The 57,671-nt window shown below is 55.7% G+C and carries 40 protein-coding genes and 1 pseudogene (1 of these 41 running past the window's edge); 12 read left to right on the top strand and 29 right to left on the bottom strand.

Features of this window, described 5'->3' with window-relative positions; translation table 11 throughout:
* The coding region (locus EAH74_RS24740) for a transposase domain-containing protein (protein WP_140681767.1) at positions 1-252 on the top strand (252 nt) is incomplete at its 5' end.
* Between the two features lie 46 nt (positions 253-298).
* A pseudogene (locus EAH74_RS24745) lies at positions 299-571 on the top strand (transposase domain-containing protein); the annotation flags it as partial.
* A gap of 183 nt (positions 572-754) precedes the next feature.
* On the opposite strand, the gene EAH74_RS24750 reads toward EAH74_RS24745, so the two are convergent.
* The 4 genes from EAH74_RS24750 to EAH74_RS24770 all read right to left on the bottom strand — a co-directional run bounded on the left by EAH74_RS24750 (position 755) and on the right by EAH74_RS24770 (position 9,410).
* On the bottom strand, positions 755-1,843 hold the full coding sequence (locus tag EAH74_RS24750; RefSeq protein WP_140681769.1) for an acyltransferase family protein: 1,089 nt from the start codon (positions 1,841-1,843) through the stop codon (positions 755-757).
* Positions 1,844-3,314: 1,471 nt separating this feature from the next.
* Positions 3,315-4,022 carry a glycosyltransferase family A protein gene (locus EAH74_RS24760; RefSeq protein ID WP_140681771.1) on the bottom strand — a complete coding sequence of 236 codons (708 nt, stop codon included), beginning with the start codon at positions 4,020-4,022 and terminating at the stop codon, positions 3,315-3,317.
* Positions 4,022-6,379 carry a glycosyltransferase family 4 protein gene (locus EAH74_RS24765; RefSeq protein ID WP_161600340.1) on the bottom strand — a complete coding sequence of 786 codons (2,358 nt, stop codon included), beginning with the start codon at positions 6,377-6,379 and terminating at the stop codon, positions 4,022-4,024. The genes EAH74_RS24760 and EAH74_RS24765 overlap by 1 nt, the downstream gene beginning before the upstream one ends.
* Before the next feature lie 1,036 nt (positions 6,380-7,415).
* Positions 7,416-9,410: a polysaccharide biosynthesis protein gene (locus EAH74_RS24770; RefSeq protein ID WP_140681775.1), complete on the bottom strand. Its 1,995-nt coding sequence runs from the start codon at positions 9,408-9,410 to the stop codon at positions 7,416-7,418.
* A gap of 679 nt (positions 9,411-10,089) precedes the next feature.
* Here EAH74_RS24770 and EAH74_RS24775 point away from each other — a divergent pair.
* The 3 genes from EAH74_RS24775 (at position 10,090) to EAH74_RS24785 (ending at position 13,300) form a co-directional block, all read left to right on the top strand.
* On the top strand, positions 10,090-10,890 hold the full coding sequence (locus tag EAH74_RS24775; protein ID WP_140681777.1) for an ABC transporter permease: 801 nt from the start codon (positions 10,090-10,092) through the stop codon (positions 10,888-10,890).
* Positions 10,891-10,903: 13 nt separating this feature from the next.
* Positions 10,904-11,647, top strand: a complete 744-nt coding sequence (locus EAH74_RS24780) for an ABC transporter ATP-binding protein (RefSeq protein WP_095130189.1) — start codon at positions 10,904-10,906, stop codon at positions 11,645-11,647.
* A gap of 468 nt (positions 11,648-12,115) precedes the next feature.
* Positions 12,116-13,300, top strand: coding sequence for an acyltransferase family protein (locus EAH74_RS24785; protein WP_140681779.1), 1,185 nt, complete (start codon positions 12,116-12,118; stop codon positions 13,298-13,300).
* Between the two features lie 335 nt (positions 13,301-13,635).
* On the opposite strand, the gene EAH74_RS24790 is transcribed toward EAH74_RS24785, so the two are convergent.
* The 20 genes from EAH74_RS24790 to mtnA form a co-directional block, all read right to left on the bottom strand.
* On the bottom strand, positions 13,636-14,682 hold the full coding sequence (locus tag EAH74_RS24790) for an NAD-dependent epimerase/dehydratase family protein (protein ID WP_240050557.1): 1,047 nt from the start codon (positions 14,680-14,682) through the stop codon (positions 13,636-13,638).
* Positions 14,683-14,877: 195 nt separating this feature from the next.
* On the bottom strand, positions 14,878-19,827 hold the full coding sequence (locus EAH74_RS24795) for a glycosyltransferase (protein ID WP_161600341.1): 4,950 nt from the start codon (positions 19,825-19,827) through the stop codon (positions 14,878-14,880).
* 727 nt (positions 19,828-20,554) lie between these two features.
* Positions 20,555-22,492 carry a glycosyltransferase family 2 protein gene (locus EAH74_RS24800; protein ID WP_140681783.1) on the bottom strand — a complete coding sequence of 646 codons (1,938 nt, stop codon included), beginning with the start codon at positions 22,490-22,492 and terminating at the stop codon, positions 20,555-20,557.
* A 136-nt stretch (positions 22,493-22,628) separates the two neighbouring features.
* Complete coding sequence (locus EAH74_RS24805) at positions 22,629-23,648, bottom strand: MraY family glycosyltransferase (protein ID WP_140681785.1); 1,020 nt, start codon at positions 23,646-23,648, stop codon at positions 22,629-22,631.
* Positions 23,645-24,607: a UDP-glucose 4-epimerase family protein gene (locus EAH74_RS24810; protein ID WP_140681787.1), complete on the bottom strand. Its 963-nt coding sequence runs from the start codon at positions 24,605-24,607 to the stop codon at positions 23,645-23,647. The genes EAH74_RS24805 and EAH74_RS24810 overlap by 4 nt, the downstream gene beginning before the upstream one ends.
* On the bottom strand, positions 24,604-25,527 hold the full coding sequence (locus EAH74_RS24815) for a glycosyltransferase (RefSeq protein WP_046047984.1): 924 nt from the start codon (positions 25,525-25,527) through the stop codon (positions 24,604-24,606). The genes EAH74_RS24810 and EAH74_RS24815 overlap by 4 nt, the downstream gene beginning before the upstream one ends.
* Positions 25,528-25,581: 54 nt before the next feature.
* The gene (gene rfbA, locus EAH74_RS24820; RefSeq protein ID WP_140681789.1) at positions 25,582-26,472 is read right to left on the bottom strand and encodes a glucose-1-phosphate thymidylyltransferase RfbA; all 891 of its coding nucleotides are present in this window, start codon (positions 26,470-26,472) and stop codon (positions 25,582-25,584) included.
* On the bottom strand, positions 26,469-27,362 hold the full coding sequence (gene rfbD, locus EAH74_RS24825) for a dTDP-4-dehydrorhamnose reductase (RefSeq protein WP_140681791.1): 894 nt from the start codon (positions 27,360-27,362) through the stop codon (positions 26,469-26,471). The genes rfbA and rfbD overlap by 4 nt, the downstream gene beginning before the upstream one ends.
* The gene (gene rfbB, locus EAH74_RS24830) at positions 27,359-28,435 is read right to left on the bottom strand and encodes a dTDP-glucose 4,6-dehydratase (RefSeq protein WP_140681793.1); all 1,077 of its coding nucleotides are present in this window, start codon (positions 28,433-28,435) and stop codon (positions 27,359-27,361) included. Before rfbB ends, rfbD begins: the two co-directional genes overlap by 4 nt.
* Before the next feature lie 230 nt (positions 28,436-28,665).
* Positions 28,666-28,905, bottom strand: a complete 240-nt coding sequence (locus EAH74_RS24835) for a LapA family protein (protein WP_056744083.1) — start codon at positions 28,903-28,905, stop codon at positions 28,666-28,668.
* Between the two features lie 27 nt (positions 28,906-28,932).
* Positions 28,933-29,229: an integration host factor subunit beta gene (gene ihfB, locus EAH74_RS24840; protein ID WP_003369729.1), complete on the bottom strand. Its 297-nt coding sequence runs from the start codon at positions 29,227-29,229 to the stop codon at positions 28,933-28,935.
* A 152-nt stretch (positions 29,230-29,381) separates the two neighbouring features.
* Positions 29,382-29,660: a hypothetical protein gene (locus tag EAH74_RS24845; RefSeq protein ID WP_140681795.1), complete on the bottom strand. Its 279-nt coding sequence runs from the start codon at positions 29,658-29,660 to the stop codon at positions 29,382-29,384.
* 218 nt (positions 29,661-29,878) lie between these two features.
* Complete coding sequence (gene rpsA, locus EAH74_RS24850) at positions 29,879-31,573, bottom strand: 30S ribosomal protein S1 (RefSeq protein ID WP_140681797.1); 1,695 nt, start codon at positions 31,571-31,573, stop codon at positions 29,879-29,881.
* 120 nt (positions 31,574-31,693) lie between these two features.
* Positions 31,694-32,383 carry a (d)CMP kinase gene (gene cmk, locus EAH74_RS24855; protein ID WP_008148720.1) on the bottom strand — a complete coding sequence of 230 codons (690 nt, stop codon included), beginning with the start codon at positions 32,381-32,383 and terminating at the stop codon, positions 31,694-31,696.
* The gene (locus EAH74_RS24860; RefSeq protein ID WP_240050559.1) at positions 32,380-34,587 is read right to left on the bottom strand and encodes a bifunctional prephenate dehydrogenase/3-phosphoshikimate 1-carboxyvinyltransferase; all 2,208 of its coding nucleotides are present in this window, start codon (positions 34,585-34,587) and stop codon (positions 32,380-32,382) included. Before EAH74_RS24860 ends, cmk begins: the two co-directional genes overlap by 4 nt.
* Before the next feature lie 28 nt (positions 34,588-34,615).
* Positions 34,616-35,728 (bottom strand): histidinol-phosphate transaminase, encoded by a 1,113-nt coding sequence (hisC, locus tag EAH74_RS24865; RefSeq protein ID WP_140681801.1) that lies wholly within the window; start codon positions 35,726-35,728, stop codon positions 34,616-34,618.
* A gap of 12 nt (positions 35,729-35,740) precedes the next feature.
* Positions 35,741-36,835 (bottom strand): prephenate dehydratase, encoded by a 1,095-nt coding sequence (gene pheA / locus EAH74_RS24870; protein WP_140681803.1) that lies wholly within the window; start codon positions 36,833-36,835, stop codon positions 35,741-35,743.
* Positions 36,835-37,920 carry a 3-phosphoserine/phosphohydroxythreonine transaminase gene (gene serC, locus EAH74_RS24875; protein WP_140681805.1) on the bottom strand — a complete coding sequence of 362 codons (1,086 nt, stop codon included), beginning with the start codon at positions 37,918-37,920 and terminating at the stop codon, positions 36,835-36,837. The genes pheA and serC overlap by 1 nt, the downstream gene beginning before the upstream one ends.
* A 236-nt stretch (positions 37,921-38,156) precedes the next feature.
* Positions 38,157-40,820, bottom strand: a complete 2,664-nt coding sequence (gene gyrA / locus EAH74_RS24880; RefSeq protein WP_140681807.1) for a DNA gyrase subunit A — start codon at positions 40,818-40,820, stop codon at positions 38,157-38,159.
* Positions 40,821-41,266: 446 nt separating this feature from the next.
* Positions 41,267-42,343: an S-methyl-5-thioribose-1-phosphate isomerase gene (gene mtnA / locus EAH74_RS24885; RefSeq protein WP_140681809.1), complete on the bottom strand. Its 1,077-nt coding sequence runs from the start codon at positions 42,341-42,343 to the stop codon at positions 41,267-41,269.
* Positions 42,344-42,451: 108 nt separating this feature from the next.
* On the opposite strand from mtnA, the gene EAH74_RS24890 reads away from it, so the two are divergent.
* From EAH74_RS24890 to EAH74_RS24910, 5 genes are all read left to right on the top strand, one after another.
* Complete coding sequence (locus EAH74_RS24890; protein WP_140681811.1) at positions 42,452-43,786, top strand: TRZ/ATZ family hydrolase; 1,335 nt, start codon at positions 42,452-42,454, stop codon at positions 43,784-43,786.
* A 57-nt stretch (positions 43,787-43,843) separates the two neighbouring features.
* The gene (ubiG, locus tag EAH74_RS24895) at positions 43,844-44,542 is read left to right on the top strand and encodes a bifunctional 2-polyprenyl-6-hydroxyphenol methylase/3-demethylubiquinol 3-O-methyltransferase UbiG (RefSeq protein WP_033055822.1); all 699 of its coding nucleotides are present in this window, start codon (positions 43,844-43,846) and stop codon (positions 44,540-44,542) included.
* Between the two features lie 4 nt (positions 44,543-44,546).
* Entirely contained in the window at positions 44,547-45,218 is a 672-nt protein-coding gene (gene mupP / locus EAH74_RS24900; RefSeq protein ID WP_140681813.1) for an N-acetylmuramic acid 6-phosphate phosphatase MupP, read from the top strand.
* A 179-nt stretch (positions 45,219-45,397) separates the two neighbouring features.
* A complete protein-coding gene (locus tag EAH74_RS24905) occupies positions 45,398-46,138 on the top strand; it encodes a YciK family oxidoreductase (RefSeq protein ID WP_074874751.1) in 741 nt (246 codons plus the stop codon).
* Positions 46,139-46,511: 373 nt separating this feature from the next.
* Positions 46,512-47,438 (top strand): GGDEF domain-containing protein, encoded by a 927-nt coding sequence (locus tag EAH74_RS24910; RefSeq protein WP_140681815.1) that lies wholly within the window; start codon positions 46,512-46,514, stop codon positions 47,436-47,438.
* 46 nt (positions 47,439-47,484) lie between these two features.
* Here the strand turns inward: EAH74_RS24910 and EAH74_RS24915 are convergent, their stop codons facing one another.
* The 4 genes from EAH74_RS24915 to EAH74_RS24930 form a co-directional block, all read right to left on the bottom strand.
* The gene (locus EAH74_RS24915) at positions 47,485-49,359 is read right to left on the bottom strand and encodes an MFS transporter (protein WP_140681817.1); all 1,875 of its coding nucleotides are present in this window, start codon (positions 49,357-49,359) and stop codon (positions 47,485-47,487) included.
* A gap of 98 nt (positions 49,360-49,457) precedes the next feature.
* Positions 49,458-50,609, bottom strand: coding sequence for a TDT family transporter (locus EAH74_RS24920; RefSeq protein WP_140681819.1), 1,152 nt, complete (start codon positions 50,607-50,609; stop codon positions 49,458-49,460).
* A gap of 106 nt (positions 50,610-50,715) precedes the next feature.
* A complete protein-coding gene (locus EAH74_RS24925) occupies positions 50,716-51,027 on the bottom strand; it encodes a cupin domain-containing protein (RefSeq protein ID WP_140681821.1) in 312 nt (103 codons plus the stop codon).
* Between the two features lie 42 nt (positions 51,028-51,069).
* On the bottom strand, positions 51,070-52,263 hold the full coding sequence (locus EAH74_RS24930) for an MFS transporter (RefSeq protein WP_140681823.1): 1,194 nt from the start codon (positions 52,261-52,263) through the stop codon (positions 51,070-51,072).
* Between the two features lie 91 nt (positions 52,264-52,354).
* On the opposite strand from EAH74_RS24930, the gene EAH74_RS24935 reads away from it, so the two are divergent.
* On the top strand, positions 52,355-52,894 hold the full coding sequence (locus tag EAH74_RS24935) for a TetR/AcrR family transcriptional regulator (RefSeq protein WP_140681825.1): 540 nt from the start codon (positions 52,355-52,357) through the stop codon (positions 52,892-52,894).
* 232 nt (positions 52,895-53,126) lie between these two features.
* Positions 53,127-56,597, top strand: coding sequence for a hybrid sensor histidine kinase/response regulator (locus EAH74_RS24940; RefSeq protein ID WP_140681827.1), 3,471 nt, complete (start codon positions 53,127-53,129; stop codon positions 56,595-56,597).
* 146 nt (positions 56,598-56,743) lie between these two features.
* On the opposite strand, the gene rmuC is transcribed toward EAH74_RS24940, so the two are convergent.
* Positions 56,744-57,671, bottom strand: the 3' portion of a protein-coding gene (gene rmuC / locus EAH74_RS24945; protein WP_170206634.1) for a DNA recombination protein RmuC. The gene runs 437 nt beyond the window's last position; only the last 928 of its 1,365 coding nucleotides appear in the window; its start codon lies off the right edge, out of view; its stop codon occupies positions 56,744-56,746.

Genomic DNA, 57,671 nt, shown 5'->3' on the forward strand with positions numbered 1-57,671 from the left:
ATCGACAACAACCCGGCAGAGCGTGCAATTAAACCGTTTGTGATCGGGCGCAAGGCATGGCTGTTCAGTGATACACCCAAGGGCGCCACGGCCAGTGCTCAGATCTACAGCCTGGTCGAGACCGCCAAGGTCAACGGCCAGGAGCCCTATACGTGGCTGCGCCATGTACTGGAGCGGTTGCCGCATGCGGAGTCGGTAGAGGACTTTGAAGCCTTACTGCCGTGGAACTGCTCGCCAGAAATGCCACGGTAAACGAGGTAAATATCTTTGGGTATGTGGGGTTCATGGATCGCATACCGTGGAGGCTGGTTTTTTACCGATCGACAACAACAGAGCCGAGCGCGCAATAAAACCGTTTGTCATAGGGCGCAAGGCATGGCGGTTCAGCGATACGCCCAAAGGCGCCACCGCCAGTGCTCAGATTTACAGCCTGGTCGAGACCGCCAAGGTCAACGGCCAAGAGCCCTATACGTGGCAGCGCCACGTACTTGAGCGGTTGCCGCATGCATCCACGGTAGAAGACTACGAGGCGTTGTTGCCGTGGAACTGCTCACCGGAAATGCCAAGGTAAACCAAGGCCTCACCTTGCGGTAGGTGGGGTTTATGGATCAGTTACGAAGAAGCTGATCCATAAACCGGGCATTATGAAACCCTGGGGGGTTTTAGGATCGTCAGGCGTCTGCGCTATCGCGGCAGACCCTGTAGCTCTTCATAGGCGCTGAGTGACTGTTACATCATAAATACATACACTTGCTCAAGCCCCTGAATTGAGCTTCTCACCCACAACAGGATTGAACGCCGAATCGGCATCAACACCATTCGATACAGACCTGACTTTATTTTTTGGCTTGAATTTGAGAACCCTTTTCTCTATCAAATGCCAAGAGCCGTATCCCAAAATCAGAGTAATGACCACTGTAACAACAAGGTAGGTTGAATAGGCAATGCCAGGGAATTTTAGCAAAACAAACTGCTGAACCGGAAAAGCATAGATATAAACACCGTAAGAGCAGTCACCCACTTTATTAACCAAGCTTCCCAACCAACTTCTGGAAAGTCCATATGCCAAGACGACATACGGCAACGTAAGCCATAGCAGGGGCTTCGAAATCGATGAATACGGTGCCAGAAGAAGGGTCATCATCACCATGACAGTTACGCCGGAGAGACTGAACCACCGTTCGAGCCCCCACTTCGCATAACATGCCCCAATCATGAAATAGATGCCTATCAACGGAATGTTTCTTACATCAGTACCGTAAACCACCAGCAAAGGCGCATCTCGCCAGCACCAAAAAACCACAATCAGCGCAAACAATGCTGTGGCAATTGCGTATACAAGACGACCGCCATTGAATAGAAGCCCAAGCGCCACGACTACCAAATACATGAAAAATTCGATAGGCAAACTCCATAGAGAACCATTGATCACATTGACAACTCTGGCGTGCTCCAGCACGCCCGGCAAATAGAATACCGGACTTAAAATTATATTCTTCAAATACATAATAAATGCCAGATTTGAAAAATACTGCTTGACTGTCAAAGTGGAAAAAATGGGACCAAGCAAAAACGAAGTTACCACGACAACAACAATCAGGGCTGGAAATATTCGCAGCGATCGCTTAACTAAAAAACTGATGACCGAAGGATCAAAACTCCAACTTTTTGCAATCAAATAACCACTAATGACAAAAAATATCGCAATCCCGAGCCCGCCATAGGAATCAAGACCAATAAAGATCTCCGGGGAATTGCCGTAAATATCGAATGAATGAGCATATAGCACCATCAGCGCGGCAACCAACCGTAACAAGTTCAAGTTATTATCCTTGTGCAGCATGTATTTCCGCCTGATTTTAATTAAAAATGATAAGAAATTTCTATTCTTCCAACAGCTCATTGGCCGCGTAGGGCAATAGGCCGGCGCTTCGTCAGGCCTGGGCAAATGTCTTCGCTGCAGGCCTGGATCACACGTATTCCTGTGCCGTCATTGATGACGCTGCGAGGATCATACAACGCCACTTGGTCCTCTTGCAGCTCAATCAGCCTATGCACCGTCCAACTGCGAGCTGGAGCGCGCTGCTACTCTGAAGGCGCTTGTGCTGCTGCTCTGCCAAGACGTCGTTGCGATAAAGCGTGTCGGGGAGGTCAGGAGCGTAGGAGTTCCTGAGCCTTGGACCGCTCGTCGCCTGTCGTTTCGGATCCGGCAGGTCTCGGTATTGCGAGTTTCGAGGAGCTCACACTATCGTGGCGTAGGTCGCGCCCGGCGCTGCTGAGAGAGGCCGTCGTTTATTCGTATGCAATCCACGAAGTACACCTACCGCCAGATGTGCTTCCCGTTTACCGTGACATGTCCGGTGAGCAGTTCCACGGCAACAACGTCTCGTAGTCGACCACCGTGCGCATGTGGCAGTTGCTCCAGTGGCGCAGCCACGCATTGGAGCGTCTGCCACAAGCCTCGAGCGTAGAAGACTTCGAGGCCTTGCTGCCGCGGAACTACACGCCGCAAATTCCAAGATAGCCTTAGATCCCCACCTTTAAAATGTGGGGTTCATGGAGCGCTTACGATACGTTCAGCTCTTGTACGGTCAGCACGATCGCCTCATCAGTGACGTCGGGATAGGTTTTGAACCGTTCAGACTCCAGGCGCTTAAGCCAAAGGCAAAGACGAAAAGCACCGGGTCAAATACCGCGACGTTAATGTCCAACTCGACCAGCGCAGTCAGGCCGTCGATGGATTTAGGGAAGCCCACTGCCTTGGGATAAAGGTAGGCTAAAGATGGCCCCCCACACACCCTGCGAGGGCTACGCTTTCGCAGGGTGTTTTATTTTCGGAGGGCATCGTCATGATCGATCTAACGCTGGAAAGTATCGATCTAGGCAAGCATAGCTTTCATCTGCATTACCGCAACAAGCTGACCTGTGGGGATCGCCAAACACCGGAGGACCGTTGCTCACCAGATACCCAAGCAAGCCTTCAATGCCGCGTGCGATATCGCCCGGAGCATCCATCGACATGTCAAAAAACGCGAATCCCCGATACGAAATCGATTGCCGGGACTCATGTATTAGCCGCTTGGACTACCATGCGGAAAAAATCCATTTATATGGATTTCTCACAACGGCGAATCGAAGCACACATTTGTCACAGACGCTTTGCGCCAGGATGTCTGGATCGACACAGCAGGCCTCGGGGGAATACAGTGTGCTCCCGCACATGCACGAGAATGTCTAGCATTCGAACATTGCACGAACCTGTGCGGTATTCAAACTGTCTCCCTTCTGACGACATGCGGCGGCGTGACCCGCCGTCAACGCGAAAAACGCACGAGTTCGGTCGGCCACGGGACGACGTCGCTATTATTCGCACGCGAACTTTGTGTTCCATGTCGACGGCGTATCATATGCACTGTGTCCGGTACGGGCTTATGCGGAAAGCCTTTCGAAAGAGTCGTACAGTTCCAGTGCCAATCCTCGTGCCCATACCCCGACGCCAGTTCGTTCTTATGGAACGGGAAATCCGCATAGATCTCGCGCGGCGCGAACGACAACGCCTCCCAATAATTGCCAATCTGTAGATAATCCAGGTCGAAATCCGGGTGGTCCGAATCAACATGTAACCAGAACAGCCGCTCACGTCCGAAGATGATGCTCATTTGCGAATGCGCGATGACCGGTCTACCCATCTCCGAACAGAAACGGTGCGCAGCGACGAGCCAGTTGAAGCTCCAGAGGTCGTCCGCATCCAGAAAGGTCGCGTAGCGCCCCGAGGCCAGGCTGATCGCATGATTTCGAGCGAGTGCCGGGTCGCCAAAATCGGTCACGACGACCTTCGCTCCCCAGCGATCCGCGTCGGCGAACATGGTGCGGGTCAACGCATCGGGACGATCGAGCACGACGATTGGCTCGACAGTAATGCCTTGATCTCTTGCATGATCGATCGCCTCGCGGAAGCTCGAGATCGACGGGCCGCTAAGCACTCCTTCTCTATGGGCCGTCATAATTGCGGAAACTTCCATCACGCACCCACCTTTTCATTCAGAACATCCGACACTTGCTTCGCATACGCCTGCATGCTGTGCCGACTACGTGCCCGTTCACGCAGACGCTGCGCCCGGACAATCCGTTCGTGAGGCGCTCCAAGCGCAGCATGAATTGCGCCAATATAATCGTCGACACTGCGAACGCCGTCAACCGGCCACCCAGTCTGCTCGTCGATCAGCTCGGGCACCCCGCCCACTGCGCTCGCGACGATGCTGACACCGCGCAGCGCGAGCTCGATGAGTATCGTCGGCATGCCTTCCCAGTCCGACGTGAATAGCCAGAGATCCGCATCGTACAGCGGTAATTCGTCGTAGGATGAAAAGCCTTCATGCAGGATCAGGTTGGCCGGCGAGCGGCTGTAATCCGGCGGTGCATTGAGCAGCGGCGTTCCCCAGCACAGGAAATCGACCTCAGGCATCTTGTGCGCGATCTCCTGCACAAGATCGAATCGCTTCTGCCGATCGAGACGGCCGGCCCACAGCACCCTTCGGCGTAGGCGGTTGCTCTCGGTTTTGATACTTTCTTCGGTCGCCGTTTGACCGCCGATGTCCCCACGCGACGGCGAGAATAGTGGGACAATCCGCTCGGAGAGCGATGCAGGCAGGTTGTAGATCTTAGCGAGTTCGTTCTTCATATAGATCGTGTCGGTGAACACAGCTCGCAGATGGCTCGCCGTTTCCGGGAAGAATTCGCTCGGGTAGCCGGCGCGATAGCCGCTTGCCGTCTGATCCCAGCAGAAGAGGTAGGAATACAAATCGATGCTTTCGGACAACCGTGTTCCGAAGCGCGCCATCACGTCCCAGCATAACCGGCTGTTGATGTTGATGATCCAGGACGGCGCGAGCCCCATGAACAGACTGTACAGCAGAGTTTGCGCTTGGAGGGGCGGAAGATCCCGGAATACGCTAGATGCATCGACAACGTCGACACCAGCAGACACCCATTCCGGGCGGTCGAAGTTTGGCTGATCGGTACGGAGCAGTAAAACCGACTTGTTGGGAAACGCCAGGGACACCGCTTCGCAAATCTGACATGCAACGAGATCGGCGCCTCCCGTGCGAATCCAAGGCACGCAGACGATCATATCGTAGTGATCGCGCTCGAACAGCTCGCGCAGCGCACGACGAGCTAGATTGCGACCGTCGTGGAACGGCGCTACCAGCACGTTGCTGATGTCCGATACGTCACCGATGGCGGGCTCAATCATCAACGCGCGACTTATCGTCTTCGCGAATGCTGTGGAATGAAGGATGTCTTCGATGACCTGCGAGTAGTGAGGCACACCACGATACAGCTCACCCAGATCGCCGCTACTACCGCAGGATGACAGGAAGTACTTCCAATTGTTAAGACGCGCTTCGCCGTCCCGCATGGATGAGGGTGGTTGAGCGACAATCAGCTGCGGCATACTTGACGCACGCCCCCCTTCAAATACACCCCGGCTGATGAAATGCTCGAACGCCCACGTGTAGGCCGCCACAACAGACGGATATTGTGCGTAATAGTAATTCTCGTCGAAATAGGGTGTGGGAACGATCCGCTTATCAATGCCCTCGCGAAGGAAATGCTGCAGGAGGGTCTCCCCGTCCTGCAGCACAAGACCACGGTTCTGGATGATACGTCGGTAATGCTCCACGCTGAATAGGGGGCCCGGGGCGATTTCCATTTCCCACGCGGCCGTCAGAAAGGCGATCAGACGCTCGATGGTGTCAGCGCTTTCCGTACCGATTCCCGGATGGTCTTCGTAAGGCGAGAACAGCGCCACTATAATCGCGAATTTGTCGCGACCGAATCGCGCCCACCATGGCTGGGCCGCTGCAACAAGTCGCATGTACTGGTCACGGGCGTCCTTCAGCACGTTGGTCTGACACGCATAAAGCGGCTGGAGTTCAGGCAATGGCGGATGCATGGCCGCGTCACGCGACCAGAAGAACGCGAATGGCGTGCATTCCGCGTCCTCTTCCGTCCGGACGATGAATCGCTCATACCAGTCAGAGTCAAAGAAGGCATTCGGTGCGCGCCCTTCACTCTGCCCAGAACGGACGTAATGCAGCAATGGGTTGATGTCCGCCTGTGCAACATCGGGGTTGTGAACGAGATACCAGGACCCGTCAAAGAACGCGCTCGGGTTACGCCCTTCCTTCCATCCGTGTTCGAGATAATGCGCAAGCGGATCAGTTCCGCTCGCGGCGATGTCAGTGTTCGTTGCTAGATACCACTCCCGGTCAAATAAACCGGACAGCTCCAACAATGTGTAATCGACCGTTCTCTGGCTGCTGGCCACACCCGGCAAAAACGGCCCCACCAACATCTTGATTCTCGATAAAATCATATAGCAGTTCCTGTTGACGCGCATTGTTGTTGAGCAGCCGGCTTGCCGTCCTCTCTTCGCGAGGGCCGCAAACGACGCCTGCAACCTCTACTTGCATGGCCCGCGCATGCGACGCTTTACAAGGTCGGTATGAGCGATGCCATATATGTTCCGGACGCCGTCGCGCTTGCGATGTCCGAGTGGAAAGGGCGGGCCTAGTATTTCTCGCCCGTCGTCCATGCGTGGTAGATGAGGATCGCCGCCAACGAACTTTACTCATCGCTGAGTGGCCTGACTCAACGCCCCTTGGTGACGGTGCGCGATATCAGCAGGGTTAAAAAATAACCGACACCCGTTCGACTCCAGCCTAGTTTCGCGACGCGTCGGCAACGACGGAGTTGATGAAGCCACCGCCCTCAACGGCAAGCAGTGTATATGTTACCGCTCGATACGTAAAAATCTTATTAATTACCCAAGCTTGCGCACGCATAGTGCCCATACGGCGGACCCAATATCACCGTAGCGAGCAGAAACGCCACCTGCCACTTGCTCTCGACCATGCCATCTGCCGTCGCCAGCTCAAGCGCAAATGGCGGCGATGCTTCTCTCTACTTTAGCCCGCATTTTCTAAATAATAGCGCATCGCTAATGGGCAATACTTAAACCCTTTCATTGACTGGGACACGTATTTTAAAGCCGCACTCTTCTGTTGCGATACGGATCATAAATTAGGTTTTTAGAAGCCCCCCATGGGAGACTCCTATCTGGCCTTGGGCTATCTGATTGCGTTTTCCGAAGCAGCCATGCTGGGTGCCATCGCCGATTGGTTCACTGGAACTGCCTGGCTCCGACACCCAATTGGGAATGCTAATATCATTGGATGGTATACCGCGTAGATTGCAAGCCATTGCATTGGTATCCAGCGAACAGCACAACACTCATTGCCCATGTGGCTGCGCACTCAAACGCCGGAAGAACAGCTTTTCCGAAGCAGCCTCCAAAACCTAGGTCATGGGCCAATTCTGTCAAAAATGTGTCCTTTACAGAATTGTAACAATCAGGGTTCGAGGCGACGCTGCTGGTAAATCAAGTCGACGATTTCACCATCCGGGGCGTAACCACTGACAGTGTCACGCAGAAGTTGGCGAACCCGCGAATAATCATCCCGCTCAACGGCAGACAGCAACTCCATCAAGTTGCGCTTGAGCACTTCCCAAGGCAAATGATCCTCTTTGGCGCTCATGATCATCGGGTGCTGGGTAGCGGACACGTTGTCGCCGATCAGCAACTCTTCGTAAAGCTTTTCCCCGGGACGCAGTCCAGTGAACTCGATGGCAATATCGCCTTGCGGATTTTTCTCCGAGCGAATGCTCAAGCCAGACAGGTGAATCATCTTCTCCGCCAGCTCAATGATCTTGACCGGCTCGCCCATGTCCAGCACAAACACATCACCACCCTCCCCCATTGAGCCGGCCTGTATTACCAGTTGTGCCGCCTCGGGAATGGTCATGAAGTAACGGGTAATCTTCGGATGGGTAACCGTCAAGGGCCCGCCCGATTTGATTTGGCTGTGAAAGCGCGGAATAACCGAGCCAGACGAGCCCAACACATTACCGAACCGCACCATGGTGAAACGGGTCTTGTTGACCCGGGACACATTGGACTTGTCCCCGTACAACACCGGCGCCAACTCACGACTGAGGGCCTGCAAGGTCAACTCGGCCAGCCGTTTGGTGCTACCCATGACATTGGTCGGGCGTACGGCCTTATCGGTCGAGATCAGCACAAAGTTTGCAACACCAGCCTCCAATGCAGCCTGAGCGGTATTGAGCGTCCCGATCACATTGTTGAGCACACCTTCGGCAATATTGTGCTCAACCATCGGCACGTGCTTATAGGCCGCCGCATGATAAACGGTGTCCACGCTCCAGGTCTTCATTACATCCAGAAGTTTATGGGGATGGCGAATCGACCCCAGTATCGGTAACAACCGGACAGGCAACGACTCACGAGCAATACGATGCTCGAGCTCAGACAAAATGCTGTAAAGATTGAATTCGCTATGATCGAACAACAACAGCGTGGTCGGTCCCAGGGAGAAAATCTGCCGACAAAGCTCTGAACCGATCGAGCCGCCCGCCCCCGTCACCAAAACCGTCTTGCCCGTCACACATCGAGCCAACAAATCAGGCTGAGCCGGCACCGAATCCCGCCCCAACAGGTCAGCAATGTCGACTTCCTGAATGTTGTCCACCTTGACCCGACCACTGGCCAGATCAGTGAAATTCGGAACACTGCGAACATGGAGCGGGAAACCCTCCAGAAAATTGAGTATCTCCCTGCGCCGCGCACGGGTTGAAGACGGCAACGCCAGAAGAATTTCCTGAGCCCCGGTCATGTCGATCATCTGCTGAATATGCTTGGGCTTATAGACCCGCAACCCGGCAATCGAACGATCCGCGATAGAGGAATCGTCATCGATGAACGCCACAGGGCGCATCACGCGGCCCATGCGCAACGCTGCAACCAACTGGTTGCCTGCCACGCCTGCGCCGTAAATGGCGACCTTGGTCAAACCATCGTCTCGATTGACAAACGGTACATGCTGCGCAGCGGTGAACCAATCACCCATGAAGTATTGACGCATGCACAGACGCAGGCCGCCAACGATTACCAGGCTTAGCCACCAGTAATTGAAGATGATGGAGCGCGGCACCACGGCCTGGTGATTGCTGTACCAGTACACCACCACGGCGAGGATCAGCGAGGACAGACTGACCGCCTTGACGATGGCAATCAGCGCGTCATTGCCGAAGTAGCGCATGACGGCACGGTACATGCCAAAGCGTATGAAAAGGGGAATGGCAATAATCGAGGCACTGACGAACAGCCAGAAATGCGACTTTAGCGGATTGTACATGTCGTCGATGCCGAGGCGGACGATAAAGGCCAGCCACAAGGCGACCCACACCAAAACCACATCGGTGGCGACCTGTATCAGTCTTTTTTGCCTGCGAGGCAAACCAAGCAACACTCTGCGTATTTTATCCATTCAAGCTTTCGAGCCCGTAGCCCCCTCCTTTTACGCGGTCGTCGGTCGGCATTGTAACCTCAATGAGGACGAGATCGCCCAATACTTGCACAGGGGAGGCCCCAGGAAGGAGCATTTTACTCAAAGCGCCGCTATAATTCGCCCCCTGACCGGTCTGCCGGACAGAGAATGCGAGGACGCGAAACCCGGTCGAAAACCAGGACACGTTCCTGCTGTGGAGCTGCTCATCGGCAACCATCAGCCAATCTCTCTGACCCCTTTCGAGCAGGTGATTTACGTAGGGAACTTACGACCAGACGCGGCCACTTGGCTCAATATGCGTTTCTGGAATGTAGGAAATTTTCTTGGGAGTTAACCTCTGACCGTGGGATGATAGAGAAAGTGCAAATCATCCGGCAGGAACTTTATTTCTGAGCATTTGCACACCTGAATCGCTCGACACAAGCACTGTTTTCTGAACGAATCGCTCAAGTTTGTCATGGTAGCGAGCGCACCGAGTGCGCGCACGCCCTACGAGATCGCTTCAGACTTTACGCCCCCTAACTTGCAGCGGGGGCACTCTACGTGGAGTAGATCCCGCGAGCGTAAAAAACTGGAAACTAGACGGGATGGAAAAAGTGACACTACACCCTCCTACAAGATTACAATCATCGACTGTTTTGACAACCCGGTATTTCGAATGCTAAACAACCCAATTACCGCTGCCTTGGCAGACATAGCGACGGCTGTAAAGCGCTATTCTCTGGTAGGCATGCTCGGATGGCAGGATGTACGTCAACGGTATAGGCGCTCTGCTGTCGGACCGTTTTGGCTAACAATCAGCATGGGCGTTATGATTGGTACTATTGGCCTCGTATTCGGCCAAATATTTAACTCCCCCATGGAAGACTTTCTGCCATTTCTTGCAGCAGGTATGATTCTCTGGAGTTTTATTTCTACCTGCGTGTTAGAGGGCTGCACCAGCCTCATCGCCGCAGAAAGCATTATCAAACAACTCCCCATCCCATTATTCGTGCATATTTTACGCACAATATGGCGCAATACTTTGATCCTCGCGCACAACATCGTCATTTTCCCGCTTGTGCTGCTGGCTGTTCAGAAACCATTGGGTCTTGGAGCGCTGTTGAGTATCCCGGGCTTTGCACTGCTTGTTCTCAATCTGGCATGGATCAGCTTGATATTGAGCCTTTTATGCGCTCGATATCGCGACCTCCCGCAGATCATTGCGAGCGTCTTGCAAATTGCCTTTTACTTGACGCCAATCATGTGGCTTCCAAGCCTGCTACCAGGACGAGCCGGCACCTATTTACTGGATTTGAACCCCATCTATCACCTCATACAAATCGTCAGGGCTCCCTTGCTCGGACAGGATGTGAGTACTGTTAGCTGGTGCGTGGCCGGGGGCATGGCTCTGTTTGGCTGGTGCATAGCGATCATCATCTATGGCCTCTATAAACGACGCATTGCTTATTGGCTCTAAGAAGAAAACTATTATGGCTTTTATTGAATTTCATAACGCATGCGTTGATTTCCCTATCTATAACGCAAGTGCTCGCTCTCTGAAAAAGCGACTGATTCAAGTCGCTACAGGTGGCAAACTCAGTGCCAACGAGCAAGGCCGAGTGATCGTCAGAGCACTGGAAGACCTTACTTTTTCCCTCAATGACGGAGACCGGGTTGGATTGCTCGGTCATAACGGCGCTGGCAAAAGCACATTACTCAGACTGCTGAGCGGCGTATACGCCCCCTCCGCTGGCACCGCCAGTATCAGCGGCGAAGTCGCTTCCCTCATTGATATTTCATTAGGGATAGACCCGGAGGCATCCGGCAGGGAAAACATCTTCATGCGCGGCATCCTGCTCGGGATGACAAAAAGTGATATTGCAGAAAAACTCGACGAAATTATTGAGTTTTCAGAACTGGGTGACTTCATTGACATGCCGGTACGCACGTACTCTTCCGGTATGCACTTGCGCTTGGCCTTTGCGGTATCGACGACCATCAGACCTGAAATATTGATCATGGACGAATGGCTGTCGGTAGGGGACGAAGGCTTCAAGCACAAAGCAGAAGCTCGGATGAACGAACTGGTCCAAGCCACCAGCATTTTAGTGATAGCCAGCCACTCCCGTGACCTGGTGCTGCATACATGCAATCGGGTCATTTGGCTGGAGCACGGCAAAATAAAAATGGACTCGGACCCCGAAACAGTTACCCGAGCTTATTTTGGCCACTAATATTTTCCTTCGCGTCTGCAACCCTCATTAAGCTAATAAACCGGTGAACCCATAAAGAACCTACTTTATCAAGTCAAGATAAACGTAGGTTCTGTATGAAAGTAGCCGCGCAGCCATTGCAGCGTAGAAGCCAAAGCAACAAAGCAACAAAGCCTCGCCAGCTGCATCTCATGATGCGACCCGACGCAAAAGTCGAAAAGGTTTATCTCCCCGCCCCCCCTAAAAATCTATCGATAGCCTCGCAGCCCCAGTTGAACGGATCATCATGGCGACGTTATTCACCCACCTGCACTTTACGTGCTCGTCAACAAATCGGGCAACCGTGTGAAAATTTTCGCAGTGCGGAGAGAGAGACGACTCCGACAACAAGCCCCCCCCCCAAAGCTATGGGCCAAGGCTAGCCAAAACAAATAAATATGCCTATCATCCCGCACTTATAGATCAAACGATAAATATTCAAGGCCTGACATGTCAGCAAAATTGGAATCTGGAAGCAATAGACTGTTCCCTCTTGAAGCCTATAGGGGAATAGCTGCGTTTATTGTGCTTATTCACCATTTTTTTTTAGCGTTTTCCCCATACACAACAGGAATAGCAGAGCAAACAAGAGATAAAGGTAGTTTAGTAGGGCTGCCATTTTTTGCTCTTTTAAACGGCACAGCGGCTGTCGGTTTTTTCTTCACCCTTTCCGGATTTGTTTTGTGCTGGTCCTATTTTAATCATGAAAACCCGCAAAAACTTCTTCTGGCATTTCTTAAAAGATTTCCCAGACTGGCCGCTATCGTAACGATTACCACTGTCGCAAGTTACTGCTTGTTCAGGATTGATTTTTATTACTTCCATGATGCCTCGCAACTTAGCTTGAGCCCATGGCTTGCGACATTTGCTCACGGATGGACGCCGGGGTTTGAGCCAAGCTTTTGGGAAGCTCTAACGCAGGGGATGACAACTTTTTTCACAGGCGAAGCCTTTTACAATACAAACCTTTGGACTATGAAAGCCGAGTTTTTCGGCAGCATGATTGTCTTTATGCTTGCATGCTTTATTTCCGTAATACTCGAATACCGCTACCTAATTTACGCCTTTATAATTATTTCAATATCAGCACTATTCTATAACGACTTCATATTCCCCTTTGTTGCCGGTACATTTCTTTCTGCCTATCTAGCCAAAAACAAAAAAGAAATCCCTTTCCATGCCTCCATAGCGCTAATTATTTTTGGGCTATACATGCTCGGCTATATAATCCCGGAAAAATCATACGCATGGGCTTCAGCCATCCCAGATATTATGAAAGTGCACACCCAATCCCTACTCCACACACTGGGCTCCGCCTGCATAATATTCGCAACCATGACCAATCAAAAGGTGTTTAAAAACCTGAATGGAAAACTTTTAAGAGGCATTGGGAAAATTAGTTTTCCACTGTATCTTGTCCATACTCTTGTGATCTGCTCGGTATCAAGCTACGTATATCTAAAACTTGCAAATCACGGCGTCAGCAACACATCAAATTTAATTATCGTATTTATTGTAACCGCCACCATTTCAACCGCATTAGCAATACCACTATCCCGTTTTGATGACTGGTGGGTTAAGCAGGTTAATTCAATCACCCGAAAACTCTTGAAAGAAAAACAATTAGTCTATTGAGCCCCCCCTATAAGACGCACCTGCCAATATCACCGACAAATCAGCTACAGGTGCGCAAATGGCCTTTCACGGATGACAGGAGATACAGAAACAAGAGCGCCGATTTGATTGATGATGTTCGCGGGGGCAAACATATCTAACAAATCGGCGCTCTTATACGTAATATTCTGGAAGGGCTTTTCTTTCGTCACAACCTAGCCGGATGGTGACCCTCTACGATTTGACGCCTCATGCCCCACCCGCTTTTGAAGCCTTCCCAAAGATCGTAACCGCCCCATAAGCTCACCTTCCAAGAAGCGGGCTTATGGAGTGTTTACATCGTTAAATCTATGTGCTCATTCCGGATTATCCAATAACCAAGCAGCAAAGCGCTCCAATCCATGATCGAAACTCACGACAGGAACCCATCCTAAAGACTGCTTGGCGCGCTCGATATCCAGGACACTGACAGGCACGTCAAATCCGCGACCCGACAAGTACTCACGACTGGCATTTCGCCTCGTGACCCTCTCGATCGCGTCAAGAACCTCATTGAGACTATGTCCGCGCCCTGAACCGATATTGAACACGTGCTCTTCACCGGATTGCGCTGACGATGCTAACAACGCTCTCACCACATCAGAGACATGAATGTAGTCGCGTACAACCGTGCCATCGCCCCAAATCTCGACCGTCTCGCCACGCAGGACTTTGCCAAGGAATACGGCAACCGCGCCTTGGCTAGCATAGGTGCGCTGCCCCTCACCAAAGGGGTTCGCAAGACGTAGAACAGTATAGTCAAGGCCGTATAAGCGATGGAAAAGCGCCAGATACTTCTCGATCGCCAACTTGGCAATTCCATAGGAACAGGCCGGGTCAGTAGCATGGGTTTCTGGAATAGGTACTTGCGTAGGGTCTCCATACACCGTGCCACCGGAGGAGATAAAAATAATCTTCCTCAGGCCGGACTTCATCGCGAGGTTTAGCAAGCGGATGGTCGCAACGACATTGCTCTCCACATCGAAGATGGGATCAGCATTTGAAGACTTGGGGAGCGTAGTCGACACAAGGTGATAGCAAACATCGCAACCTTCCAATGCCTTGGCGACTTCTGCCTCACTGGTGAAGTCTCCTTCGCAAAGCTCGAAATTAGGATGACTGAAGTGGGATTCACCCAACGGTGCCACATTGGGACGATCGAAACAGCGCACAAAATGCCCCTGATCGAGCAATGCGTCTATCAAGTGGGTGCCTATGAAACCACGCCCCCCCAAAACCAGGGACCGCTTAACGGGATTAGCGGAAGTGTTCTCGGAATTATTCAACGTTGCCCTCCAGCGCTTGATATGGTTGAAACTGCCGCCTTGTGCAGCAGCAGACAAGGCGGGCTTGACCTGCCCCATCCTTGGCAACCATTGCAACGACCTACACATTATTATTTAACGGAACACACTGTGACGGCTAATGATACGTCAAGTGAGGCGGCTTACCAAATTGCAGGAGACGCCCGTCTCGCTCTCAGTGCAGGCCTGGCAATCAGCCGGACCTGCCCTGTGAGCCCCCCTTAACGCTAGCTGCCCTGCTTACAGCAAGTCCGGCTACAGGTCTTGGACAGTCATGCCAGAGCCTTCGGCCTTCGCCGACTCCGCCCTGCGCTGCTGAATGTCGCGCTCGAACAAACGAAGATATTGAGAGGCAACGGCGTCAATTCGATATCGACTGGAAACGTCTTTCACCAAGCCGACGGCTTCCTGGTATTTCCGTTCATCTGTCGCGAATGCTGCAATCACGCGGGCCGTGCTCTCGATTGGGACGACCCAATCTTCCAGCCCGATAATCTCCCCGGCAACGCCGCTCTCTATCGTCAACATGTTTTTGATGTCGCCTACGTCTGTGGCAATGTATGGCTTGCCGGCAAACAGACAATCGACAATGGTCAGAGGGAAACTCTCGGACCTGAAGGTCGATAACATGATGCCCATGTCCGCGGCAGCATAATGGCCTACGGAGTTATCACTAAAGCCAGCCAGGTAAACGAAGTCCGGCGCACCTGCTTGACAATACTCATCGTACACCAGGCCATTACCGACCAATATAATACGGATGTCCCGACCGGAAAGTGATCGCGCAAGTTCTACCGCCTGGATCGCTTCGCCCCAGCCTTTATCGGGAATTGCCCGACTGACACAACACAATACAAAAGCATCTTCCGGTATACCCATCTGCACGCGCGAGATTGGAACGATTTCCGGCGGCTGCAACCCGTTAGGAACCTTGACGAAACGGGGAGAAGACTTGTCGTACAGTGAGATGTCCGAGAAAGGAACAAGATTCTTCTCAGCGGTGTAGACCCATGTACTGACACCTTTGTCAGCAATGCGCAACTGTTCATCAGTCACTCCATTGCCATGTTCAATCATCCCGTGCAAAGCGGCCACATGGGCGCCAAGCTCGGAAAAAACATCCGGGACATCGACCGGATACTTCTGAACGTACCACTGGTGGCTATTAAGTGCTTCAATTCCGAAATCATGAATGATCTCTTTCACTGATTCGATATTCGACGTCTCGATCACCGGCACGTCGCTTCTCAGCATTTTGCGAACACCGTCTTCGCGTTTTGGTATCCCGGCGCTAAACAAGGAAACGGAAATACCTTGGCGCTTAAACTCGTTTGCCAGTCGAATCGGAAGAATTTCGGCACCACCCGGATAGAAGCCGATCGTGGAAACCATCACGTTCGGCAGGCGATCAGCCCTGGCACGAACAATCGAATCATGGTCGTACCAGCGTAAAAACTCTTCTGCGGAGCCCCCGACATAGTGGTCATACAGCTTCTTGCTGGATGCCTCGCAAGCCTCAAGCACCGACATCGGAACATTGTAGAGGGACTGGATCGTTCTGTTCGCCACCCCGAGCTCGCGATAAAAGACCTCTTTGCGATAAGTGGTGTTGGCAGTACTTGCATAATGTCGACGGAAAAAGTTTGTACCCTCAGTGGAGTAAGCAATCTTCCCGCCGCGCAGGATGTGCAAATAGAAGACCCAGTCACCAGCAACTTTCATTGATAGCCACGACTGATCATCCAACAGCGGCATATCAACGGGACGCTTGAAAATCACGCCACTGGCATTAGGTATTGTATTTTTGATACCCAACGCCGAGCGCACTTCGTTATGCGCCGTGCTTACATAGGAACCGGCCCATTTATTCGCACACTCCAGATCACTTACATAGTTAAGGAACTGGTCCGGCATAACGACTTCGTCCGTGGTTACGAACTCACACTTCGAGTACGCAAGCATGACCGCTTCATCATCAAAACAGCTAACAAGCGCCTCCAGGAAACGCTCATCACAGTAGTCATCGCTTTCAGCGACCCATACCAGGTCACCTGTGGCCGCCTTGATCCCCTTAGCCCACTGATGAAAAACGCCACCCGAATTCGTCTCATTGAACAACAAGCGCGTTATATCAGGGTACTTTTCCGCATAACCAGTTAACACCGAACGGCTATCATCAGTCGAACAGTCATCCATCAGGATGACTTCTATATTCTTGTAAGTCTGCCCATAAATACTATCCAGCCGACGAGCAAGATAGCTCTCATGATTATAATTTGGAACAATTACCGAAATTTTTGGCATAACGACACTGGAATCAATATCCAGCAGAGCGCGTGTTGTTTCGTTCAACCGACCAAAACCGGTGATACTGTCTGGCTCAACGTAGAGTCCTTCCTGCCAATTGTTCCAGGCATTCACGAACAGTAGACGGCGATCCTCGGGGAGAGCCTTTCTCGCGCCCCTGATCGCCGCGTCAAGCCAACGCCCATAGTCACGAATGTGAAAGCGCGAATAAACCAGAGGAGAATATTGCTTAAGCGCAGTTTCATCACGCCCTAACGAAATAGCGTGAAAAACCGGAGTAGCACGAAGATGTGCTTTCTGTGCTCGCACGATCCCTTGCGAAGCAATAAGGTTATACGGAACGGTATCTATTCCATTCTTGTTTTGCGGTGGAAATACGCCAGTTTCGCCCGGCACAGGATCTGCAGAAAGATCAAGCGCGGCGTCACACAAACCATCCAGGTCCTGCGCTAACTCTTCCGAACCCGCGAAACCAAACTGAGCAATCAAGTACACGCCATCACACAGTTCATTCAATCGCTCACGGAGCTTGCGAATTGAATCAACTATGTCTTCGTCATATTCATTGAGCTTAACCACGATGACGGGGCGCTCATCAACCTGCACACATCGCTTATCAGCTAGAACTGCAACAACAGGCGTAATCAAGTTGTTCGACAGACCGTCCTGATGCAAATCTATTTGAATACAGAAATTAAAGTCGATTTCCGTATGGGCAAGAAAGGTATCCAGAGGCTGTGGCGACGCTTGCGCAACCGAATCTGCGCTCAGCTTGAAACAAAAGCCGAAAAAGCCATGACTCTTGGCACTGAGTACCTGCTGGGTGAGCACACGCCCGTCCAACGAATCATACAACCCAAGCGTCTTATCAGGGCGCGATCGCTGCGGATTGCCCTTGGAAGCGAATCTGGCACTACGCAACGCCTCCCAGTCAGGCGATACATAGAACGCGAGTAACTTGATGTCGCTGTTAACTTCACCAAAACGGATGTCATTTTCGTGATTAATGAGTGCGTCCGGTACCGCTATTCTATGCTCCGCCGCGCCAGTGACAATGTAATGCCAAAGCGGGTTAAGACCAATGTGTTGAATGTCTTTGTAAAGTGCGAGGTAGGCGCGTGTATCAAAATCCATGGACGGATTTCTACCTTCGCGCCAGCCCTGTTCACAGTAGTGCCTGAGTGGATCTACCGAGACCTGCTCTACATCGCTGTACATCGCAAGGTAGTACTTCTCGTCGAACAAACCTGACTTTTTGACGGCTTCGATCTGTGCCTCGAGCACAGCCTTGAGTACCGGTATCGGTGTATATTCACCATACGGCTTGAAAACCGCATTACGCCCGACGGGACGACGCTTGACCGCCGTCATTTCGCAAATGCGAGCTGGCAATCTGACTGGACGACCTTCGAGCTGGCCACATTGAATGTAGTGAAGCAGCGGATGTACCTGAGCCTCGGCAACATCAGGGTTGGCCAACAGATAATCCGAAGGACTGAAAGCGGCGCAAGGATTGCGATTTTCTATCCAGCCCTTGAGCATGTAGTGCTTGAGTGGATCAGTGCCTTTTGCACGCACATCTGCATTACTGGCCAGGTAATAATCCGGGTCAAACAACCCGCTTTCGTGAATCTCACGAAGAGTATTTTCGTTATACAGCTCTCGACGACGTCTTAACGAGTCGAGTACTTTACTCCATGTCAGCGTCCTGACGTTATGGACGGACTCTCGCACAAACCCTGTAACTATTCGCACAGGCAAGGTTAAACGCCAGGAATGCGAAAAGAGTAACGCATTGAGCTCCTGCTGCGTCTTGAGCAGATCAGCCTTCAGACTGACACCCTCTTTTTCGTGATCAACCAAGACGGCTTTGAGGTCGACTAGCTGCCTGTTGAGCACACCCACAGATTGCTCAAGACTGGCAATATGTCGGTCGCGCTTAACCAAAGAACCCATGAGCTCTTTTAACTGCGATTCACGTTCAAACAGGGTCGGATTCAATGACGCAATACGCTGATTCAAATCCTCGATCTGTTGAGTCAAGTCCTGGATTTGAAGGGCGCGCGCATCTATTTGTTGACGACTTTCCCGAATCAGCCTGGCCGCGTCAAACGCGAGATCCAACTGCTCTGCCGAAAACGCTTCTGTAGGTTCTGGTATCTGCCTGTCATATTCGAAGACATCAAAATCTTCGACATACAGCTCTTTAATCAAACTCGCACTTCGTTCCGTTATAAAAGCAGGAAGGAAGGGAATGACATTTTCACTTGGCGAAGGCTCTGCGAAAGGATCGGTGGCCTGCTCACCGAAGTGCTCCGATAATGCTTTATGGAGTCCAGAGGAGTTTTCAATTTTGACCAACAAGGAATAATTGATCAAATCCGGACGCAATAGCGTGGCTTGAGGCGCCCAAAAATCCTTCTCGGGTGAAGATCCGCGATTGCTTGCGAGATACTCCAGAAACGCCTCAAAAGCCGAAGCAACATCCGCTACGCTTTTTACCGGCTGCTGTAACAACTCAAACTTTGGATACAATGCGACCTGCTGCGGATCTTGCAACAGTATTTTCGACTGCCATGCAGAGAAGATACGCTTGTAAGGGTTTCGTACGGCGGCAAATCGAAAATATGTATCAGAAAGAAGGGATTCCAAAAGGTCGTTTATTTCCAGCCCGGTGACATGGGGCGCAACCTTGTGAAACTCGTGAACAATTTGATCAGAATTACTTCCCGCAGCCTCACCGACTCCACGCAAGGCCTGCGAACAACCTTCCAGTGTTGCAAACCACCACTTCAGGGACGTACTCGCAACCTTGGAGGTACTAACGTATAAAACCTTGTACTTCTCGGAACGGAAACTGTTCCACTTGAGATAGTCGAAGACTTTTTGTTTGTCCACTGATGACAAATCACTAATATTTAGCATATGCGTCAAAAAATCCTATGGGCATGCTGACTCTCAGCAACGCACTTCCAAACGAGTAAATTACCTGCACTAATACGAACACCCTGTAAGACGGCTACAACCATAGCCCTACATAAAAGGGTAACACTTGCAAATGACCACTCCCTGGTTCCAGCGACGACTATACGTCGACGACGTTAGCCCCCTTGGGCCGAGCGAACCACAAGCGCGGTCACTGACCCGGAGCAAACAAGCGCGAAACCAACCAAAACTGATTTATAACATTTTTTGGTCTTAACATTCAAAATAGCTCAGAAATACTGGGTTCCTTACCTATGGCCTAGCCGCAGCGCCCAACAAAAAAGGCTCAAGCCCCTACCGCCAAGAGCGAAAAACACCTCAAACCCAGGCACGTAGACGGTAGACTGAATCGTTGACGGGGCACAGGACGGGGCACCGCGCAAAACCATCCTGGCCCAGGCCTGCACCCCTCCCGAAACAGCCTGATTTGGTTATTTAAAGGGCTGCCCCCATCCATCTGGACAAAAAGCCAGAATATTGGGAGCAAAAAACCAATAACGAGTCAACAAACCGTATACAAAACCAACCACTTCGACTAACGAGCCAGAGCTACATCAGTAGAGAAATACAAAAAAAGAGCCACTCACACGGAATGACTCAATTCACAAAACTCAATGCCAAAAACCGCTAAAGCACGAACTCAGGTATAACTCTTACACGTTTTCACTGCGTGATTCTTGGCAATATAATAAGCTTCATGCAACTGCATATGCCGTTCCACCCGTACAGTGGGGTCCCCAGGTGTTCTAAACAAAGACGTTGTTTTTGGCACATAAACAAACTTATTGCCATAACCATAGCGCAACCAAAGATTCCAGTCTTCGAGACTGCTCATATCGGTTTGAAATCCACCTCGTTGCAAGTAGAGATCCTTTTGAAAAAGGAGAGACTGGATCGCTATAAAGTTGTGATCCAACAGAACATCATAGTCATATTCTTGCTTGAGAATGGGAGGTACATCATGGCTAACCTCAAAATATTGCTCTTCCACGCCACCGGCAACAGTACCGACTTCCAGTGCCAATGAGTAGGCCGCTACCGCATCAGAATTTTTCGCCAACGCACCAACAAGCACCTCGACATGATCCGCAAAAAGCAAATCATCATCATCGAGAAACATGCAATATTTTCCGGCTGCCTTTTCGAGACCATAATTACCGGTAACCGAACGACCGACTTTATCGAGGGAGTAGTAACTGACACTCATTCCCTCCGGAAATTCAAAATCAGCCACAACCGAGCTCATCGTAGAACCGCCATCCTCAACGACTATCAACTCGATATTCGGATACGTTTGATTAAGCACTGACATCATGGACTGCCTGAGAAACTCTCCTCGATTCTTGTAAGTTCGAGTTACCACAGTAACAAGAGGGTAATCGGCCAATGGCTCACCCACCTCCCAGAACGCCCCATCCCTGATCATTTCATAATCAAAGCCCCTGAAAGGGAAATAGCAGTTTTCACTCGGCCCCTTGCCCCGCATAAAATACCGAGCCTTCTTGAATATCACACCGAAGTTTCTGAACACATCGCGACGGGCGCCAGCATAGGGTTCTGGACGGAGTAAAAGCAGGCACTGCAAGATAAAGCCACCCACTCTATCGCTCAAATTCCCATAGCGTAGCCTGATATAAGCATTGGCCAGCGTGCTGCCGGTATACTGAATCGGTTTTATATGATGCTCATGCTCATAGGTATAATGATAGACGACGGCAGACGGGCAATACTTGAGTTGGTATCCATAGGATCTGAAGCGATAGGAAAGCTCGACATCTTCGCCATACATGAAGATCTCACGCTCGTATCCACCGACTTTAACGTAAGCCGACCTTCTTACGAGTACGCAAGCATGGGACGACCAGTTGGTTTCCAACGTTACCGGATCGTAATATTTAGGATGCTCATAAGGTGCCTGCCTCAACTCCCAGGAGGCCACCTCAGCCTTGGCATCAGCCAAAGCAGCGGTCACCACTCTGGTTATAGCGTCTTTGGCAAAAACGATATCCACATTACTAACAAGAAAATACTCAGAGCTTCCTTTATGGATTGCTTTTTCATGCCCAGCACCAAACCCGACATTGTCGCCTTCCAGAATGTCGAAACCAGCCACTTCCTGACCAAGCAATGCCTGCCAACGCTGCAATGCTTCGAGGGTGCTGTCCGAAGACCCGTTATCAACAAAGAACATATTCAATTTGCTGAGCGGGTAACTCTGCGCCCTTAACGATTCAAAAAAACCATCAATCCACTTGCCACTATTGAACGTCACCACCGACACATCAATAACAGGTTGCGCCTGGGCGACCGACGAGTTCTGGAACCGTGAAAAACGACGATTCAATATAGCCTGTATAGCCTTGGTATTATTTCGCGAATAAATTACCAACATTATGTTTTCGCGCAAACGCTTGAAAAACAAATGTATACGAACACGAACCCACACAAGGAAAGGAAACTTTTGGTAAAAGGGCCGAATGAACGATTTAGACTTGGCCAAAAAAGAGCTCAGCCCTCGAAAAAAACGCGTTACGACTTGCCAAATTTTTGAAGCAACCATACTGAATAAACCACTCATTAAATCGAATCCCCTAACCAATGCAACTTAGCGACCTGCAAATATCACAACATCAGCGGCAGGTACATCCCAAGACGCTCCACAAGAGAGGCGACCATGCAAACCTGTGTTGATATGTGTTTCTGACGCTTTTTAATTACACTACTTGCTCCGACTCTCCAGCTTTGTAGGTGCATGCGATAAATAGCAGTGGAGCATAAGCTACGACCATACCAAAAAATCCGGAAATCCACCCACTTGCTACAGCGATCGATAACGGCATGAGCCATACAAAATTAATAGTGATCGATGCCAGCACTACTGTTTTATGGCTACGGTGCTTGCGAGAGGCATATTGGTAACCATGACTGCGGTGGGCTTCATATACTTTTTCACCTCGCAAAAGCCTGCGCATCAGGGTCCACGTCGCATCAACAATGAAAACGCCAAGCATGATCAACCAGCTCCAGAGCAACTCGGGCGACTTGGAGGCTGCCTCAATGGACATCCCTGCCAATACAACCCCCAAAAAACCACTGCCTGCGTCTCCCATGAAAATTTTCGCCGGCGGATAGTTCCAACAGAGAAAACCCGCGACCGCTGCCACCAGAGCCAGAGGCCCCCACGCCAGTTCGAGGTTTGCACCAAACCAATAGACCAGCAACATTCCGAGGCAGACACTGATCGCTTCAGCACTGGCCAAGCCGTCAATGCCATCCATGAAGTTGTAAAGATTCAGCATCCAGACCAAATACAGCACAAACAAAATATTCCCAATCCACCCTGGATCAAGGGTAGCGCCAAAGAGCGTGATGCAAGGAGAGCCTCCCAGCCAATATAACGCCCATATCGAGGCAGCAAAATGGCCTAATAGGCGCCACCTTGCAGCGATATGCCCGTGATCATCGGCAAAACCGATAAGCGCGACCAACAAGCCGCTCCCCAGCAAACCAAAGAGCGTCGCCAGGCTCATCAAATCAAGACCACGAAGGATCAGAAGCGCCAACAGAAAGGAGACAACAATAGCTACACCTCCACCCCGAGGAGTAGGCACCGAGTGAGAGCTGCGCTCGTTTGGTATGTCCATCAAGCTCTTGGCCAAAGCATAACGACGTAAAACAAGCGTCAGCCCCCAGGAAACAACGAATACTGCAAGTAGCAGCCACAAAAAAGTCATTTCGTCTGCGCGTCCAGATAGTGACCTGCGGTTTGGCGCATGGCTTCATCCATGTTGATGGGGGGTGTCCACCCCAATAATTCACGATTTTTGCTGATGTCGACCTGCAATGACCCGCAGATCCGTTGAGCAACGGATTGCTTTCTCAATGCCGAAGCCGCCACTACCAGCAACCACTCTGGCAGTGGCAAGAGCCAGGCCTTCGTCCCGAGCGCATTGCCCAGGCGACGTAGCATTTGAGTTGTGGACAAGTCCTGGCCATCACTGACCAGAAAGGTTTGGTTCGCTGCGGCAGGATGATCAATACAGGTGATTATAAGGTCCACCAGGTTTCCGATCGCCACAAGGCTACGCTGATTCCGGACCGCTCCCAACGGTAACGGAATACCTTTGTTGAGCCAGCGCAGCATACTCAGAAAATTGGCTTTAACCCCCGCCCCATAGATCAATGGCGGGCGAATAATCACCACTTCCATTCCGGTTTCACGAGCAAGTTGTCTCAGCGCTTGTTCAGCCTCGTGCTTGGACACGCCATAAGGATCCACCGGGGCCGGAGTATCGTCAGCCTTGAACGGCTTGCCTGGCAGGGTGCTTTCGCCATTGACCTTGATCGAACTGATGAAGATGAAGCGTTTGACTCCCGATTCAGCGGCGCGCTTTGCCAACCGAAGAGTGCCCTCCACATTGACCTTGCGAAACTCGGCCAAGGCATCAGAAGCGATTTCGTTCATCACATGAACTCTGGCCGCCGCGTGGACGACCGCACTTACATCCTTCAACTCAGACAAGGCTTCAGGATCATTCAGATCAAAGGGTACAACCGGGCATAAACCCTGTAACCGGGTGGGACTGCGAGCGGCTGCGATCGGAGCGAACTGTTTGTCCACCAACATCCTGAAAACCAGCGCCTCACCCACGAAACCGCCTGCCCCCGTGACCAATACCTTTGGGGCTGTCATTGAGCTTTGTTTCCTATCAACGCGGTGACCCAACAGATAAAAAAGAAGAAAATCTTGTCCCGTACCCGGCGCCTGCATTGCCAGGCACTGAAGGACAGTTTCATCAGTTCCGTACGCCGTAATTGCAGCAAGACGCCTTCAAAGGGTTTCGTCCCCTGCCCCACCAGATCTGCAATCAGACGAACCTGACCGAACCACCAACCGTCATGAATGGTTTTGTAACGAGCGATCAACGGACTCAGGCCTGTGTTGGCACCGACCTGATTACGCTCGTGCTGCCGGTAATCCATGCTGGGTAACGGGTCGATATACCAACGGTAACCATGACTGCGCGCAAAGGCGTAGCAATACCAGTCATGCAAAGTTACCCCTTGCAGTTGCTGCCAGTTGGCGAGCATCGAGCCTTTCAAGGCTTCTACCAGGCTTTTTCTAAAGACGTAGGTGCAGCCGGGCCCGGCTGCCTCGAACAAAAAATCCCAGGCGACCTGAGGCTGCGCCTTGTCCAACAGCTGGGTTCTGCCGCTTGGCCAGAACGCCGTCACGTTACTGGAGTAGGCATCTACTCCTCGTGCCTGCAGCGCCTGGGTTGCTCTGTGCAGCTTGTCGGGATACCAGATGTCGTCCTGGTCGGCAAAGGCGACGAAGTCGTAGCCATCGAAGTCAACGTCCCGGATCAACCGAAAGAAGTTGCGCGACGCTCCGCCGAAGCGATTGGCATCCGGAAGCACTACAACTGCTGGATGCTCAGCCGCATAAGCTTTACACCACGCCTCGGTGCCGTCAGTAGAGGGGTCGATGCTAATGTGCAGGGTAACGTCGACCGATAACTGGCCGAGAATCGAGACCAGTTGCTCCTCAATCCACTGCATTCCGTTGTACGCAGCCAGCAAAACTGCAACCTTGGGATGTTTTACTGGCATGCTATTCCTGCTTGCACGGATTAAACGCTAGGTTTGAAAGTAAACCCTCTCGACTCAGAGGGAACCCAAATCCAGCAGTTTTTGCAGGTACTGACCATAGCCAGTCTTTTTCAGCTTATCGGCCTGAGCGCTCAACTGTTCAGCGGTAATCCAACCGTTGTTGTAGGCGATCTCCTCCAGGCAGGCCACTTTCAAGCCTTGACGCTGCTCGATCGTGTGCACGAAGTGACTGGCCTCGAGCAACGAGTCGTGAGTCCCCGTGTCCAGCCAGGCAAAACCGCGTCCGAGCATTTCTACATTGAGGGTGTTCTGCTCGAGGTAGGCGCGGTTAACGTCGGTGATTTCCAGCTCGCCACGCTCGGACGGCTTAATGTTCTTGGCGATCTCGACAACATCGTTGTCGTAGAAGTACAGGCCGGTCACTGCATAGTTGGATTTTGGCTTCAGCGGTTTCTCTTCAATGCTAAGAGCGCGACCGGTTTTGTCGAACTCGACAACACCGAAGCGTTCCGGGTCGGAGACGTGGTAGCCGAATACGGTAGCGCCATGTTGTTGAGAGCTGGCAGAACGCAGGTTGTCCGAGAAGTGCTGACCGTAAAAGATGTTGTCGCCCAGGATCAGGCAGCAAGGATCTTCGCCGATGAACTCTTCGCCAATGATGAAGGCTTGTGCCAGACCGTCAGGACTAGGTTGCTCGGCGTAGGTCAGTTTGATGCCGTACAGGCTGCCGTCACCCAGCAGCTTGCGGAAACATGGCAAGTCTTCAGGCGTGGAGATAATCAGGACTTCACGCATGCCCGCGAGCATCAGCACCGACAGCGGATAGAAGATCATCGGCTTGTCGTAGATCGGCAACATCTGTTTGGACACGCCAAGGGTCAACGGATGCAGACGCGTGCCCGAGCCGCCAGCGAGGATGATGCCTTTACGATTTGTCGTGCTCATTTATTCAGAACTTCCCTAAGCATTCGGGTTACGCCACTTTGCCAATCCGGCAAGTGTAGAGAAAAGTTGTCACGCAGCTTCTGAGTATTCAAACGCGAATTCAGAGGGCGGCGCGCAGGTGTTGGGTAAGCCGTCGTTTCAATCGGATTGATCGCCGTTACGGCGAGCTGCTCGCCGTTGTCTTGGGCGAAGCCGATCACATGGCTAGCATAGCCGTGCCAGGACACTTCGCCACTGGCCGCCAAGTGATACAAGCCCGACAGCTCGGGACGTTGCAGAACTTGTTGAATGGCCAACGCAGTCACGTCGGCAATCAGGTCTGCACCCGTCGGGGCTCCAATCTGGTCGGCGATGACGCTCAAGGTTTCGCGATCCTTGGCCAGACGCAGCATGGTCTTGGCGAAGTTGTTGCCGCGAGCGCCATAGACCCAGCTGGTGCGAAAGATCAGGTGTTTGCAGCCCGACGCGGTAATTGCCTGCTCACCGGCCAGCTTACTGGCGCCGTAGTGATTCACCGGGGCGACTGCATCTGACTCTTGCCACGGAGCAGAACCCTGGCCGCTGAAGACGTAATCAGTCGAGTAATGAATCAGCCAGGCACCCAGAGTCGCGGCCTCTTCGGCCATGACCTGGCTTGCCTGACCGTTCACACGGTCGGCCAGCTCGGTCTCGGACTCGGCTTTATCGACAGCGGTGTAGGCCGCAGCGTTGACGATAACGTCGGGGTTGACCTGACGGATCGTTGTGCGCAAAGCGTCGAGATCGGACAGATCACCACACAAACCATCGACCACATGGCGATCCAGGGCGATCAACTCACCCAGCGGCGCGAGGGAGCGCTGCAGCTCCCATCCTACCTGGCCGTTTTTTCCCAGCAGGAGGATTTTCATGCTTTGTTCGAACGATCTGCGTAGTTTTGATCGATCCACTGTTGGTAGCTACCGCTCTTCACGTGAGCGACCCATTCAGTGTTGTTGAGGTACCACTCGACCGTTTTGCGGATGCCGGTTTCAAAGGTCTCTTCCGGCGTCCAACCCAGCTCACGCTGGATTTTGCTGGCGTCGATTGCGTAACGCTGATCGTGGCCCGGGCGGTCCTGAACGTAAGTGATCAGGCTGGCATGTGGACGGTGAGCAGAATCGGGACGCAATTCGTCGAGCAGTGCGCACAGGGTATGCACCACTTCGATGTTTTGCTTTTCGTTATGGCCACCGATGTTGTACGTCTCACCGATAACGCCTTCGGTCACGACTTTATACAATGCGCGAGCGTGGTCTTCGACGTAGAGCCAGTCGCGGACCTGGTTGCCTTTGCCGTAGACCGGCAGCGGCTTGCCTTCCAGTGCATTGAGAATGATCAGCGGGATCAACTTCTCGGGAAAATGGCATGGGCCGTAGTTGTTCGAGCAGTTGGTGACCAGGGTCGGCAAGCCGTAAGTTCGGCTCCAGGCGCGAACCAGGTGATCGGAACTGGCCTTGCTCGCGGAGTATGGCGAGCTTGGCTGATACGGTGTGGTTTCGGTGAAGAGGTCTTCCGGACCTTCGAGGTCTCCGTAAACTTCGTCGGTCGAAATATGGTGAAAGCGGAAGTTGGCTTTACGCGCATCACCCAGCGCCGCCCAATAGTGGCGTGCAGCTTCCAGCAGGGTGTAAGTGCCGATGATGTTGGTCTGGATGAATTCAGACGGACCAGAGATCGAGCGGTCAACGTGGGACTCTGCGGCCAGGTGCATGATCGCATCCGGCTGGTGTTCAAGCAGGACGCGGTCGATTTGATCGCGGTCGCAGATATCGACGCGCTCGAACACGTAACGCGAGTTCTGGCTAACTTCGGCCAATGACTCAAGGTTACCGGCGTAAGTCAGCTTATCGACGTTTACGACAGAGTCGTTAGTGTTGGAGATGATATGACGGATGACTGCCGAGCCGATGAACCCGGCGCCGCCGGTTACTAGAATTTTCACGCGAAACCATACCCTTGAGTTACTGACAGGGCCGCCAACCGAGCACTGTCTAATCCATGAATGCAGAAGCCATCAAGTCAGCTGAGGCCTCTGACAGAGTCAGTCTGAACCGATGTGGGAATATGCCACTATCGGACAAGCGAAGCATTTTACAGCTTAATGACGGTTTTACTAATGGATATAGACAAAGTGTGGCTAAAGTTTAGTGCGCCTTCCGCGCCATGTCGCAATCAGACAAGGCGCTTGCGCGAAACTCTGGAAGTACGCCCCAGAAACCAGCCCAGAATCGGCCCGATCACCATCCCGATCAACAGCGCAACAACCATGACCAGCGATACTGGTAGTTGCGGCCCCGCCCAACCCAGGAACAGCAGGGAAACCGATTGCTGATTCTCGAGAACAAACGCCAGGATCGCCAAAATCAGCAACAGGACGAATACGGCGAGCAGTACGCGCTTGAGGTTACGCATGAGCGGTTCCTTGAATAACAGAGGCCGTCAAAGCCCTTCCTCCTCGTCCTCGTTCACACGATCGCGCAATTCTTTGCCTGGCTTGAAATGCGGCACGAACTTGCCGTCGAGGCTGACGGACTGACCGGTTTTTGGATTGCGACCTACGCGCGGTGCGCGGTAGTGCAAGGAGAAGCTGCCAAACCCACGGATCTCGATGCGATCACCGGTGGCCAGACATTGGGACATTTGTTCGAGCATGGTCTTGATGGCCAGCTCCACATCCTTGGATGAGAGCAGCCCTTGATGGGTGACAATTCGTTCGATCAACTCCGACTTCGTCATATTTTTCCCTTCTTTTTCAAGCAGCTAGATCAGCGCTTCAAAGGTTTTAGCACGCCCGGATGAATTTGAACAGCCCGAGTTTTGACATATCTTTACCCACAAAGAGATGCCCGATTTCAGATCACTGGAACGCTGATCATGCCCTTTCGGACTCACCTGCAGATAACCAGCATGGTGCGCGTCAGATAGCCCGCAGGATTGAAGCCAAAGGGGTACTCATCCTCGTCTTTGGCATCATCGGACCTGGCTACAACTTTATAGCCCGCCGCATTGCACTCCTTGTTCGCTCGCTTGCGGCACTTCTCCCATCCCGAGCCCAATCCAGAACAATCGATCTCGATGCCACTGACCCCACGCACCGCGTGAGTCTTGGCATTAGTGGTACAGCCCGCCAGTGTCAGTACTGCTATTACGACAATGAGCTTGTTCATTCACTTCCTTTGGCCGGACACGCCGCCCGACGGTCGCTCGCTGCAAGCTAAAGACTAGCTGTAAATAAACGATTGATCCTATTAAAGAAAGAGACAACTTGTCGGAAGGATTGGTTTCACGGCAAACAATCACAGCGCCGCGAAACCATCAAAATCATCAAATCACAGGCGCAAAAAAGGGCGACCGAAGTCGCCCTTTTTCTATGGTCTGACAGAACTTAGTTCTGTTTTTCCATTTGTGCACGCAACAGGTCGCCCAGAGTGGTAGGACCAGGAGCAGCGGTGTCCGAAGCTGGCTTGTCGCGCAGGCTTTGGATCGCTTCTTTCTCTTCTTCAACGTCTTTCGACTTGATGGAGAGCTGGATTACACGGCTCTTGCGGTCAACGCTGATGATCTTGGCTTCTACTTCTTCGCCTTCTTTCAGAACGTTGCGCGCGTCTTCAACGCGGTCACGGCTGATTTCGGAGGCTTTCAGAGTCGCTTCGATATCGTCGGCCAGAGTGATGATGGCGCCTTTAGCGTCAACTTCTTTCACGATGCCTTTAACGATTGCGCCTTTGTCGTTCTCTTGAACGTACTCGGAGAACGGATCGCTTTCCAGTTGCTTGATACCCAGGGAGATACGCTCGCGCTCTGGGTCAACCGACAGGATAACGGTGTCCAGCTCGTCGCCCTTCTTGAAGCGGCGAACGGCTTCTTCGCCCACTTCGTTCCAGGAGATGTCGGACAGGTGAACCAGACCGTCGATGCCGCCGTCCAGACCAATGAAGATACCGAAATCGGTGATCGACTTGATGGTGCCGGAGATTTTATCGCCCTTGTTGAACTGGCCAGAGAAATCTTCCCATGGGTTAGATTTGCACTGCTTGATGCCGAGGGAGATACGACGACGCTCTTCGTCGATGTCCAGAACCATAACTTCCACTTCGTCGCCGACTTGTACGACTTTCGAAGGGTGGATGTTCTTGTTGGTCCAGTCCATTTCGGAAACGTGTACCAGGCCTTCAACGCCTTCTTCCAGCTCAGCGAAGCAGCCGTAGTCGGTCAGGTTGGTTACACGAGCGGTAACGCGAGTGCTTTCTGGGTAACGGGCTTTGATAGCAACCCATGGATCTTCGCCCAGTTGCTTGAGGCCCAGGGAAACACGATTGCGTTCGCGATCGTACTTCAGAACCTTGACATCGATCTCGTCGCCAACGTTGACGATTTCGGAAGGATGCTTGATACGCTTCCAAGCCATGTCGGTAATGTGCAGCAGGCCATCGACGCCACCCAGATCGACGAATGCGCCGTAATCGGTGAGGTTTTTGACGATACCTTTGACTTGTTGGCCTTCCTGCAGGGATTCCAGCAGAGCTTCACGCTCAGCGGAGTTCTCGGCTTCGAGGACGCTACGACGGGAAACGACAACGTTGTTGCGTTTCTGGTCAAGCTTGATGACCTTGAATTCCAGCTCTTTGCCTTCCAGGTGCGTGGTGTCGCGCACTGGACGGACGTCAACCAGAGAACCTGGCAGGAACGCACGGATGCCGTTAACGTCGACAGTGAAGCCGCCTTTAACCTTACCGTTGATAACGCCCTTGACCACTTCTTCGGCTGCGAAGGCTGCTTCCAGAACAATCCAGCATTCAGCGCGCTTGGCTTTTTCACGGGACAGCTTGGTTTCACCAAAGCCGTCTTCAACCGAGTCCAGAGCAACGTGAACTTCGTCACCGACGTTGATAGTCAGTTCGCCAGCATCGTTGTAGAACTGCTCAAGCGGGATGAGTGCTTCAGACTTCAGGCCAGCGTGAACGGTTACCCAGCGAGCTTGGTAATCGATATCAACGATAACACCGGTGATGATGGAGCCTGCCTGAAGGTTCAGGGTTTTTAGGCTTTCTTCAAAGAGTTCCGCAAAGCTTTCGCTCATTTTAATTCCTGTTGAATAAGGGCGAAGGATACGCCCATCTCCACGTCCCAGACGACGTGGGTTATGTTCATTAGAAGAAACACCGCAAGACTATGACTGGTCCCCTACGGAGTTTCTTGGTCACCCGGCGATATCGCGAATGGCGATCTCGCTCATGATGCGTTCCAGCACCTGATCGATGGATAATTCCGTGGAATCCAGCTGTATGGCGTCAGCCGCCGGCTTGAGCGGGGCTACCGCTCGCTGGGTGTCACGCTCATCGCGGACACGTATCTCATCTAGCAGACTCGACAGACTAACACCATCGACTTTGCCCTTCAACTGCAAGTATCGACGGCGCGCACGCTCCTCGGCACTGGCAGTGAGGAATATCTTCAGCGGTGCATCCGGGAAAACCACGGTGCCCATGTCGCGACCATCGGCCACCAGACCCGGAGCCTCCTGAAACGCCCGCTGGCGCTGGAGCAGCGCATCACGCACCGCCGGCAGCGCAGCGACCTGGGAAGCCCAGGCGCCAACTTGTTCGTTGCGCAAATCATCAGTGACATCGTCACCTTCAAGAATGATCCGCTGCGGATGACCTTCGGTCGCACCAACGAATTGCACGTCCAGATGAGCGGCCAGCAGCTTCAGCGACTCTTCATTGGTCAGATCGACGCCATGATTACGCGCGGCGAATGCCAGCAGACGGTACAGCGCACCGGAATCCAGCAGGCACCAGCCCAAGCGCTTGGCCAGAATCCCGGCAATAGTGCCTTTGCCCGAACCGCTAGGCCCGTCGATGGTGATGACCGGTGGCTTGATAATCACGACTGAGCCTCTTGTGCAACACGGATACCGACCTGCGCGCACAGCGCGAGGAAGTTCGGGAACGACGTCGCGACGTTGGCGCAATCATGAATGCGGATCGGCGCAGTGGCGCGCAGCGAAGCCACGCTGAAGGCCATGGCAATCCGGTGATCGCCGTGTCCGTGCACTTCGCCGCCGCCGATCTGGCCGCCGTCGATGATGATGCCGTCCGGGGTCGGTTCACATTTGACACCCAGCGCCAGCAAGCCGTCCGCCATGACCTGAATCCGGTCCGACTCTTTAACCCGCAACTCTTCGGCGCCACGCAGGATGGTGCGCCCTTCGGCACAGGCTGCGGCCACGAACAGCACCGGGAATTCGTCGATGGCCAGCGGAACCAGCGCTTCGGGAATCTCGATACCTTTGAGTTTAGCTGCTCGTACGCGCAGATCCGCAACTGGCTCACCGCCGACTTCACGCTGGTTTTCCAAGGTGATGTCAGCGCCCATCAGACGCAGAATATCGATCACACCGGTACGGGTCGGATTGATGCCGACGTGCTCAAGCACCAGCTCCGAACCTTCGGCGATCGACGCGGCCACCAGGAAGAACGCGGAAGACGAGATGTCGCCCGGCACTTCAATGTGGGTCGCGGTCAACTTGTCGCCGGATTCGACCGATGCGGTCGCACCGTTGACGGTGACCGGATAGCCGAAGCCACGCAGCATGCGCTCGGTGTGGTCGCGGGTTGGAGCCGGCTCGGTGACGGTGGTCTTGCCTTCGGCGTACAAACCCGCCAGCAGCAGGCAGGATTTAACCTGAGCACTGGCCATCGGCATGGTGTAAGTCAGGCCTTTGAGCTTGTTGCCGCCGCGAATGGTCATCGGCGGACGACCTTCAGCTGCGGTCTCGATCACGGCGCCCATTTCACGCAACGGATTGGCCACGCGATTCATCGGACGCTTGGACAGCGAAGCATCGCCCGTCAGCGTGCTGTCGAAGTTCTGCGCAGCCAACAGGCCAGACAGCAGACGCATCGAAGTGCCGGAGTTGCCCAGATAGATCGGGCCCGGCGCAGGCTTCAGGCCATGCAGGCCGACGCCGTGAATGGTCACGCGACCGTGGTGCGGACCTTCGATCACGACGCCCATGTCGCGGAAAGCTTGCAAGGTTGCCAGGGCATCTTCGCCCTCGAGGAAACCTTCCACTTCGGTGACGCCTTCAGCCAGGGAGCCGAGCATGATCGAACGGTGGGAAATCGATTTGTCGCCCGGTACACGAATCCGCCCAGTCAGGCGGCCACCAGGTTGTGCCAGGAAAATCAGGTCGTTGGAATTCATAGCGTCCACATAAGCCCGGCGGGCCAGGATTTTACTGAAATGTTCGCGGGCAACCCGGGCGCGAGTGAACACGCCCAACAATTGGTGCCCATCCCCTGCATCGACCGCGTCGCGCAAGGCGTCGAGGTCGCTGCGAAATGTATCGAGTGTGCGCAGGACAGCTTCGCGGTTGGCGAGGAAGATGTCGTGCCACATGACCGGGTCGCTACCCGCAATTCTTGTGAAATCACGGAAACCGCCCGCAGCGTAACGGAAGATCTCAAGGTTTTCATTGCGCTTGGCCAACGAATCGACCAAACCGAACGCCAACAAGTGCGGCAAATGGCTGGTCGCCGCCAACACTTCATCATGGCGCTCGACCTGCATGTGCTCGACATCGGCGCCCAATTCGCGCCACAACCGGTCGACCACTGCCAGGGCTTCCGGATCAGTCTGATCCAGCGGCGTCAGAATCACTTTATGGCGACGGAACAGCTCTGAGTTAGAGGCTTCCACCCCGCTCTGCTCGGAACCGGCAATCGGATGCCCCGGCACGAAGCGCGCCGGCATGCCGCCAAACGCTTCGGTTGCCGCCCGCACCACATTGCCTTTGGCGCTACCGACGTCGGTCAGAATCGCTTGCCCCAGGTCCATGCCGGCCAATTGGCCGAGCATTTTTTCCATGGCAAGGATCGGCACGGCCAGTTGAATCACGTCGGCGCCCTGGCAAGCAACGGCCAGGTTTTCTTCGCAGCGATCCACCACACCCAAATCAACCGCCAGTTTGCGCGACTGCGGGTCGAGATCGACCCCGACCACTTCGCGGCACAAGCCGCTTTCCCGCAAACCTTTGGCAAACGAACCGCCGATCAACCCCAGACCGACCACCACCAGGCGACCGATCATAGGTTCAGCAGATTGCAGTGCAGTGACATCAACCACGAGCCAGAACCTTGGTCAGCGCTTCGAGGAAGCGGCTGTTTTCCGCCGGCAAACCGATGGTGATGCGCAAGTGGTTCGGCATGCCGTAATTGGCCACCGGACGCACGATCACGCCTTCGCGCAGCAAACCCTGAAAGACCGGAGCCGCAACACAACCCAGATCGACGCAGATGAAATTGCCCTTGGACGGAATCCAGCTCAGACCCAGCTCACGGAAACCCGCTTCCAGCTGCTGCATGCCGGATTCGTTCAGGCGACGGCTTTCAGCCAGGTACTCGGTGTCTTGCAGCGCAGCGCACGCAGCGGCCAGGGCCAGGCTGTTGACGTTGAACGGCTGACGCACTCGGTTCAGCACATCCGCAACCACCGCCGTGGACAAGCCATAGCCGACCCGCAATGCCGCCAAGCCATAAGCCTTGGAGAATGTGCGCGAAACCAGCAGGTTCGGGTAAGCCGCCAGGTAATCCAGGCCATCCGGCAAGTCGCTGCCTTCGGCGTATTCGATGTAGGCCTCGTCCAGCACCACCAGCACGTGTTCCGGTACGTCCTGCAGGAATTCGTCAAGCGCTTCGGCGTCGAACCAGGTCCCGGTCGGGTTGTTCGGGTTGGCGATGAACACCACGCGGGTATCGGCATCGATCGCGGCCAGCATCGCCGACAGATCATGGCCCCAGTCTTTGGCCGGGATCACTTTGGCCGTAGCGCCGACGGCTTGCGTGACGATCGGATAGACCGCAAACGCGTGCTCGCTGAATACGGCGTTCAGGCCCGGCGCCAGATAGGCACGGGCGACCAGTTCCAGAATGTCGTTGGAACCGTTGCCCAGCGTCACCTGATTGAGCTCGACGCGGCACTGATCGGCCAGCAGGGTCTTGAGCGCAAAACCGTTGCCGTCCGGATAACGGGTCAGTTCGGCCAGCGCTTCGTGAATCGCTGCCAGAGCCTTGGGACTGGCGCCCAATGGATTTTCGTTACTGGCCAGTTTGACGATGCTGGCCGGATCGATGTTCAGCTCGCGCGCCAGTTCGTCCACGGGCTTGCCCGGAACGTAAGGCGAAAGTTGTTGCACGCCCGGCTGTGCCAGAGCGAGGAAGTCACCACTCATTTGCTACCGCCCTTAGAGAACTGCTTTCGGGTAGGAACCCAGCACTTTGAGTGCCACTGCTTCCTGACTGATCTTTTCCAACACACCTTTGACCAGCGGGTCGCGGTGGTGGCCGACGAAGTCGATGAAGAACACGTAGGTCCATTTACCGCTGCGCGAGGGACGTGTCTCGATTCGCGTCAGGTCGATGCCGTTGTCGTGGAACGGCACCAGCAGCTCGTGAAGCGCGCCGGGCTTGTTGCTCATGGAGACGATGACCGAGGTCTTGTCGTCGCCGGTCGGCGGTACTTCCTGGCTGCCGATGATCAGGAATCGCGTGGAGTTATCCGGGCGATCCTCGATTTTCTCGGCCAGACGGGTCAGCCCGTACAAGCCTGCGGCCATGTCGCCGGCAATCGCTGCCGAGTTCCACTCACCCTTGACCCGCTTGGCCGCTTCGGCGTTGCTGGACACCGCCACGCGCTCGACATTCGGGTAATGCGCGTCCAGCCACTTGCGGCACTGGGCCAGAGACTGGGCGTGGGAATAGATGCGGCTGATGCTGTCGGTCTTGGTGTTTTCACCGACCAACAGGTGGTGGTGAATCCGCAGCTCGACTTCGCCACAGATCACCATGTCGTGTTCGAGGAAGCTGTCGAGGGTGTGGTTGACCGCGCCTTCGGTGGAGTTTTCCACCGGGACCACGCCAAAGTTCACCGCACCGGCCGCCACTTCACGGAACACTTCGTCGATCGCTGCCATTGGCATGCTGATCACGGCGTGACCGAAGTGCTTCATGGCCGCGGCTTGGGTGAAGGTGCCTTCAGGGCCGAGGTAAGCCACTTTCAGCGGCTGCTCGAGGGCCAGGCACGAGGACATGATTTCGCGGAACAACCGCGCCATCTCTTCGTTGCCCAGCGGCCCCTGGTTGCGCTCCATGACACGCTTGAGCACCTGAGCTTCACGCTCAGGACGATAGAACACCGGCACTTCGCCTTCGGCCAGCGAGGCCATCTTTACTCGCGCAACTTCCTGGGCGCAGCGTGCGCGCTCACTGATCAGTTCCAGGACTTTCTCGTCCAGGGCATCAATGCGCAGGCGCAGTGCCTTGAGTTCTTGCTCAGACATTAGCCGTGTTCCTTCTCGAACTCTGCCATGTACGAAATCAGTGCGTTGACCGCAACGATGTCGACGGCGTTATAGATGGAGGCACGCATGCCGCCCACGGAACGGTGACCCTTGAGGTTCAACAGGCCACGCTCTTCGGCACCGACCAGGAATGGCTTGTCGAGACGGTCGTCAGCCAGGCGGAACGGCACGTTCATCCACGAGCGATCCGACTTGTTGATCGGGTTGCTGTACAAGCCGCTGGCGTCGATGAAGTCGTACAGCGTGCGCTGTTTAACTTCGTTGAGCTTGCCGATGGCTTCAACACCACCCTGCTCTTTCAGCCACTCGAATACCAGACCCGAGAGGTACCAGGCCAGGGTTGGCGGGGTGTTGTACATCGAGCCGTTGTCGGCGGCGACCTTGTAGTTGAGCATGGTCGGGCACAGGGAACGGGCGTGACCCAACAGGTCTTCGCGAACGATGTTGACGACGACGCCGCTCGGGCCGATGTTTTTCTGCGCGCCGGCGTAGATCATGCCGAAGCGCGAAACATCGATCGGACGCGAGAGAATGTCGGAAGACATGTCCGCGACCAGTGGGACGTCACCGGTTTCCGGGACCCAGCTGAATTCCAGACCGCCAATGGTTTCGTTCGGCGCGTAGTGAACGTAGGCCGCATCTTTCGACAGGTTCCATTCGTTCTGACCGGGAATAGCGAAATAGTCGTAAGGCTTGGCGGTAGCGGCAACGTTGACGTTTCCGTAGCGCGAAGCTTCTTCGATGGCTTTCTGCGACCAGATACCGGTGTCGATATAGTCGGCCGTGCCGCTTTCCGGCAACAGGTTCAGAGGAATCTGAGCAAATTGCTGGCTGGCGCCACCTTGCAGAAACAGCACTTTATAGTTCGAGGGGATATTCAGCAGATCACGCAGATCCTGCTCGGCCTTGGTGGCAATGGACACGAACTCATCGCTGCGATGGCTCATTTCCATGACCGACAGGCCCTTGCCGTGCCAATCAAGGAGTTCACCCTGGGCGCGCTGCAGGACAGCTTCGGGAAGTGCCGCAGGACCGGCACAGAAGTTATAGGCTCTCTTGCTCACATCCAATCTCGCTCTGATTTGGTGGTATCACGCAACAAAACTATTTGACCTGTAGGAGCTGTCGAGCGAAGCGAGGCTGCGATCTTTTCGTATGGACCCCACATAGCTAAAGCAAGAGCAAGATCAAGAGATCGCAGCCTCGCTTTGCTCGACAGCTCCTACAGCCCTACATTAAAAACAATTCCACAGGACAAACAACAAGGGGGCGAATTCTCATCCGCCCCCTGCTTGTCCGCTTATTCCTGCGGTTCTTCGTCGGCGGCGGCGTCGAGCTGCTGATCTTCAACAACGTCGTCAATTACGACTTCACCGTCGAACACTGCACCTTCTTCGCCCTCTTCATCTTCAAGCTCTTCACCCTCGACTTCCGACGGCTCCTGAACCCGCTCCAGACCTACCAGCGTTTCATCGCTGGCCAGTTTGATGAGGGTCACGCCCTGGGTGTTACGACCCAGACTGGAAACTTCGGCGACGCGGGTACGAACCAGTGTGCCCTGGTCGGAAATCAGCATGATTTCCTCACCGTCGAGCACCTGGACTGCACCGACCAAGCGGCCGTTACGGTCATTGCTGACCATGGCGATAACGCCCTGACCGCCACGTTTGTACTCAGGGAACTCGGTGATCGCCGTGCGCTTGCCGAAACCACGGGCCGAAGCGGTCAGGATCTGGCTGCCTTCTTCCGGGATCAGCATGGAAATCAGCTTCTGGCCTTCCGGCAGACGCATGCCGCGAACACCGCGAGCGGTACGGCCCATGGCGCGAACGTCGGTTTCCTTGAAGCGAGTGACCTTGCCGCCGTCGGAGAACAGCATGACTTCGCGCTCGCCATCGGTAATGGCGGCAGAAATCAGTACGTCACCTTCATCCAGCTCCAGTGCGATCAGACCGACGCTGCGTTGACGGCTGAAGGATTCCAGTGGGGTCTTCTTCACGGTGCCTTTGGCAGTGGCCATGAAGATGAAGTGACCTTCGGTGTATTCGTCGACCGGCAGCATGGTGGTGATGTATTCATCACTGTCCAGCGGCAGCAGGTTGACCAGCGGACGACCACGGGCAGCGCGGGACGCTTCCGGGATTTCGTAGGTTTTCAGCCAGTACACTTTGCCTTTGCTGGAGAACAGCAGCAGCGTGGTGTGGCTGTTGGCGACCAGCAGGTGAGCGATGTAGTCCTCATCCTTGACGCCGGTAGCGGACTTGCCTTTACCGCCACGACGCTGAGCCTGGTACGCAGCCAATGGCTGGGTCTTGGCGTAGCCACCGTGGGAAATGGTCACGACGCGCTCTTCTTCCGGGATCATGTCACCCAGGGTCAGGTCGAGACGAGCATCGAGAATCTCGGTGCGACGCACATCGCCGTATTCGGCGCGGATCACTTCCAGCTCTTCGCGGATCACTTCCATCAGGCGCGTGGCGCTGCTGAGGATGCGGATCAGCTCGCCGATCTGGTTGAGGATCTCTTGATACTCGGCCAGCAGCTTTTCGTGTTCCAGACCGGTCAGACGGTGCAGACGCAGTTCCAGAATCGCTTGCGCCTGCTCTGGCGACAGGAAGTACTTGCCTTCACGCAGACCGTATTGCGGGTCCAGGGTCTCTGGACGGCACGAATCGGCACCGGCACGCTCAACCATCGCGACCACGGCGGAAGATTCCCACGCAGTCTTGATCAGCGCTTCCTTGGCTTCCGACGGCGTTGGCGAGGCTTTGATCAGGGCGATGACCGGGTCGATGTTCGACAGGGCAACCGCTTGACCTTCCAGAATGTGACCACGTTCGCGGGCTTTACGCAGCTCGAACACGGTACGACGGGTAACCACTTCACGACGGTGACGAACGAAGGCTTCCAGCAGGTCCTTGAGGTTCAGGATCCGCGGACGGCCGTCGATCAGCGCGACGATGTTGATACCGAACACCGCTTGCAGCTGGGTCTGGGCGTAGAGGTTATTGAGAATCACCTCAGGCACTTCGCCGCGACGCAGTTCGATCACGACGCGCATACCGTCCTTGTCGGACTCGTCGCGCAGTTCGGTGATGCCTTCAAGCTTCTTCTCTTTTACCAGCTCGGCGATCTTCTCGATCAGACGGGCCTTGTTCAGCTGGTAAGGGAGTTCGGTGATGACGATCTGCTGGCGGCCACCGACCTTGTCGATGTCTTCGATCATCGAGCGGGCACGCATGTAAATGCGCCCGCGACCGGTGCGGTAGGCTTCGATGATGCCGGCGCGACCGTTGATGATCGCGGCGGTCGGGAAGTCCGGACCAGGGATGTATTGCATCAGCTCATCGATGGTCAACTCAGGGTTGTCGATGAGTGCCAGGCAACCGTCGATGACTTCACCGAGGTTGTGCGGCGGAATGTTGGTCGCCATGCCCACGGCGATACCGCTGGAGCCGTTGACCAGCAGGTTGGGAATACGGGTCGGCATGACCGCCGGGATCATTTCGGTGCCGTCGTAGTTCGGCACCCAGTCCACGGTTTCTTTGTGCAGGTCAGCCAGCAGCTCGTGCGCCAGCTTGGTCATGCGCACTTCGGTGTATCGCATGGCGGCGGCGTTGTCGCCGTCCACGGAACCGAAGTTGCCCTGACCGTCTACCAGCAGGTAGCGCAGCGAGAATGGCTGCGCCATCCGAACGATGGTGTCGTACACCGCGGTATCACCGTGAGGGTGATACTTACCGATCACGTCACCGACAACACGGGCAGATTTCTTGTACGGCTTGTTGAAGTCGTTGCCCAGCTCGCTCATCGCGAACAGCACGCGCCGGTGCACGGGCTTCAAGCCATCGCGCGCATCCGGCAGTGCCCGCCCGACAATTACGCTCATCGCGTAGTCGAGGTAGGACTGCTTCAGCTCGTCTTCGATATTGACCGGGAGGATTTCTTTGGCCAGTTCGCCCATGAGAAGCCTGATTCCTTTTTCTGGTGAAACTTCGTCACATCCATATGGGACGAACGAAGCTCGCCGCTGCAGGCTGAGTGCCATGCACCGACTTACGACAAATCAACGAGTTATGCCATGGATCTGCGCAGTAAAGGCAGCCACATCGGGCTACCTTGGAAACCGCCGGATGTTATCACAAGAGCCGCCACGCACCTATCCCCCTGATGCGCATGGAGCATAGTTAGTTGACCGGTGACAGGCTTAACGGGGACGAGAGGGGCTTAGAGCCGTGGTGAATGCAGATTTCGGGGCAAGATGAAGGCTGTTTACTGGCTGTAGGTACTCTTCGCGAGCAGGCTCGCTCCCACATAGAATCCGGGTTGTGCCGAACATTGCGGTCACACCTCGATCAACTGTGGGAGCGGGCTTGCTCGCGAAGGCGATTTATCAGGCGCCAGATATCTTTAATGCAGACGCTTACGGCACATCAACTGCGCCATTTTCGCGGTGTCCGGGCGCTCGACGATGCCTTTTTCGGTGACGATCGCATCGATCAAGTCCGCCGGGGTCACATCAAATACCGGGTTGAACGCTTCGACATCCGCCCCGACCCGCTTGCCGCCGACTTCCAGTAACTCGCGACCATCGCGCTCTTCAATCGGAATGTCATCACCGCTGGCCAGGTTCATGTCGATGGTCGAACTCGGCGCCACCACCATGAAGCGCACGCCGTGGTGCATGGCGTTCACCGCCAGCTGATAGGTGCCGATCTTGTTGGCCACGTCGCCATTGGCGGTGATCCGGTCAGCACCGACGATTACCCAGGTAATGCCCTTGGTCTTCATGATGTGGGCAGCAGCGGCGTCGGCATTAACGGTCACGGGAATGCCTTCATTAGCCAATTCCCATGCGGTCAACCGCGAACCTTGCAGCCATGGACGGGTTTCGTCGGCATAGACGCGCTCGACCATGCCTTCAATGAAAGCGCCACGAATCACGCCAAGCGCCGTGCCAAAGCCGCCGGTGGCCAGTGCGCCGGTGTTGCAGTGGGTCAGAATCGCCTGAGCGTTACCCTGGTGCTTGCGGATCAGGTCCACACCCAGTTGCGCCATGGTCAGGTTGGCTTCGCGATCACTCTCGTGAATGGAGATAGCCTCCGCCTCCAGCACCGCCAGCGGATCGGCGTGATGCTTCAGACGCTCAAGCCGGTCGCGCATGCGGCCCAGGGCCCAGAACAGGTTGACGGCGGTCGGACGAGAATCGGCGAGCAGCGCGAAATCCTCTTCCAGCGCCGCCTGCCAGTCACCGCCCTCGGCAAACCGCGCGCGGGCCGCCAGCACAACACCATAGGCGGCACTGATGCCAATCGCCGGCGCGCCGCGCACCACCATCGAACGAATGGCCTCGGCCACGCCAGCCGCGCTGGTGTAGGCGATCCACGTTTCTTCGAACGGCAAAATACGCTGATCCAGCAGGTACAGGGCATCATCACGCCAATCGATGGCCTTCACCTTCTCCGCAGCCAACAGTCGATCACGCATCCCTCACCCCGCACACATGAACAAAAGCCGTCGATTATAGCGATCCCCCTGCGAAGACGCTCGGGTATACTTCGCCATCCTTTACAAAAGCTCTGGAACCGACTCTCGATGCCGAACACTGCCGCTGCGCTCGACTTGCTATTGCTGCCGACCTGGCTGGTACCCGTCGAACCCGCTGGCGTTGTCCTCAAAGAGCACGCGCTGGGCATCCGCGACGGACGCATCGTATTCATCGGCCCACGTTCGGCTGCGCTGAAGCTTAACGCAACCGAAGTCCGCGAACTGCCGGACATGTTGCTCTGCCCTGGCTTGATCAATGCCCACGGTCATGCGGCGATGACACTGTTCCGTGGTCTGGCCGATGATCTGCCCCTGATGACCTGGCTGGAAAACCACATCTGGCCGGCCGAAGCCAAATGGGTCGATGAAGCTTTCGTCCGTGACGGCACTGATCTGGCGATCGCCGAGCAGATCAAAGGTGGCATCACCTGCTTCTCTGACATGTATTTCTTCCCGAAGGTTGCCAGCGAGCGCGTCCATAACAGCGGCATTCGCGCGCAAATCGCGATTCCGATCCTCGACTTCCCGATTCCAGGCGCCAGCACGGCGGATGAAGCCATTCGTCAGGGCGTCGAACTGTTCAACGATCTCAAGCACCACGAGCGTATCAAAGTCACCTTCGGCCCCCATGCACCCTACACCGTGGGCGACGAGAACCTGGAGAAAATCCGGGTGATCACCGAAGAGCTGGACGCCTCGATCCATATGCACGTACATGAAACAGCTTATGAAGTGCAGCAGTCCGTCGAGCAGCGCGGCGAGCGCCCATTGGCCCGCCTTGGGCGCCTGGGTTTGCTGGGGCCGCGCTTTCAGGCCGTCCACATGACTCAGATCAGCGATGAAGACCTGGTGTTGCTGGTAGAAAGCAACACCAACGTGATTCATTGCCCGGAGTCGAACCTCAAGCTAGCCAGTGGTTTCTGCCCGGTGGAGCGTTTGTGGCAGGCGGGCGTCAATGTGGCGGTCGGAACCGATGGTTCGGCCAGCAACAATGACCTGGACCTGCTCGGCGAAACCCGCACCGCCGCTTTACTGGCCAAAGCCGTCGCTGGCTCGGCCACCGCGCTGGACGCCCATCGCGCCCTGCGCATGGCCACGCTCAACGGCGCCCGTGCGTTGGGCATTGAATCCGAAGTGGGATCGCTGGAAGTCGGCAAAGCAGCGGACATCGTCGCGTTCGACCTCTCCGGCCTGGCGCAGCAACCGGTCTATGACCCGGTTTCGCAGCTTATATACGCCACCGGCCGTGACTGCGTGAAACACCTTTGGGTCGCCGGCAAACAACTGCTCGACGACCGTCGCCTGACCCGCCTGGATGAAGAACAGCTCTGCGCCACTGCCAAGACCTGGGGCCAGCGCATCAGCGGCCATACCGAATCGTAAGCACCCCGGACCCACCACCGGGGCAACAGGATTTTTCAAGTTTTAGAGGAATTAACCATGAGCAACGTCGACTACGCCGAAATCGCCAAATTCGAAGCCCTGGCCCATCGCTGGTGGGACCGCGAAAGCGAGTTCAAACCGCTGCACGACATCAACCCGCTGCGGGTCAACTGGATTGACGAGCGGGTCAACCTGGCCGGCAAGAAAGTCCTCGACGTCGGTTGCGGCGGCGGCATTCTCAGCGAAGCCATGGCCCAGCGCGGCGCTACCGTCATGGGCATCGACATGGGCGAAGCGCCGCTGGCAGTCGCGCAACTGCATCAACTGGAATCCGGCGTGAGCGTCGAATACCGGCAGATCACCGCCGAAGCACTGGCTGAAGAAATGCCCGAGCAGTTCGACGTGGTCACTTGCCTGGAAATGCTCGAGCACGTGCCGGACCCATCCTCGGTGATCCGCGCCTGCTTCCGTATGGTAAAGCCCGGCGGCCAGGTGTTCTTCTCCACCATCAACCGCAACCCGAAGGCGTACCTGTTCGCCATCGTCGGCGCGGAATACATCATGAAGCTGCTGCCGCGCGGCACCCACGATTTCAAGAAATTCATCCGCCCTTCGGAGCTGGGTGCCTGGAGCCGCATGGCCGGCCTGACCGTCAAGGACATCATCGGGCTGACCTACAACCCGCTGACCAAGCACTACAAACTGGCCTCCGACGTGGACGTCAACTACATGATCCAGACCCTGCGCGAGGAGTAAGCCGATGCGTATCAGAGCAGTTCTTTTCGACATGGACGGCACCCTGCTCGACACCGCGCCGGACTTCATTGCGATTTGTCAGGCGATGCGCGTCGATCGCGGTTTGCCGCCGATGAACGACAAACACATTCGCGACGAGATCTCCGGCGGCGCCAAGGCGATGGTCGCCGTGACCTTCTCCATGGACCCGGAATCACCGGGTTTCGAGGTATTGCGCCTGGAGTTTCTGGAGCGTTACCTCGCCGGTTGCGCGGTTCACAGCAAACTCTTCGACGGCATGGGCGAACTGCTGGCCGACATTGAGAAAGCCAACTTGATCTGGGGCGTGGTCACCAACAAGCCGCTGCGCTTCGCCGAGCCGATCATGCAACAGCTTGGCCTGGCCGAGCGCTCGGCGCTGTTGATCTGCCCGGACCATGTGAAGAACAGCAAACCGGACCCCGAGCCGTTGATCCTGGCGTGCAAGATGCTCGACCTGGACCCGGCCAGCGTGTTGTTCGTGGGTGATGACTTGCGCGATATCGAATCCGGTCGCGATGCCGGCACCAAAACGGCCGCCGTGACCTATGGCTACATTCATCCGGACGATAACCCGCGGCATTGGGGCGCGGACGTGGTGGTCGATCATCCGCTGGAGTTGCGCAAGGTGCTTGATAGCGCCCTTTGCAGCTGCTGAGCCGTTTTTCTCAGGCGCACAGCTTCCAAGGGGTTTGAGCACTATCAATGTGGGAGCGAGCCTGCTCGCGAAAGCGGTGTATCAGTCAACAAATACTTCGCCTGACACACCGCTTTCGCGAGCAGGCTCGCTCCCACAGGGATGCAGCTTGGCCTAAAGAATTTTTGTCGAGGTTTCTTATGTTTGATTATTCCGCCCGCCCAGAATTGCTCAAGGACCGGGTCATCCTGGTCACCGGCGCAGGCCGTGGCATCGGCGCTGCCGCCGCGAAAACCTTTGCCGCGCACGGCGCCACTGTGCTGTTGCTGGGCAAGACCGAAGCCAACCTGACTCAGGTCTACGACGAAATCGAAGCCGCCGGCCATCCACAACCGGCCGTGATCCCGTTCAACCTGGAAACCGCCCTGCCCCATCAATACGATGAGCTGGCAGCGATGATCGAAACCGAATTCGGCCATCTCGACGGTTTGCTGCACAACGCCTCGATCATTGGCCCGCGTACGCCGATCGAGCAACTGTCCGGCGAAAACTTCATGCGTGTCATGCAAGTCAACGTCAATGCCATGTTCATGCTCACCAGCACCCTGCTGCCGCTGCTCAAGCTGTCCCAGGACGCCTCGGTGGTGTTCACCTCCAGCAGCGTCGGCCGCAAGGGGCGTGCGTATTGGGGCGCTTATGGCGTCTCCAAGTTCGCCACCGAAGGCTTGATGCAAACCCTGGCCGACGAAGTCGACACCGTGGCACCGGTGCGCTCCAACAGCATCAACCCGGGCGCCACCCGCACCAGCATGCGCGCCCAGGCTTATCCGGGTGAAAACCCGCTGAACAACCCGACGCCCGAGGAGATCATGCCGGTCTACCTCTACCTGATGGGTCCGGACAGTACCGGCATCAACGGCCAGGCGTTCAACGCTCAGTAACGTCCGCGCGTCGCTTTTGTGCCGCGACGGCTTCCCGTCGCGGCACTCAAAGTGCGTCGTAACTATCCCATCACAAGTCAAACAACTGTCACTGAACGCGACGACACTCTTCATCAACAGCTTCAATACTTTGATTTAGAACGCTTTTTATCCGACTGAACTGAATGGCACGAGTTTCGCTCTAAATTTGCTCAGACACGCAGTGTGAAAGCAGACAGGGCGGACGCCTGGCCGACAGGTTACTTATCGTCAGCAAAGCGGACTAAACTTGGGCCAAATGTCCTACGGGACTGATGGACCAGTATGACGCGCAGCCCAAAGCCGCTCTCACCCAGCCTGTAAGACAGCCTTACTGCTTAGGGGCGCATGCCATATGAAATCACCTTCCCAGACCAACGCAATTGACTTCGATAGCGCCAAATTGCAACGCCTGGGCTTTGGTCAGCAGCCTACCCTCGTCGAGCGGCCCGTCACCCTTGCGCAAATGCGCCAGCAACTGAGCCAGCTGCTGCAAACCAGTCTTGAGCCGCAACGCATTCTCGGGCTCTTCTTCCGCGAGGTTCAGCGACTTGTACCGCTTGACGCCTTGACGTACGAGCACACGTCCAGCGACTTGCGCCTGGAGTTCGGCCTGCGCGGCCATCACTCGATCAGCTACAGCCTCAGCCATGAAGGCGAGCATCTGGGCGAACTGGTGTTCCGCCGCAATCAGCGTTTCAGTGAGCAGGAACAAGGCAACCTCGAGTCACTGCTGTCCGCATTGCTGTATCCGATGCGCAATGCCTTGCTCTACCGCGCTGCCACCCAAAGTGCCTTGCGCGATCCGCTCACGGATACCGGCAACCGCATTGCCATGGATCAGACCCTGCAACGGGAAATCGAGATGTCGCGTCGGCATCTGCAACCCTTGTCGCTGCTGATGCTGGACATCGATCACTTCAAACGCATCAACGACAACCACGGACACAGCGCCGGCGATGACGTGCTCAAGGCCGTTGCAGCCTCGATCAAAAACCAGTTGCGCAACGTGGACATGGTCTTCCGCTTTGGTGGCGAAGAGTTCCTGATCCTGCTTTCCAACACGAGTCGTGAGGCGGCAGCCATGGTGGGCGAACGGCTACGATTTGCAGTGCAGGCAGAGGAATATTCGGCCGACGGCCATGCGATCGAGCTGACGGTCAGCCTTGGCTGCTCGACGCTATTGCCCGGTGAGTCTGCCGAGAGCCTGTTGCGACGGGCCGACAGTGCGTTGTATGTGGCCAAGCGCGAGGGACGTAACCGGTTGGCGATGGCGGGTTGAATGTCCGAAGCGGGCACGCGTGGTTAGCGGCCCGCAACGAAAGGAATTAGCGCACAGCGCCGCGCAATTCCCCCACCAACCCTTGCAACCGGGCTGGCTCTGCCACTTCAACCGGCACCGCAGGCCCTGCCACCAGCGTCACCCGTGACCACAACCGGCGAAACACGCCCTTTTGCGGATCGCGGCTGAAAAAACTCCCCCACAAACCCTGCAAGGCCAACGGAATCACCGGCACCGGCGTCTCTTCGAGAATCCGCGTCACCCCACCCTTGAACTCGTTGATCTCGCCATCGGCAGTCAATTTGCCCTCGGGGAAGATGCACACCAATTCGCCGTCCTTCAGATACTGAGCAATGCGCGTGAAGGCTTTTTCGTAGATCTGAATGTCTTCCTGACGCCCGGCGATCGGAATGGTCCCGGCCGTGCGGAAGATGAAGTTCAGCACTGGCAAGTTGTAGATCTTGTAATACATCACAAAGCGAATCGGCCGACGCACCGCGCCGCCAATCAGCAAGGCGTCGACGAAGGAAACGTGATTGCACACCAGCAACGCCGCGCCTTCATCGGGAATCAGCTGCAGATTGCGATGCTCCACGCGGTACATGGAATGGCTGAGCAGCCAGATCATGAAGCGCATGCTGAACTCGGGAACGATGCTGAAGATGTAGGCGTTGACGCCGATGTTCAGCAGCGACACCACCAGGAACAGCTGCGGGATCGACAGCTTGACCATGCTCAGCAAGACGATCGAGACAATCGCCGAGACCACCATGAACAGCGCGTTGAGAATATTGTTGGCGGCAATCACCCGTGCCCGCTCGTTCTCGGGGGTACGGGACTGAATCAGCGCGTACAGCGGCACGATATAGAAACCGCCGAACACCCCAAGCCCGAGAATGTCGATCAACACCAGCCAGGTATGGCCAAAACCCAGGACTTCGATCCAGCCATGACCTGTAACGCTGTCCGGAATTCCACCGGAATGCCACCACAGCAGCAAACCAAACACGGTCAGACCGAAAGAGCCGAACGGCACCAGACCGATCTCGACTTTGCGACCGGACAGTTTCTCGCAGAGCATCGAACCGAGTGCGATACCGACCGAGAACACGGTAAGAATCAGCGTCACCACGGTTTCGTCGCCGTGCATCCACTCCTTGGCATAGGCCGGGATCTGCGTCAGATAAATCGCCCCGACAAACCAGAACCACGAGTTGCCGACAATCGAGCGTGACACCGCTGGCGTCTGCCCCAAGCCCAGCTTCAACGTGGCCCAGGACTGGCTGAAAATGTTCCAGTTCAGACGCATTTCCGGGGAGGCGGCTGCGGCCCGTGGAATGCTGCGGCTGGCCAGATAGCCGAGCACCGCAACACCGATGATCGCCGTGGAGACGATCGGCGCGTAATGACCGGAGGACATCATGATCCCGGCACCGATGGTCCCGGCGAGGATCGCCAGGAAGGTGCCCATTTCCACCAGGCCGTTGCCACCCACCAGCTCTTCGTCACGCAAGGCCTGGGGCAGGATCGAATATTTCACTGGTCCGAACAGCGCCGAGTGAGTGCCCATGGCGAACAGCGCCACCAGCATCAGCGACAGGTGATCGAACATGAAACCGACCGCGCCTATCGCCATGATGGCGATTTCCCCGAGCTTGATCAGACGAATCAGCGCGTCCTTGGCGAACTTTTCACCGAACTGCCCGGCCAGTGCCGAGAACAGGAAGAACGGCAGGATGAACAGCAGCGCACACAGGTTGACCCAGATCGAGCGGTCACCCTCGATAGTCAACTTGTAGAGAATGGCGAGGATCAGCGACTGCTTGAAGATGTTGTCGTTAAACGCCCCGAGCGACTGCGTGACGAAGAACGGCAGGAAGCGCCGGGTGCGAAGCAAGGTGAACTGTGAGGGGTGACTCATCTTCCATGTGTCCCTGATGTTGGGTAGAGAGTGGCGTGGATGCAGTTATTGGAATATCTAACGACGATCCAGGCCACACATTACCTAAACTTTGCAGGTTATTTGTTTAATCCTGCAATGCACGGCGAGACAAACAACTCGCCCCGCCAGGCGCCCTGCACTGTCCGTTTGGCGACGATCAGCCACATCACCGCCAGCAACACCACCAGCACGCAGCCGAAGGCACTGAAAAACGTCAGGTTCAAGGTACTTGCCAGTTTCAACGTTGCCAGGGAATAGACGCCCAACGGGAAGGTGAAGCCCCACCAGCCGAGATTGAACGGAATACCGACGCGCAGGTAACGCAGGGTGATGAGCACCGCGATCAGCATCCACCAAAGACCAAAGCCCCACAGTGTGATCCCGGCCACCAGCCCCAGCCCGGTGGCGATTTCACCGATACCCGGCAGGCCGTTGGCAGCGAAGATTGCCGGTGCGTCCGCGCCCAGCAGCAACATGCCCAGCGCCCCGGTGCCGATCGGCCCCAGCGCCAGCCAGCTGGAGGCGGCCATGTTTTCGTGGGGCAATTTATGCAGCGCCATGCGCAGCAACAGAATGGTCAGAATGCTGAACGCAACCGGTAGGGAAAAGGCCCAAAGCACGTAGCTGGTCACCAGCACCACCAGTTGCGAATGGGCATCGGCCAGGTGCGGTGCCAGCAGACCACCGCTGGCGGCCGCCACTTCTGCCGCCACCACCGGCAACAGCCAGACGGCGGTCATCTGGTCGATGCTGTGCTCCTGACGGGTGAACATCAGGTAGGGAATCAGCACGCCGCACGCCACAGACATCGCCACATCCAGCCACCACAGCACCTCGGCGACATGTATCACGCCCTCGCCCCAACGCGGCAGACCGAACAGCAAGAAACCATTAATGATGGTCGCCAGGCCCATGGGAATGGTGCCAAAAAACATAGAGACCGTGGAGTGACCGAAAATCCGCCGCGCCTCATCGAAAAACAACACCCAACGCGCCGCGTATAGCGCAGTGAACAATATGAACAGCACGATATTGAACAGCCAAAGGGCTTCGGCAATTGCGTGCAAACCGGCATTTGCGCCAGGCAGCTGCGCCAGCGCCAACGCCAGCACGCCGGTGCCCATGGTGGCGGCGAACCAGTTCGGCGTGAACTGGCGGATGACTTCACGCGGGTGCTGCAAATGACTGAAGGGTTTGAAACCGGCTGGGGCAGTATTGGGGCATGTCATGGTGAACTCCTGTTCCTCTGTTGAGGTGGAGCTCATGGTAGATCCGAATCGAATATCGATATAACGGGCAATATCTCTAACTGTTATCTGTTTTGCAGATATGGCGTCAGACGCTGCCTTCAGTCTCGATCACCAGGATTCTCGCCGCACCCTGCGGATGGGCAACGTGTTCGGTACCAACGTCGGCATAGAAGATATCTCCTACACCCAACATCACTTCTTTCTCCTGTCCTTCTTCGCGATAACGCATCTGCACTTGACCATCCAACACCACGAACACTTCTTGCCCATCATTGATGTGCCATTTATAGGGCTGATCGGTCCAGTGCAAACGCGTGGTGATGCCGTTCATGTTGGCGATATCCAAAGCGCCCCAGGCACGGTCAGCGGTGAAGGATTTGCTGCGGATGATTTTCATGCGTCGGTCCGTCGAAATGTAGGGCGGTGCCAAGGCTAGCGGTCATCGAACATCGACGCCACAGACTTTCACAGACTGCTGACGCATCAACGCGAACAAAGCGCCGGCCGAGAGAATAATCAGCACCGCGCCGTAACCATCGGTAGTGGCCACCAGCCCGAAGGTCCGGGTCAAGTTCCCGGCCAGCAACGACGGCAAGCAGAACGCCAGATAACTGAGCACGTAGTAAGCCGACATCAACCCTGCCCGTTCATGGGGTAAGGCCAGCGGCACGACGCTGCGCAATGCACCGAGGAAACCGGCGCCGAAACCGCATCCGGCCACCAGTGTCCCGACAAAAAACAGTGGCAGGCTGGCGCTGTGCACCGCGATCAGAATCAGTGCGACGCCGGCGGGCAGCAGACTGCCGCCCAAGCGCAAAACCTTGTCGGCCGGCCGATCGCGCAGGGTGTAGATCATCAACGCGCCGGTCACCGTCAACACGGCCACCGTCGCACCACCAATCAGATTTGAGGTCGATCCGGTGGCCGTGCGCACCAGAGACGGTGCCAAAGAAGCGTAAAAACCACCGAGCGCCCACACCGAGATGTTGATCGGCAGCACCAGCCACAACGCACGTCGCGCCTGGATCGGCACATGCAGTGTCGGGCGCAACGAGGCCCAGGCTCCCGGTTGGGGGCTGACGCTTTCCGGCAAACGCCAGACGTACAGCGCTTGCATCACAAACAGCGCGAACAGTACCCAATAGGTCAACTGCAATGGCAGTGGTGCAAACTCAGCCAATAAGCCGCAGCCCATGGCGCCCGACGCCATGCCCAGCAACGGCGCCACACTGTTGACCAGCGGCCCTTGCTGGCGATCGGTGTCCAACAGCGCCGCACTCAGTACGGCAGTGGCCATTCCCGTTGCAAAACCTTGAAGCACTCGTGCGCTGATCAGCCAGGCGACACTGTCTGCGTTGATAAACAACAGCATCGCCAGCATGTTCAACATCACAGCGGTAAAAATCACCGGTTTGCGCCCCAGGTAATCCGAGAGCGAACCAACCGTGAGCAATGCCGCCAGCAAGCTGATGGCGTACACGCCGAAAATCAGGGTCAAGGTCGCTGCCGAGAATTGCAGGTGTTCCTGGTACAGGTGATACAACGGCGTTGGTGCCGTGGACGCGGCGAGAAAACTGAGTAAGGTGATCGCCAGGAACCACAGGTTTGAACGATTAGACGTTGAACTGGACATGGGCACACTCCGCAAAAGCTAATTTTTTGCTTTTGCGGAGTGTGCTACCGGCTAGCGCTTAAAGCAAATTCTTTGTGTTAAGGTCCGATGCATGGCTATTAAAGAAGGTTTACGCCCTGGCGGCAGAAGCGCCCGGGTGCAAGAGTCGGTTCATTCGGCAGTCCGCGATCTTCTCGAAGAGCAGGACCGCACCACCGTGACCGTCCCGCAAATCGCCGCGCGCGCTGGCGTCACGCCGTCGACCATCTACCGGCGCTGGGGCGATTTGTCGGTGTTGTTGGCGGACGTCGCCCTCGCCCGCATGCGCCCCGAGAGCGAGCCGGCCGATACCGGCAGCCTGCACGGTGACGTGCGCGCCTGGGCCGAGCAGTATCTGGACGAGATGAGTTCCGAGCCCGGCCGCAACATCTTGCGTGACGTGCAATGCAGCACCACGCCGGCCCTTTGCGCGACGATCATTGGCGGGCAGCTGCAGACGATTCTGGATCGTTACCCCGATCAGCCGAAGCCGAACGTTGATCGGCTGATCAACATGGTGGCGGCGCCGACGGTGTTTCGCATCCTGTTTTCAGCGGCGCCGCTGGAGGTTGAGGAATTGCATCGGTTGATCGAGATTGCGCTGAGTCAGTAATACCGCCATCGCGAGCAAGCTCGCTCCCACATTGGATCTGTGTCGTTCACAAATCCCCTGTGGGAGCGAGCTTGCTCGCGAAGAGGCCTGCGCAAACACCCAAGATCCCACTGACACACCGCCTGCGACACCCCGCCACGCCGCGACCTTGGTCGACACTGACTAACCCCTGCCATCGTGCGAGACTGTCTGTCCGGGCGGGAGTCCCGGGTGTCTTTTGTCTGGAGTTCCCATGTCGCTGTCCAGCGGGCTGATCGCCGCCGTCGCCCTGGCCTATATGGCCATCATGTTCGCCATCGCCTTCTACGGCGACCGTCGCAGCACACCGTTGCCGCCGCGAGTGCGCGCGTGGGTGTACAGCCTGTCGCTGGCCGTCTATTGCACCAGCTGGACCTTCTTTGGCGCCGTGGGCCAGGCCGCCGAACAGCTCTGGTCTTTCCTGCCGATCTACCTCGGGCCGATTCTGCTATTGGTTTGCGCGCCGTGGGTCCTGCAAAAAATGGTGATGATCAGCAAGCAGGAAAACATCACCTCCATTGCCGACTTCATCGCCGCGCGTTATGGCAAATCCCAGTCGCTGGCGGTGGTGGTGGCGCTGATCTGCCTGGTCGGCGTGTTGCCCTACATCGCGCTGCAACTCAAGGGCATCGTGCTCGGGGTGAACTTGCTGATCGGCGCCGGTGCCGACGCCATGGGCACGCGCGCCCAGGACACGGCGCTGATCGTGTCGCTGGTGCTGGCGCTGTTCACCATCGTCTTCGGTACCCGCAACCTCGACGCCACCGAACACCACCGCGGCATGGTGCTGGCGATTGCGTTCGAATCGCTGGTCAAGCTGTTCGCTTTTCTCGCCGTCGGCGCGTTCGTGACCTACGGCCTGTACGACGGTTTCGACGACCTGTTCGACCAGGCCATGCTCGCCCCGCGCCTGGAAGAATACTGGAAGGAAACCATCAACTGGCCGTCGATGGTGGTGCAAACCGGCGTGGCAATGATGGCAATCATCTGCCTGCCCAGGCAGTTTCATGTGACCGTGGTGGAAAACATCGACCCTCAGGATCTGCGCCTGGCCAAATGGGTGTTTCCAGCCTATCTGGCGCTGGCCGCGCTGTTCGTCGTTCCTATCGCCCTCGCCGGCCAGATGATGCTGCCGAGCTCGGTGCTGCCGGACTCGTTTGTCATCAGCCTGCCGCTGGCCCAATCCCATCCGGCCCTGGCGATGCTGGCCTTTATCGGTGGCGCCTCGGCGGCGACCGGCATGGTGATTGTCGCCAGCGTGGCGCTGTCGACCATGGTTTCCAACGACATGCTGTTGCCTTGGTTGCTGCGGCGCAACAACGCCGAGCGGCCTTTCGAAGTATTCCGTCAGTGGATGCTCTCGGTGCGCCGAGTAAGCATTGTGGTGATTCTGCTGCTGGCCTACGTCAGTTATCGCCTGCTCGGCTCGACGGCGAGCCTGGCGACCATCGGCCAGATCGCCTTCGCCGCCGTAACCCAACTGGCCCCGGCCATGCTCGGTGCGCTGTACTGGAAACAGGCCAATCGTCGCGGTGTGTTCGCCGGTCTCGCCGCCGGGACGTTCCTCTGGTTCTACACCCTGATTCTGCCGATCGCGGCCCACAGCCTCGGTTTGTCCTTGAGCAGCTTCCCGGGGCTGGCCTGGTTGCACAGCAACCCGTTGCACCTGCCGCTCACCCCGCTGACCCAAGGCGTGGTGTTGTCGCTGGCGGCCAACTTCACGCTGTTCGCCTGGGTGTCGGTGCTGTCGCGTACGAGGGTTTCGGAACATTGGCAGGCGGGTCGCTTCATCGGTCAGGAAATCAGCGCCCGCCCTAGCGCCCGTTCGATGCTGTCGGTGCAGATCGACGATTTGTTGCAGCTGGCCGCACGCTTTGTCGGCGAAGAACGCGCCCGTCAGAGTTTTATCCGGTTCGCCTACCGTCAGGGCAAAGGCTTCAACCCGAACCAGAACGCCGACGGTGAATGGATCGCCCATACCGAACGTTTGCTGGCCGGTGTGCTCGGTGCTTCTTCGACCCGGGCGGTGGTAAAAGCCGCCATCGAAGGTAGGGAAATGCAACTCGAGGACGTCGTCCGTATCGCCGACGAAGCCTCGGAAGTGCTGCAGTTCAACCGCGCGCTGCTGCAAGGCGCGATCGAGAACATCACCCAAGGCATCAGTGTGGTCGACCAGTCGCTGAAACTGGTGGCCTGGAACCGGCGCTATCTGGAGCTGTTCAACTACCCGGATGGACTGATCAGGCTTGGCCGCCCGATTGCCGACATCATTCGCTACAACGCCGAGCGCGGCCTGTGCGGTCCCGGCGAAGCCGAAGTGCACGTCGCCCGCCGTTTGCACTGGATGCGTCAGGGCCGCGCCCACACCTCTGAAAGACTTTTCCCCAATGGCCGTGTGATCGAGCTGATCGGCAACCCGATGCCAGGCGGCGGTTTTGTCATGAGTTTCACCGACATCACCGCGTTCCGCGAGGCTGAGCAAGCGCTGACCGAAGCCAACGAGGGCCTGGAGCGACGGGTGACCGAGCGGACCCACGAACTGTCACAACTCAATGTCGCCCTGACCGAGGCCAAGGGCACCGCGGAGTCGGCCAACCAATCGAAAACCCGGTTCCTGGCGGCGGTCAGCCATGACTTGATGCAACCGTTGAACGCCGCGCGGCTGTTCTCGGCCGCCCTTTCCCATCAAGACGACGGTCTCTCCGATGAGGCGCAGAAACTGGTCCATCATCTGGACACGTCACTGCGCTCGGCCGAGGATTTGATCAGCGACCTGCTGGACATTTCCCGTCTGGAAAACGGCAAGATCAACTCTGATCCAAAACCGTTCGTGCTTAATGAGATGTTCGACGTCCTCGGTGCCGAGTTCAAGGCGCTGGCCCGCGACCAGGGGCTGAAATTCCGCGTCAGGGGCAGTACGTTGCGCGTCGACAGCGACATCAAACTGTTGCGACGAATCCTGCAGAACTTCCTGACCAATGCCTTCCGCTATGCCAAAGGCCCGGTGCTGCTGGGGGTTCGCCGACGCAACGGCGAGTTGTGCCTGGAGGTCTGGGACCGTGGCCCGGGCATTCCTGTGGATAAACAGAAGGTCATTTTTGAAGAGTTCAAACGCCTCGACAGCCACCAAACGCGCGCCGAAAAAGGCCTCGGGCTGGGCCTGGCGATTGCTGACGGGTTGTGTCGCGTACTGGGCCATACCTTGCGCGTACGCTCCTGGCCGGGGCGCGGCAGTGTGTTCAGCGTCAGTGTGCCGTTGGCTCGGGCGCAAACCGCGATCCCGACCAAGGTCGCCGAGCTCAATGGCAAATTGCTGAGCGGCTCGCAGGTACTGTGCATCGACAACGAAGACAGCATCCTGATCGGCATGAACAGTTTGCTCACGCGCTGGGGTTGTCAGGTCTGGACCGCACGCAACCGCGATGAATGCGCGGCGCTGCTCAGCGACGGGATGCGTCCGCAATTGGCCTTGGTGGATTACCACCTGGACGATGGCGAGACAGGAACGGAACTGATGGCATGGCTGCGAACCCGATTGGGTGAACCAGTGCCAGGGGTTGTGATCAGCGCCGATGGGCGACCGGAGACGGTGGCCCAAGTGCATGCGGCAGGGCTGGATTATCTGGCTAAACCGGTGAAGCCGGCGGCGTTGCGGGCGTTGCTGAGTCGACATTTGCCGTTGTAGTGCGGCAGGTTTGAGTCTTGTCGTGGTGCAACTGCCGCCATCGCGAGCAAGCTCGCTCCCACATTGAACTGCATTCTATCTGGAAGAACTCGGTCAAATGTGGGAGCGAGCTTGCTCCGGGCGGCGCTCCGACGAAGCTTTTCGGCTTACTCCGGCAATTCGGCCAACCCATCCACATCCGTCATCGCCCGTTCCAGCAAGTCTGCCGGCAGGCTCTTGCTCGCTCGCGCGCCAAGCAACTTGAGCTGCTCGGCGCGGCTGACCAGATTGCCGCGGCCTTCCGTCAGCTTATTGCGCGCAGAGCTGTAGGCTTTATCCAGTTGCTGTAATCGATTACCGACTTCATCCAGATCCTGGATGAACAACACGAACTTGTCGTAAAGCCACCCGGCCCGCTCGGCGATTTCCCGGGCGTTCTGGCTCTGGCGTTCCTGCTTCCACAGGCTGTCGATGACGCGCAGGGTCGCCAGCAAAGTGGTCGGGCTGACGATCACGATGTTGCGGTCGAAGGCCTCTTGGAACAGCGTCGGCTCAGCCTGCAATGCGGCGGAAAATGCCGCTTCGATCGGTACGAAGAGCAGGACGAAATCCAGGCTGTGCAAACCGTCGAGACGTTTGTAATCCTTGCCGGCCAGCCCTTTGACGTGAGTGCGCAGGGACAGCACGTGCTGCTTGATGGCGATCTGGCCGATGGCATCGTCTTCGGCCGCGACGTATTGCTGATAGGCCGTGAGGCTGACCTTGGAGTCGACCACCACCTGCTTGTCGCCCGGCAGGTAAATGATCACGTCCGGTTGGAAACGCTCACCGTCCGGGCCCTTGAGGTTGACCTGGGTCTGGTACTCGCGCCCCTTTTCCAGGCCCGCGTGTTCAAGCACTCGCTCAAGAATCAGCTCACCCCAGTTGCCTTGGGTTTTCTGGCCTTTCAAGGCGCGGGTCAGGTTGGTGGCTTCGTCGCTCAGGCGCAGGTTCAGCTGTTGCAGCCGCTCCAGTTCCTTGGCCAGGGAAAAACGTTCGCGGGCTTCTGCCTGATAACTTTCTTCGACGCGTTTTTCGAAGGACTGGATGCGTTCC

Source organism: Pseudomonas mandelii, from assembly GCF_006438925.1.
Classification (GTDB): Bacteria; Pseudomonadota; Gammaproteobacteria; order Pseudomonadales; family Pseudomonadaceae; genus Aquipseudomonas; species Aquipseudomonas mandelii_C.

What these genes read in the sequence shown, in the direction of transcription:
- EAH74_RS24750 (WP_140681769.1), bottom strand. Translation starts at nt 1,843, where the DNA reads ATGCTGCACAAGGATAATAACTTGAACTTGTTACGGTTGGTTGCCGCG.
- EAH74_RS24760 (WP_140681771.1), bottom strand. Translation starts at nt 4,022, where the DNA reads ATGGAAGTTTCCGCAATTATGACGGCCCATAGAGAAGGAGTGCTTAGC.
- EAH74_RS24765 (WP_161600340.1), bottom strand. Translation starts at nt 6,379, where the DNA reads ATGATTTTATCGAGAATCAAGATGTTGGTGGGGCCGTTTTTGCCGGGT.
- EAH74_RS24770 (WP_140681775.1), bottom strand. Translation starts at nt 9,410, where the DNA reads ATGGATAAAATACGCAGAGTGTTGCTTGGTTTGCCTCGCAGGCAAAAA.
- EAH74_RS24775 (WP_140681777.1), top strand. Translation starts at nt 10,090, where the DNA reads ATGCTAAACAACCCAATTACCGCTGCCTTGGCAGACATAGCGACGGCT.
- EAH74_RS24780 (WP_095130189.1), top strand. Translation starts at nt 10,904, where the DNA reads ATGGCTTTTATTGAATTTCATAACGCATGCGTTGATTTCCCTATCTAT.
- EAH74_RS24785 (WP_140681779.1), top strand. Translation starts at nt 12,116, where the DNA reads ATGTCAGCAAAATTGGAATCTGGAAGCAATAGACTGTTCCCTCTTGAA.
- EAH74_RS24790 (WP_240050557.1), bottom strand. Translation starts at nt 14,682, where the DNA reads ATGGGGCAGGTCAAGCCCGCCTTGTCTGCTGCTGCACAAGGCGGCAGT.
- EAH74_RS24800 (WP_140681783.1), bottom strand. Translation starts at nt 22,492, where the DNA reads ATGAGTGGTTTATTCAGTATGGTTGCTTCAAAAATTTGGCAAGTCGTA.
- EAH74_RS24805 (WP_140681785.1), bottom strand. Translation starts at nt 23,648, where the DNA reads ATGACTTTTTTGTGGCTGCTACTTGCAGTATTCGTTGTTTCCTGGGGG.
- EAH74_RS24810 (WP_140681787.1), bottom strand. Translation starts at nt 24,607, where the DNA reads ATGACAGCCCCAAAGGTATTGGTCACGGGGGCAGGCGGTTTCGTGGGT.
- EAH74_RS24815 (WP_046047984.1), bottom strand. Translation starts at nt 25,527, where the DNA reads ATGCCAGTAAAACATCCCAAGGTTGCAGTTTTGCTGGCTGCGTACAAC.
- rfbA (WP_140681789.1), bottom strand. Translation starts at nt 26,472, where the DNA reads ATGAGCACGACAAATCGTAAAGGCATCATCCTCGCTGGCGGCTCGGGC.
- rfbD (WP_140681791.1), bottom strand. Translation starts at nt 27,362, where the DNA reads ATGAAAATCCTCCTGCTGGGAAAAAACGGCCAGGTAGGATGGGAGCTG.
- EAH74_RS24835 (WP_056744083.1), bottom strand. Translation starts at nt 28,905, where the DNA reads ATGCGTAACCTCAAGCGCGTACTGCTCGCCGTATTCGTCCTGTTGCTG.
- ihfB (WP_003369729.1), bottom strand. Translation starts at nt 29,229, where the DNA reads ATGACGAAGTCGGAGTTGATCGAACGAATTGTCACCCATCAAGGGCTG.
- EAH74_RS24845 (WP_140681795.1), bottom strand. Translation starts at nt 29,660, where the DNA reads ATGAACAAGCTCATTGTCGTAATAGCAGTACTGACACTGGCGGGCTGT.
- rpsA (WP_140681797.1), bottom strand. Translation starts at nt 31,573, where the DNA reads ATGAGCGAAAGCTTTGCGGAACTCTTTGAAGAAAGCCTAAAAACCCTG.
- EAH74_RS24860 (WP_240050559.1), bottom strand. Translation starts at nt 34,587, where the DNA reads ATGATCGGTCGCCTGGTGGTGGTCGGTCTGGGGTTGATCGGCGGTTCG.
- hisC (WP_140681801.1), bottom strand. Translation starts at nt 35,728, where the DNA reads ATGAGTGGTGACTTCCTCGCTCTGGCACAGCCGGGCGTGCAACAACTT.
- pheA (WP_140681803.1), bottom strand. Translation starts at nt 36,835, where the DNA reads ATGTCTGAGCAAGAACTCAAGGCACTGCGCCTGCGCATTGATGCCCTG.
- gyrA (WP_140681807.1), bottom strand. Translation starts at nt 40,820, where the DNA reads ATGGGCGAACTGGCCAAAGAAATCCTCCCGGTCAATATCGAAGACGAG.
- mtnA (WP_140681809.1), bottom strand. Translation starts at nt 42,343, where the DNA reads ATGCGTGATCGACTGTTGGCTGCGGAGAAGGTGAAGGCCATCGATTGG.
- EAH74_RS24890 (WP_140681811.1), top strand. Translation starts at nt 42,452, where the DNA reads ATGCCGAACACTGCCGCTGCGCTCGACTTGCTATTGCTGCCGACCTGG.
- ubiG (WP_033055822.1), top strand. Translation starts at nt 43,844, where the DNA reads ATGAGCAACGTCGACTACGCCGAAATCGCCAAATTCGAAGCCCTGGCC.
- mupP (WP_140681813.1), top strand. Translation starts at nt 44,547, where the DNA reads ATGCGTATCAGAGCAGTTCTTTTCGACATGGACGGCACCCTGCTCGAC.
- EAH74_RS24905 (WP_074874751.1), top strand. Translation starts at nt 45,398, where the DNA reads ATGTTTGATTATTCCGCCCGCCCAGAATTGCTCAAGGACCGGGTCATC.
- EAH74_RS24910 (WP_140681815.1), top strand. Translation starts at nt 46,512, where the DNA reads ATGAAATCACCTTCCCAGACCAACGCAATTGACTTCGATAGCGCCAAA.
- EAH74_RS24915 (WP_140681817.1), bottom strand. Translation starts at nt 49,359, where the DNA reads ATGAGTCACCCCTCACAGTTCACCTTGCTTCGCACCCGGCGCTTCCTG.
- EAH74_RS24920 (WP_140681819.1), bottom strand. Translation starts at nt 50,609, where the DNA reads ATGACATGCCCCAATACTGCCCCAGCCGGTTTCAAACCCTTCAGTCAT.
- EAH74_RS24925 (WP_140681821.1), bottom strand. Translation starts at nt 51,027, where the DNA reads ATGAAAATCATCCGCAGCAAATCCTTCACCGCTGACCGTGCCTGGGGC.
- EAH74_RS24930 (WP_140681823.1), bottom strand. Translation starts at nt 52,263, where the DNA reads ATGTCCAGTTCAACGTCTAATCGTTCAAACCTGTGGTTCCTGGCGATC.
- EAH74_RS24935 (WP_140681825.1), top strand. Translation starts at nt 52,355, where the DNA reads ATGGCTATTAAAGAAGGTTTACGCCCTGGCGGCAGAAGCGCCCGGGTG.
- EAH74_RS24940 (WP_140681827.1), top strand. Translation starts at nt 53,127, where the DNA reads ATGTCGCTGTCCAGCGGGCTGATCGCCGCCGTCGCCCTGGCCTATATG.